Annotated in this window: 50 protein-coding genes, 1 tRNA gene and 2 rRNA genes (1 of these 53 running past the window's edge); 18 read left to right on the top strand and 35 right to left on the bottom strand. The window is 58.9% G+C overall.

From position 1 onward, the window contains the following. From GWQ29_RS10055 to rpmE, 3 genes are all read right to left on the bottom strand, one after another. Positions 1-959: the 5' portion of a malic enzyme-like NAD(P)-binding protein gene (locus GWQ29_RS10055; protein ID WP_275919336.1), read on the bottom strand. Its footprint begins 286 nt before the window's first position; only the first 959 of its 1,245 coding nucleotides appear in the window; its start codon is at positions 957-959; the stop codon falls past the left edge of the window. 179 nt (positions 960-1,138) lie between these two features. Continuing rightward, positions 1,139-2,572 (bottom strand): DUF2867 domain-containing protein, encoded by a 1,434-nt coding sequence (locus GWQ29_RS10050; protein ID WP_275919335.1) that lies wholly within the window; start codon positions 2,570-2,572, stop codon positions 1,139-1,141. A gap of 169 nt (positions 2,573-2,741) precedes the next feature. Next, a complete protein-coding gene (gene rpmE, locus GWQ29_RS10045; RefSeq protein ID WP_005318234.1) occupies positions 2,742-2,957 on the bottom strand; it encodes a 50S ribosomal protein L31 in 216 nt (71 codons plus the stop codon). A gap of 147 nt (positions 2,958-3,104) precedes the next feature. Here rpmE and priA point away from each other — a divergent pair, with 147 nt between their 5' ends. Further along, positions 3,105-5,312, top strand: a complete 2,208-nt coding sequence (gene priA / locus GWQ29_RS10040) for a primosomal protein N' (protein ID WP_275906833.1) — start codon at positions 3,105-3,107, stop codon at positions 5,310-5,312. Positions 5,313-5,399: 87 nt separating this feature from the next. Here priA and GWQ29_RS10035 read toward each other — a convergent pair whose 3' ends face one another. Next, positions 5,400-6,515: a hypothetical protein gene (locus GWQ29_RS10035; protein WP_265461699.1), complete on the bottom strand. Its 1,116-nt coding sequence runs from the start codon at positions 6,513-6,515 to the stop codon at positions 5,400-5,402. Between the two features lie 52 nt (positions 6,516-6,567). Beyond that, positions 6,568-7,122, bottom strand: coding sequence for a TetR/AcrR family transcriptional regulator (locus GWQ29_RS10030; RefSeq protein ID WP_265461698.1), 555 nt, complete (start codon positions 7,120-7,122; stop codon positions 6,568-6,570). Between the two features lie 133 nt (positions 7,123-7,255). On the opposite strand from GWQ29_RS10030, the gene GWQ29_RS10025 reads away from it, so the two are divergent. After that, positions 7,256-7,651, top strand: a complete 396-nt coding sequence (locus GWQ29_RS10025; RefSeq protein WP_275919410.1) for an HPP family protein — start codon at positions 7,256-7,258, stop codon at positions 7,649-7,651. Between the two features lie 56 nt (positions 7,652-7,707). Here the strand turns inward: GWQ29_RS10025 and ompA are convergent, their stop codons facing one another. The 6 genes from ompA to ilvG form a co-directional block, all read right to left on the bottom strand. Then, a complete protein-coding gene (ompA, locus tag GWQ29_RS10020) occupies positions 7,708-8,814 on the bottom strand; it encodes a porin OmpA (protein WP_275919334.1) in 1,107 nt (368 codons plus the stop codon). 315 nt (positions 8,815-9,129) lie between these two features. Beyond that, a complete protein-coding gene (ilvA, locus tag GWQ29_RS10015) occupies positions 9,130-10,650 on the bottom strand; it encodes a threonine ammonia-lyase, biosynthetic (RefSeq protein WP_275919333.1) in 1,521 nt (506 codons plus the stop codon). Between the two features lie 77 nt (positions 10,651-10,727). Next, complete coding sequence (ilvD, locus tag GWQ29_RS10010; RefSeq protein WP_021138492.1) at positions 10,728-12,569, bottom strand: dihydroxy-acid dehydratase; 1,842 nt, start codon at positions 12,567-12,569, stop codon at positions 10,728-10,730. Between the two features lie 149 nt (positions 12,570-12,718). Continuing rightward, positions 12,719-13,660 (bottom strand): branched-chain amino acid transaminase, encoded by a 942-nt coding sequence (locus GWQ29_RS10005; RefSeq protein WP_275919332.1) that lies wholly within the window; start codon positions 13,658-13,660, stop codon positions 12,719-12,721. A 12-nt stretch (positions 13,661-13,672) separates the two neighbouring features. Further along, entirely contained in the window at positions 13,673-13,963 is a 291-nt protein-coding gene (gene ilvM / locus GWQ29_RS10000) for an acetolactate synthase 2 small subunit (protein WP_275919331.1), read from the bottom strand. Next, on the bottom strand, positions 13,960-15,606 hold the full coding sequence (gene ilvG, locus GWQ29_RS09995; RefSeq protein WP_275919330.1) for an acetolactate synthase 2 catalytic subunit: 1,647 nt from the start codon (positions 15,604-15,606) through the stop codon (positions 13,960-13,962). The genes ilvM and ilvG overlap by 4 nt, the downstream gene beginning before the upstream one ends. Positions 15,607-15,989: 383 nt before the next feature. On the opposite strand from ilvG, the gene GWQ29_RS09990 reads away from it, so the two are divergent. Beyond that, on the top strand, positions 15,990-17,504 hold the full coding sequence (locus GWQ29_RS09990) for a YifB family Mg chelatase-like AAA ATPase (RefSeq protein ID WP_265461694.1): 1,515 nt from the start codon (positions 15,990-15,992) through the stop codon (positions 17,502-17,504). Positions 17,505-17,640: 136 nt separating this feature from the next. Continuing rightward, positions 17,641-18,540, top strand: a complete 900-nt coding sequence (locus GWQ29_RS09985) for an acyltransferase (protein ID WP_265461693.1) — start codon at positions 17,641-17,643, stop codon at positions 18,538-18,540. 158 nt (positions 18,541-18,698) lie between these two features. Here GWQ29_RS09985 and GWQ29_RS09980 read toward each other — a convergent pair whose 3' ends face one another. After that, entirely contained in the window at positions 18,699-19,196 is a 498-nt protein-coding gene (locus GWQ29_RS09980; protein WP_275919329.1) for a DUF523 domain-containing protein, read from the bottom strand. Next, complete coding sequence (locus GWQ29_RS09975) at positions 19,193-19,843, bottom strand: NUDIX hydrolase (protein ID WP_011898224.1); 651 nt, start codon at positions 19,841-19,843, stop codon at positions 19,193-19,195. Before GWQ29_RS09975 ends, GWQ29_RS09980 begins: the two co-directional genes overlap by 4 nt. A 74-nt stretch (positions 19,844-19,917) precedes the next feature. On the opposite strand from GWQ29_RS09975, the gene GWQ29_RS09970 reads away from it, so the two are divergent. From GWQ29_RS09970 to GWQ29_RS09950, 5 genes are all read left to right on the top strand, one after another. Further along, complete coding sequence (locus GWQ29_RS09970; RefSeq protein WP_275919328.1) at positions 19,918-20,553, top strand: nicotinamidase; 636 nt, start codon at positions 19,918-19,920, stop codon at positions 20,551-20,553. Between the two features lie 101 nt (positions 20,554-20,654). Next, positions 20,655-21,833 (top strand): nicotinate phosphoribosyltransferase, encoded by a 1,179-nt coding sequence (gene pncB, locus GWQ29_RS09965; RefSeq protein WP_021138499.1) that lies wholly within the window; start codon positions 20,655-20,657, stop codon positions 21,831-21,833. A 124-nt stretch (positions 21,834-21,957) separates the two neighbouring features. Then, positions 21,958-22,803 (top strand): putative selenate ABC transporter substrate-binding protein, encoded by an 846-nt coding sequence (locus GWQ29_RS09960; RefSeq protein ID WP_275919327.1) that lies wholly within the window; start codon positions 21,958-21,960, stop codon positions 22,801-22,803. Next, positions 22,800-23,561: an ATP-binding cassette domain-containing protein gene (locus GWQ29_RS09955; RefSeq protein WP_275919326.1), complete on the top strand. Its 762-nt coding sequence runs from the start codon at positions 22,800-22,802 to the stop codon at positions 23,559-23,561. The genes GWQ29_RS09960 and GWQ29_RS09955 overlap by 4 nt, the downstream gene beginning before the upstream one ends. Further along, a complete protein-coding gene (locus GWQ29_RS09950; protein ID WP_275919409.1) occupies positions 23,561-25,090 on the top strand; it encodes an ABC transporter permease subunit in 1,530 nt (509 codons plus the stop codon). Before GWQ29_RS09955 ends, GWQ29_RS09950 begins: the two co-directional genes overlap by 1 nt. A 111-nt stretch (positions 25,091-25,201) precedes the next feature. Here GWQ29_RS09950 and GWQ29_RS09945 read toward each other — a convergent pair whose 3' ends face one another. The 11 genes from GWQ29_RS09945 to rph all read right to left on the bottom strand — a co-directional run bounded on the left by GWQ29_RS09945 (position 25,202) and on the right by rph (position 36,723). After that, on the bottom strand, positions 25,202-26,185 hold the full coding sequence (locus GWQ29_RS09945; RefSeq protein WP_265461779.1) for an MDR family oxidoreductase: 984 nt from the start codon (positions 26,183-26,185) through the stop codon (positions 25,202-25,204). A gap of 49 nt (positions 26,186-26,234) precedes the next feature. After that, positions 26,235-26,867: a TetR/AcrR family transcriptional regulator gene (locus GWQ29_RS09940; RefSeq protein ID WP_265461688.1), complete on the bottom strand. Its 633-nt coding sequence runs from the start codon at positions 26,865-26,867 to the stop codon at positions 26,235-26,237. A gap of 156 nt (positions 26,868-27,023) precedes the next feature. Next, positions 27,024-27,632, bottom strand: coding sequence for a thiol:disulfide interchange protein DsbA/DsbL (locus GWQ29_RS09935; protein WP_005318191.1), 609 nt, complete (start codon positions 27,630-27,632; stop codon positions 27,024-27,026). Positions 27,633-28,009: 377 nt separating this feature from the next. Next, a complete protein-coding gene (locus GWQ29_RS09930; RefSeq protein WP_059113820.1) occupies positions 28,010-28,999 on the bottom strand; it encodes a serine/threonine protein kinase in 990 nt (329 codons plus the stop codon). Positions 29,000-29,083: 84 nt separating this feature from the next. After that, positions 29,084-30,535, bottom strand: coding sequence for a cytochrome c oxidase accessory protein CcoG (gene ccoG / locus GWQ29_RS09925; RefSeq protein ID WP_275919325.1), 1,452 nt, complete (start codon positions 30,533-30,535; stop codon positions 29,084-29,086). A gap of 196 nt (positions 30,536-30,731) precedes the next feature. Then, positions 30,732-30,995, bottom strand: a complete 264-nt coding sequence (locus tag GWQ29_RS09920) for a YihD family protein (protein WP_005318183.1) — start codon at positions 30,993-30,995, stop codon at positions 30,732-30,734. 30 nt (positions 30,996-31,025) lie between these two features. Next, positions 31,026-32,180, bottom strand: coding sequence for a diguanylate cyclase (locus GWQ29_RS09915; protein ID WP_181455381.1), 1,155 nt, complete (start codon positions 32,178-32,180; stop codon positions 31,026-31,028). An 84-nt stretch (positions 32,181-32,264) separates the two neighbouring features. Further along, entirely contained in the window at positions 32,265-32,654 is a 390-nt protein-coding gene (gene cueR / locus GWQ29_RS09910; protein WP_275919324.1) for a Cu(I)-responsive transcriptional regulator, read from the bottom strand. After that, on the bottom strand, positions 32,655-35,084 hold the full coding sequence (locus GWQ29_RS09905; RefSeq protein WP_275919323.1) for a heavy metal translocating P-type ATPase: 2,430 nt from the start codon (positions 35,082-35,084) through the stop codon (positions 32,655-32,657). It lies immediately after the preceding gene. Between the two features lie 193 nt (positions 35,085-35,277). Continuing rightward, positions 35,278-35,931 (bottom strand): orotate phosphoribosyltransferase, encoded by a 654-nt coding sequence (gene pyrE, locus GWQ29_RS09900; RefSeq protein ID WP_275909096.1) that lies wholly within the window; start codon positions 35,929-35,931, stop codon positions 35,278-35,280. 75 nt (positions 35,932-36,006) lie between these two features. Then, positions 36,007-36,723 (bottom strand): ribonuclease PH, encoded by a 717-nt coding sequence (gene rph, locus GWQ29_RS09895; protein WP_219593140.1) that lies wholly within the window; start codon positions 36,721-36,723, stop codon positions 36,007-36,009. 290 nt (positions 36,724-37,013) lie between these two features. Here rph and GWQ29_RS09890 point away from each other — a divergent pair, with 290 nt between their 5' ends. After that, positions 37,014-37,877: a YicC/YloC family endoribonuclease gene (locus tag GWQ29_RS09890; RefSeq protein ID WP_021138509.1), complete on the top strand. Its 864-nt coding sequence runs from the start codon at positions 37,014-37,016 to the stop codon at positions 37,875-37,877. Positions 37,878-38,044: 167 nt separating this feature from the next. After that, positions 38,045-39,109 (top strand): glycosyltransferase family 9 protein, encoded by a 1,065-nt coding sequence (locus tag GWQ29_RS09885; RefSeq protein WP_265421896.1) that lies wholly within the window; start codon positions 38,045-38,047, stop codon positions 39,107-39,109. Here the strand turns inward: GWQ29_RS09885 and GWQ29_RS09880 are convergent. The 6 genes from GWQ29_RS09880 to rfaD form a co-directional block, all read right to left on the bottom strand. Beyond that, complete coding sequence (locus tag GWQ29_RS09880) at positions 39,084-40,136, bottom strand: glycosyltransferase family 9 protein (RefSeq protein ID WP_265421897.1); 1,053 nt, start codon at positions 40,134-40,136, stop codon at positions 39,084-39,086. The two genes, GWQ29_RS09885 and GWQ29_RS09880, sit on opposite strands and share 26 nt — an antisense overlap. Then, positions 40,133-40,816, bottom strand: coding sequence for a glycosyltransferase family 25 protein (locus GWQ29_RS09875; RefSeq protein WP_265421898.1), 684 nt, complete (start codon positions 40,814-40,816; stop codon positions 40,133-40,135). The genes GWQ29_RS09880 and GWQ29_RS09875 overlap by 4 nt, the downstream gene beginning before the upstream one ends. After that, the gene (locus GWQ29_RS09870; RefSeq protein ID WP_275919322.1) at positions 40,813-42,024 is read right to left on the bottom strand and encodes an O-antigen ligase family protein; all 1,212 of its coding nucleotides are present in this window, start codon (positions 42,022-42,024) and stop codon (positions 40,813-40,815) included. The genes GWQ29_RS09875 and GWQ29_RS09870 overlap by 4 nt, the downstream gene beginning before the upstream one ends. Positions 42,025-42,030: 6 nt before the next feature. Continuing rightward, positions 42,031-43,791 (bottom strand): polysaccharide deacetylase family protein, encoded by a 1,761-nt coding sequence (locus GWQ29_RS09865; protein WP_275919321.1) that lies wholly within the window; start codon positions 43,789-43,791, stop codon positions 42,031-42,033. 90 nt (positions 43,792-43,881) lie between these two features. Then, positions 43,882-45,003 (bottom strand): glycosyltransferase, encoded by a 1,122-nt coding sequence (locus GWQ29_RS09860; protein ID WP_265421901.1) that lies wholly within the window; start codon positions 45,001-45,003, stop codon positions 43,882-43,884. An 85-nt stretch (positions 45,004-45,088) separates the two neighbouring features. Beyond that, positions 45,089-46,048: an ADP-glyceromanno-heptose 6-epimerase gene (rfaD, locus tag GWQ29_RS09855; RefSeq protein ID WP_265461677.1), complete on the bottom strand. Its 960-nt coding sequence runs from the start codon at positions 46,046-46,048 to the stop codon at positions 45,089-45,091. Positions 46,049-46,194: 146 nt separating this feature from the next. On the opposite strand from rfaD, the gene GWQ29_RS09850 reads away from it, so the two are divergent. The 5 genes from GWQ29_RS09850 to GWQ29_RS09830 all read left to right on the top strand — a co-directional run bounded on the left by GWQ29_RS09850 (position 46,195) and on the right by GWQ29_RS09830 (position 52,265). Continuing rightward, on the top strand, positions 46,195-46,839 hold the full coding sequence (locus GWQ29_RS09850; RefSeq protein WP_005318149.1) for a TetR/AcrR family transcriptional regulator: 645 nt from the start codon (positions 46,195-46,197) through the stop codon (positions 46,837-46,839). A gap of 115 nt (positions 46,840-46,954) precedes the next feature. Continuing rightward, a complete protein-coding gene (locus tag GWQ29_RS09845) occupies positions 46,955-48,145 on the top strand; it encodes a glycine C-acetyltransferase (RefSeq protein ID WP_265461676.1) in 1,191 nt (396 codons plus the stop codon). A 68-nt stretch (positions 48,146-48,213) separates the two neighbouring features. After that, positions 48,214-49,242: an L-threonine 3-dehydrogenase gene (tdh, locus tag GWQ29_RS09840; RefSeq protein ID WP_021140268.1), complete on the top strand. Its 1,029-nt coding sequence runs from the start codon at positions 48,214-48,216 to the stop codon at positions 49,240-49,242. 197 nt (positions 49,243-49,439) lie between these two features. After that, a complete protein-coding gene (locus GWQ29_RS09835; protein WP_005318144.1) occupies positions 49,440-49,895 on the top strand; it encodes a c-type cytochrome in 456 nt (151 codons plus the stop codon). Between the two features lie 84 nt (positions 49,896-49,979). After that, the gene (locus GWQ29_RS09830) at positions 49,980-52,265 is read left to right on the top strand and encodes an EAL domain-containing protein (RefSeq protein WP_275919320.1); all 2,286 of its coding nucleotides are present in this window, start codon (positions 49,980-49,982) and stop codon (positions 52,263-52,265) included. A 10-nt stretch (positions 52,266-52,275) separates the two neighbouring features. On the opposite strand, the gene rep is transcribed toward GWQ29_RS09830, so the two are convergent. Next, positions 52,276-54,288 carry a DNA helicase Rep gene (gene rep, locus GWQ29_RS09825; RefSeq protein WP_275919319.1) on the bottom strand — a complete coding sequence of 671 codons (2,013 nt, stop codon included), beginning with the start codon at positions 54,286-54,288 and terminating at the stop codon, positions 52,276-52,278. Positions 54,289-54,454: 166 nt separating this feature from the next. Here rep and GWQ29_RS09820 point away from each other — a divergent pair, with 166 nt between their 5' ends. Both GWQ29_RS09820 and GWQ29_RS09815 read left to right on the top strand, forming a co-directional pair. Continuing rightward, entirely contained in the window at positions 54,455-55,675 is a 1,221-nt protein-coding gene (locus GWQ29_RS09820) for a cysteine desulfurase (RefSeq protein WP_275919318.1), read from the top strand. Between the two features lie 13 nt (positions 55,676-55,688). Continuing rightward, positions 55,689-56,123 (top strand): SufE family protein, encoded by a 435-nt coding sequence (locus tag GWQ29_RS09815; protein WP_271787163.1) that lies wholly within the window; start codon positions 55,689-55,691, stop codon positions 56,121-56,123. A gap of 21 nt (positions 56,124-56,144) precedes the next feature. On the opposite strand, the gene tcdA is transcribed toward GWQ29_RS09815, so the two are convergent. The 4 genes from tcdA to GWQ29_RS09795 form a co-directional block, all read right to left on the bottom strand. Further along, a complete protein-coding gene (gene tcdA / locus GWQ29_RS09810) occupies positions 56,145-56,981 on the bottom strand; it encodes a tRNA cyclic N6-threonylcarbamoyladenosine(37) synthase TcdA (protein WP_275909084.1) in 837 nt (278 codons plus the stop codon). A 170-nt stretch (positions 56,982-57,151) separates the two neighbouring features. Next, positions 57,152-57,228 (bottom strand) — tRNA-Asp (locus GWQ29_RS09805). 98 nt (positions 57,229-57,326) lie between these two features. Continuing rightward, positions 57,327-57,441: ribosomal RNA gene (gene rrf / locus GWQ29_RS09800) — 5S ribosomal RNA — on the bottom strand. A gap of 122 nt (positions 57,442-57,563) precedes the next feature. Beyond that, a 23S ribosomal RNA gene (locus GWQ29_RS09795) occupies positions 57,564-57,671 on the bottom strand; the annotation flags it as partial.

The raw sequence follows: 57,671 nt of genomic DNA, 5'->3' as shown, positions 1-57,671 counted from the left end.
CAGAGCACATTGTTGATCTGGTTCGGATAATCGGAGCGGCCCGTACCCATGATGAGGTCATCACGCACCGAGTGGGCCAGGGACGGCTTGATCTCGGGATCCGGGTTGGAGCAGGCAAAGATGACCGGATTGGGGGCCATCAGGGCCACCGCTTCGGCGGGCAGCACATCCGGACCGGACACACCGACAAACACATCCGCCCCTTCAATCACATCCATCAGGGTGCGCAGCGGCGTATCGTTGGCAAAGCGCTGCTTGTACTGATTGAGATCGGTACGACCCGTGTGGATCACTCCCTGGCGGTCGAGCATGAAGATGTTGTGTGGCGCGGCGCCGCACTTGATCAGCAGATCCATGCAGGCAGTGGCCGCAGCCCCCGCCCCCATGCAGACGATGCGACTCTGTTCGATGCGCTTGCCCTGCACTTCCAGCGCATTGAGCAGACCGGCGGCGGTGACGATGGCGGTGCCATGCTGGTCATCATGGAACACGGGAATGTCGCAGCGCGCGATCAGCGCCTCTTCGATCTCGAAGCACTCCGGCGCCTTGATGTCTTCCAGATTGATGCCACCGAAGGTGTCGGCGATGGCCGCCACAGTGTCGATGAACTGCTGGCTGGTCTCGTGCTTCACCTCTATGTCGATGGCATCTATGCCGGCGAAGCGCTTGAACAGCAGGGCCTTGCCCTCCATCACCGGCTTGGAAGCCAGCGGGCCCAGGTTGCCCAGCCCCAGTATGGCGGTACCGTTGGAGATGACGGCCACCAGGTTGCCCTTGCCGGTGTAGCGGTAGGCATCATCGGGATTGGCGGCGATCTCGCGCACCGGCTCGGCCACACCCGGGCTGTAGGCCAGCGCCAGATCGTGGGCTGTCTCGGCGGGCTTGGTGAGGGCGATGGCAATTTTGCCCGGCACGGGCTGAGCGTGGTAATCGAGTGCTTGTTGACGCAGATCGGACATGGGGGACCCCGATACGGAAGTGAATGATGTGGTGCATTGGCTCGCGACAGGCGAGGGCTGGGGATCATAAAGAAAACCGCCAGCCTTTCACAGAGGAAAGTATTGCAGGCGGCCAATGATAATTCAGTAATTAGCATGTCATGCTAACCATGAATACCCATTTAGTTATAGATATGGTTTCACCCCATCACAGGGATGCCTGCTTTGGCTTCTGCCTGTCTGGCGATGGCCTCCGTCATCCCCTGAAAGATGAAGAGATGAAACGGCAGCATGGCAAGCCAGTAGGCCAGCCCCCAGGCCCCCTGGGGATGCCAGTGGGCGGTGACCCTGATCCGGGTCAGGCCCGACTCCTCCGGCAGGATATTGAACGCCAGTCGCCCCACCCCGGGCGCCTTCATGTTGAACAGCAGATCCAGCCTGCGCCCTTCGTCCACCCCCAGGATCTGCCAGGAGTCCAGCATGTCCCCCTTCACGAAGCGATCCGGGTTGGTGCGACCACGGGTACGGGCCGGGCCGCCGATCAGGTGATCCATCCACTCGCGCACCACCCACAGCTCGTTCATGTAGAAGTAGCGCTGCTCCCCCCCCAACTGCTGCAACACCTGCCACACCACCTCTGGCGAGGCGAGACAGATGGCCTCCCCGCTGGCGGTGCGGTCATAGAAGCCGTACTCGGGATGGCGCCAGCGCAAGCCCAGCGGCGTCTCCTCCCCCTGCTGCTCGGCCCCGAGCTTCTGCTCAAGCGCCAGACTCTCCGCCAGCGCATCGTCAAAACTGAGCAGTGTCTGGGGCAGCAAGGCCCGCAGCGGGCCATCATCGGCAGGGATATCGTGCTTGAGGCCACCCACCAGCGCCTTGGCCACCGGCTGCGGCACAGACGTGACGAATTGCAGCCACCAAGCGGAAAGCTTGGGGCTCAGGAAGGGGATGGGAATAATGGGGCAGCGCTTGCCGATATGGGCGGCAAACTTCTGCAACTGCTGCTGGTAGCTGAGCAGCTCGGGGCCAACGGCATTGAGCACCTGGCCATCGACTCCCTCAACTTCCACCAGCCCGCCCAGATAGTGCAACAGATTGGAGAGGGCGATTGGGGGCGTGCGAGAGCGCACCCACTTGGGAGTCACCATCATGGGCAGGTTGAACACCAGATCCCGCATCACCTCGAAGGCAGCCGAGCCCGGCCCTATGATGATGCCGGAGCGCAGCTCCACCGTCGGCACACCCGAGTCACGAAACAGTTCACCACAATAGCGGCGGGAGTTGAGATGGCGACTGTTGCACTGCTCGGGCTGAATGGCACCCAGATAGATGATGCGGCGCACCCCGGCGGCGCGGGCGGCAGCGGCAAAGTTCTTCACTCCCTGCTGCTCCAGCCGGTGAAAATCGGCGCCAGCCCCCATGGCGTGGACCAGATAGAAGACGGTGTCTATATTCGCCAGCGCAGGCAGCAGTGTGATGGGCTTGAGGCTGTCGGCAAAGCGAAACTCCACGCCCTGCGGCAGGCGGCAGGGGCGACGAGCGCCAGCGATCACCCGATAACCCAGCCCTTGCAGGTGAGGGACCAGATAGGAACCGATATAACCCGCGGCCCCCATCACCAGACAATTTCGCATTGGCACTCCTCCCGTATTGTTCATGCTCACCATGCAGGTGCTGTCATCGACAGACATGCATCTCCCTTGATTGAGCCAACACCATAGGGCAAACCGGTTCAATACAAAACGTCGACCAATGAAAAAGGCGCCCGATGGGCGCCTTTTTCAGAATTCTTCAGAAGTAAGATTACTTCTTGGCAGTCAAGCCACCGAAACGCTTGTTGAACTTGTCTACACGGCCGCCGCTAGAAACTTCTTTCTGCTTGCCGGTATAGAACGGGTGGCATGCGGAGCACACGTCCAGGTTCAGATCTTTACCCATGGTAGAGAAAGTGTTGATGACGTTACCGCAAGAGCACTTGGCGGTGATGGCTACGTACTCGGGATGGATACCAGCTTTCATGGACAACCTCAATTATCAGGCCGTGTCGCTATCCGATCTTCTGTCGGACACCACACGATTGTTGAACACAGTTTCAAAGGCTGCGAATAATATAGGAAATGCCTGAGATCAGGCAAGTGGCTTCGCAGAAAAAATAGGCAATCCCTGGTGAATTCTTCCCAAATGCTGGATCTGGTTCGTGTCGCTGTCCCGGTACCGTTACGCCGTCACTTCGACTATCTCTCTCCCTTGCCCCTGCCTGAGCCCGGCTGTCGGGTCGAGATCCCCTTTGGCCCCCAGACGCTGGTCGGGCTGGTGGTCGACCATCCGGCCGAGAGCCAGGTGCCTCGAGCCAAGTTGAAACCCTTGAAAAGGGTGCTCGACAGCACGCCAGTGCTGGGGCCGGACATACTGGCACTGATGAACTGGAGCGCAAACTACTACCAGCATCCGCTGGGAGAGGTGCTGCCCCACGCTCTGCCGGTGCTGGTACGCAAGGGGGAGCCAGCTGCCTATCGTGAGCTGGAGTTCTGGTTTGCCACGCAAGCCGGGATGGATATGGACCTCAATGAGCTCAAGCGGGCTGCCAAGCAACAACAGGCCCTCGCCTTGCTGCGCAAGGGGCCGCAAACCCCGTCCGCCCTCAAGCAGGAGGAGATCCAGAGCGCGGCGCTCACGGCGCTGGAGAAGAAGGGCCTGCTGGAGAAACGCAGCCTGGAGCCGAGTCATGATGGTGACTGGGCGACGCACTTTGACGCGGGAGAAGGGCTGCGCCTCAACAGCGAGCAGGCGCTGGCGGTATCCGCCGTCACCTGCCAGAGCGACCAGTTCGGCGCCTTCCTGCTCGATGGCATCACAGGGTCAGGCAAGACAGAGGTTTACCTCAGCATTCTCGAACCCCTGCTCAAGGCGGGCAAGCAGGCGCTGGTGATGGTGCCGGAGATCGGCCTGACCCCCCAGACCATCAATCGCTTCCGCCGTCGCTTCAAGGTACCCGTGGTGGCGATGAACTCCGCCATGAATGACAGGGAGCGGCTGGATGCCTGGCTCGCCTGCCGCGATGGCGGCGCCGCCATCCTGATAGGGACCCGTTCCGCCGTCTTCACCCCGTTCAAGAACCTCGGCATCATCATCATCGACGAGGAACACGACGGCTCCTTCAAGCAGCAGGACGGCTTTCGCTACCACGCTCGGGATCTCGCCGTGATGCGGGCCCATCGCGCCGGCATTCCCATACTGCTCGGTTCGGCCACCCCGTCGCTGGAAACGCTGCACAACGCCAGAACCGGCAAGTATCACCACCTCAGCCTGACGCGGCGCGCCGGCAACGCCCAGACCGCCCGTCAGGTGATCCTGGACATCAAGAGCGTTCGGCTGCAGGCCGGGCTCTCCCCCCAGCTGGAGCAGCTGATGGCGGAGCACCTGGTGGCCGGCAACCAGGTGATGCTGTTTCTCAACCGGCGCGGCTATGCCCCCTCGCTGATCTGCCACCAGTGTGGCTGGAGCGCCGCCTGCGAGCGCTGTGACGCCTGGTACACCTGGCATCAGGCAGGGCGTCGCCTGCACTGCCATCACTGCGACAGCGTGCGCCCGCTGCCCCACAGCTGCCCCGAGTGCGGCAGCAACGAACTGATCGGCTCGGGAGTCGGCACCGAGCAGCTGGAACAGCTGCTCACCACGGTTTTCCCCCAATACCCCGTAGTGCGCATCGACAGAGACAACACCCGCCGCAAGGGGGAGCTGGAGACCCATCTCGGCGACATCAAGGCGGGCAAGTACAAGATCCTGATCGGCACCCAGATGCTGGCCAAGGGCCACCACTTCCCGGATGTGACGTTAGTGGGTCTGCTGGATGTGGATGGCGCCCTGTTCAGCGCCGATTTTCGTGCCGCCGAGAAGCTGGCCCAGCTCTACACCCAGGTGGCGGGTCGCGCAGGTCGTGCCAGCAAGCCCGGTCTGGTGGTGTTGCAGAGCCACCACCCGGAACATGCCCTGTTGCAGGATCTGACCCAGAACGGTTACGGCCACTTCGCCGACACGGCGCTGAAAGAGCGCCACCTGCTGGGGTTGCCACCGTTCAGCTATCAGGGGCTGTTTCGGGCCGAGGCCAATGGCCGTGACGAGGTTCAGCTGTTTCTCGCTCGCCTCGCAGATACGCTGCGCAGCGCCCGTTACCCCCACGTGCAGGTGCTGGGGCCCATCAGCGGCTTCATGGAACGCAAGGCGGGCAAGTTCCGGATGCAGTTGCTGGTGCAGGGGCCGAACCGGGCCCCGCTGGCACAACTGATGGATTGGGCGGTCAAGGAGCTGGACGGCTGGCCCGAGACCAAGAAGGTGCGCTGGAGTCTGGATATAGACCCCACCGAGCTGAACTAAACCAGTTCGTATATTGCTCAAGCGCTGGCGGCGACTTGCCAGAAGTGGTGACTCGCGATCCCGCGATTCGTCAGCCTAGGTCCGGGTTCAGACCCGCAGATCGATCTGCTGCACCCAGCCCCCCTTGCCCTGCTCGGTGAGGTAGAGGCCGGATTGGCGCAAGACCCCCTGATTGCCGCTCTCCCCCAGATGGTTGAAGGGCGTATCGAGGGGGCGCAGCAGTATGGCACCTATTCCCAGCTCCACCAGGGCGATGGGAGCATGGTCCGGGTGCCAGAACTGCAGGGCAGAGAAGTGGCTGTCTCGTTCATCCAGTACGCCGTTGCCATCTTCATCCAGCGCCGCCAGCTCACCAAAACCGTTGCCGGAACGGGCACCGAACAGCTCGCCACCATCGTCTATGGCGCCGTTGCCGTTGCGATCCAGCGCCACGAAACCGCTGCCTTCGCTCAAACCCGGCAGGCTGTCATCCTTGCCATCCTGATCGATATCGAAGTTGACCCTTGCCTCGGTCAGATCGGCTATCTTGCCATCCAGACTGAGCACCAGCGGGTCTTTCAGGGCATTGAGGGTGGTACGGCGCTGACTCACTTCAAGCTGCCGCCAGTCGAGTACAAAACCGAGATCGAGCTGCAGGGTCTGGCCGTCACTGGTCTGCACGCTGGCCGATGCCACTACATTGAGCTGCTCCTGTTCCAGCAGAGTGTCGGTCACCTCCACCGCCTGATCCGGCTCCGCTGCCTGAGGGGCGGCCTCTCCCTGGGCCACGCCCTCTATCTCCCCTTCAGATGACTTGATGGGTTTGGGCAGCTCTATCTCGTGGCCGAGCATGGCCTCTATCATCAGCTTGATCAGCCGCAGCCGGTTATCCAGGCCGTCATTTGGATTGGTCTCCTCGGCTTCCGGCTTGACCAGAGAGGGTACCCCCTCAGTCCCCATGGCACCTGGCTGACCCGCCCCCCCTTGCGTCGAGATCGTTCTGGCTGAGCGCATCAGCTCCGCCACCACGCGTTCCACAACAGGATCCGCAGCCGGACCTGCAGCAGGGGTGGCCTCACCGGCTGTCGTATTCCCGGGCACAACCGGGGCGACAGGCCCCAGATTACGTACCTTGCGAGTCTGTAGCTGCTGATACTGGTGTTGTACCTCCCCCTGGAGGTCGTAGTGATCGATGCGCATCTGATCGCCCTCGGCGCTATACATCTGGTCAGTTATCGACCAGCTGCAACCGGGGGCTTAACACCGATTGGCTATATCAGATCACGGTTGCATCATCATCGGCACATAACAAGGCCAGGGCCAGCGATCTGGCCTGCACCAGTGCCAGCGGCTGCTGATAGCTGTGGGCCATCACAACGGCGCCCTCCAGCAAGAGACAAAGTCCGGTGGCTTGCGGGATGCTGCACCCGAGCTGCATCCTGACCCAGTTCAACAGCGTCTGTTTGTGCGCCACCACCAGCTTGCGTACCGGATGACGCGGATCGGCAAATTCGGCGCTGGCATTGATGAAGTTGCAACCGTAGAAATCACTGCGACCAAACCACTCCCCGAATCCGTCAAGCAAAGCCTGCAATCGACTCTCCCTCCCCTCCAGACCTGCCAGCTTCCCCTCGAGCAGGGCGAAGAACTCCTGCTCGCGGGAGAGCAGTACAGCCTCAATCAAGGCATCCTTGGTCGGAAAATGGCGGTAGAGGGTTCGCTTGGTACTACCCGCCTCCGCCCAGATGCGATCTATGCCGGTTGCATGAAAACCATGGCGATTGAACAGGCGATAGGCGGTTGCCATCAGCTGTTGGCGCTTTTCACTCACGATTTATCCCTTGAAGTACACCGATCTGTCTACCTAATGTGCCTAATCACGTCAGACAAACCAAGAGAGATACGTGATGAAAAAATGGTATGGCCCGTTCTGGGCAGGGCTGGGGGCCGCCTTGGCGATCGGGATACTGGGCTGGTTGAACGTCAGTTGGCACACGGCCCTGATCATGGCGCCTTTCGGGGCAAGCTGCGTGCTGCTGTTTTCACTGCCGGCGAGCCCGCTGGCTCGTCCGTCCAAGGTGCTCGGAGGCCATCTGCTGACCACCAGCGTCGGACTGCTGGTGCAGTGGCTCCCCTTGCCGCTGGAGTTGCAGCTGGCATTGGGAGTGGGTCTGGCCATAGCGCTGATGCAAGGCCTGGATCTCATCCATCCCCCCGCTGGCGCCAATCCCTTGCTGGTGTTGATGACGGGGCAGGAGTGGCCCTTCCTGTGGCAGACAGTGCTGCCGGGCGCCTTGCTGCTGATCCTGCTGGGCCAAGGTTTTCAACGGCTGAAGCTGTGGCCGCTCAGAACCACATAAAACAAGGAGGGAGGTAGCGCCTCCCTCCTTGTTATCTCGCTATCCCGTCCATGCCGTTACTGGACTGGCTGGGAGACCCCTTCCAGGTGGATCTCGACCCGGCGATCCGGGGCCAGACAGGCGATGAGTGCGGGCCTGGAGCCAGTGGTGCAGTTGTTGCCGGTCACGGGGGAAGATTTGCCACGCCCCTCCACCCGCACCTTGTCGGCAAACAGTCCCTTGGCGATCAGATAGTCGGCCACTGTGCGGGCACGTTGTTCCGACAATTCCTGATTGTAAGCATCGGAGCCGATACGGTCGGTATGCCCCACCACAGTCGCGGCACCATCCTTGGGATTGGCGGCCACTATCTGGCTGAACAGGGTATCGAGCGCCTGACTGGCAGCAGGCTTGAGGGTGGTCTTGTTGAACTCGAACAGCACATCCGAACTCAGGCTGAACGTCTTGGGGGCCACCACAACGGCAGGCGTGGGTTCCACGGCGGGGGCCGGAGCAGGGGCCACCACCTCGTTCCCGTGCTGGCCGAAGCGATAGAGCATGCCCACAGAAAGCAGACCGTTATCCATCTCTATGCCGGAACGATCGAGGGAGGCATCTCCCAGCGGGGTTGTGTACTGATATTCGAGACGGGCGGCCCAGTCACGGTCGATAGCGTATTCGGCGCCCAGAGCCCCGACAAAAACTGCGCCATGCTTGTCGCCGGTCTCCTTGATGAAATCGGTCGCCGTCCGGGCTGACAGCTCGCTGTCTGTCCAGGCGTAGCCACCACCAATCCGGCCATAGAGATCCAGCGCATCATTGACCGGAAACCCTATCTTCATGGTGGCCTGGATCATCTGGCTCTTGGCTTCCCCCTCCACCCTGACCCCGCTCAGCTCACCGGACGAGGTGTACTTGCCGAGCCAGTCATAGCCGAACTCGAAACCCAGGTTGGGGTTGAGCTGATAACCGGCAAACGCACCCAGTCCGAGAGCATCCTTGCTGGTGCCGGTATTTTGCAGCGCCCCCAGGGTATCCGAAACCACTTGCTTCTGGTCGACGTCGAAGTACTTGGACCAACCGGCCTTGCCCCCGGCATACCAGGTATTGTCCTGGGCGGCAGCCTGCACGGCCCCCGTCGCAAGCAGGCCGCTGACCAGAGCGGCAAGTATCGATTTATTCATGGTGAAAGCCTCTGCAATAAGTCGTGGTGGGCGCGCAATGCGCTCTCTTCCCTGATGGGGCCAAGCTGGCCCCGCCACTCAGGTTATCCCATCTCTTGTCAGCCTCAAATGACCAGGGACTCAAGAGTGTGAAGCTGGCGACATTCCAGACGGGAAAACGACCCTGTGAATGAGGATTGTCATAGTGCGTTGAAAGTGCTGCATAAACTCGGATCTTCCGGTAGCCAATATGTCGCTGTCGCCACCATAGACCCAAGAAACAGGCCCAAAAAGAAGAGGGAGGCATAACGCCTCCCTCCTGCTTTTCGCTCTGTATCAGCTGGCCAGAAACAGCCGGTAGGCGGGGTCGTCACTGACCTCCTTCCAGCCGTAGCCAATCTCGCGCAGGTAGTCGTGGAAGGCGGCCACGTCCTCATCCGGCAGCTCGAAGGCGCAGAGCACGCGACCGTAGTCGGCGCCGTGGTTGCGGTAGTGGAACAGGCTGATGTTCCAGCGACAGCCCAGGGTCTCCAGAAAGCGCATCAGGGCGCCCGGTTGCTCCGGAAACTTGAAGCTGTAGAGACGTTCACCGAGGGGCCGGGCCGGGCGGCCGCCAATCATGTAGCGCACGTGGTTCTTGGCCAGCTCACTCTCTGTCATGTTGACTACCGGATAGCCGTTGCCGCCTAGTTGCTCGATGATCTGGCCGAGCTCCTCGTCGCCACCAGTCAGGCGCACCGAGACAAACAACGACGCCTGAGCCGCATCCGAGTAGCGGTAGTTGAACTCGGTCACCATGCGCGGGCCAAGCTGGCGACAAAAGTCGAGAAAGGCCCCCTTGCGCTCGGGGATGGTCACCGCCAGCATGCCCTCACGCTTCTCGCCGATCTCGCAGCGCTCCGACACATAACGCAGGCTATGGAAGTTGACGTTGGCCCCCGACAGAATGGCCGCCATCCGCCCGCCCTTGACCTGTTCCCGCTCGCTGTAGGCTTTGAGCCCCGCCAGCGACAGAGCGCCGGAAGGTTCGGCAATGGCACGGCAGTCGTCGAAGATGTCTTTCAGCGCGGCGCAGATCTGGTCGTTGGAGACAGTCACCACTTCGTCCAGATACTGGTTGCAGAGGCGAAACGTCTCTGTGCCGATGCGCTTGACCGCCACACCGTCAGCAAACAGCGAGACCCGATCCAGATTGACAGGCTCGCCTGCCGCCATGGCAGCCTTGAGGCAGGCGGACCCCTCAGCTTCCACCCCGATCACCTTGACGTCCGGCAGCAGCTGCTTGATATAGACAGCCACACCGGCGGCCAGACCGCCGCCCCCCACAGGCACGAAGACGTGGGTGAGGTGGGTATCCTGCTCCAGCAACTCCTTGCCGATAGTGCCCTGGCCCGCGATCACCTCGACGTCGTCAAACGGCGGTATCAGGGTGTAGCCCTCCAGTTCTGAGAGGCGGCGGCTTTCGGCATAGGCCTCATCGAAGCTGTTGCCAAACAGCATGACATTGCCGCCCTGGCGGCGTACCGCATCGATCTTGATGTCCGGCGTGGTCTTGGGCATCACTATGATGGCCTTGATGCCGAGCTTGGCCGCCGACAGGGCGACCCCCTGGGCGTGGTTGCCGGCAGAGGCGGCGATGACGCCGTGATCCTTCTGCTCCTGGGTCAGGGTGGCGATCTTGTGGTAGGCACCGCGCAGCTTGAAGGAGTGCACGGGTTGCAAGTCTTCACGCTTGAGCGCCACATGGTTGCCAAGCCGTTCGGACAATTTTTTAAGGGTCTGCAAGGGAGTCACCCGCGCCGCCTCATAGACGGGGGAGAGCAACACCTTGCGTAGATAATCAGCCGCAGAGACCATGAGTTATTCCTCCGTCTCGCATTGATGGGCACATACTGCGCCCGGCTCATCACGGAGCAAACGATAAAGGCTCATCATCACTCCTCCAGCTTGCTGCGGTCACGCACAGCGCCCTTGTCGGCGCTGGTGGCGAGCATGGCATAGGCGCGCAGGGCAAAGGAGACCTGACGCTGACGGTCCAGCGGCTTCCAGCCACGGGCTTCCACGGCAACGCGGCGGGCGGCCAGCACGCTGTCGGCCACCTCCAGCACCATGCTGCGGGCCGGGATGTTGATGTTGATGATGTCCCCATCTTCCACCAAACCGATAGTGCCGCCAGAGGCCGCCTCGGGCGAGACGTGGCCGATGGAGAGACCCGAAGTGCCGCCGGAGAAGCGGCCATCGGTGATCAGGGCGCACTGTTTGCCCAATCCCATGGATTTCAGATAAGTGGTGGGATAGAGCATCTCCTGCATGCCGGGGCCGCCCTTGGGGCCTTCGTAGCGGATCACTACCACTTCACCGGCCTTGACCGTGCCATCCAGAATGCCGGCAACTGCCGTGTCCTGGCTCTCGAATACCCGGGCCGGGCCACGGAAGCAGAGGTTCTCGTCATCCACGCCGGCCGTTTTTACAATGGCGCCATCAAGAGCCAGGTTGCCGGAGAGCACGGCGAGGCCCCCCTCCAGGCTGTAGGCATGCTCCAGCGAGCGGATGCAGCCCTCGGCTCTGTCCACATCCAGCTCGGGCCAGCGGCAATCCTGACTGAACGCCTTGGTGGTGCGGATGCCAGCTGGCCCGGCGCGGTAGAAGTCCACCACCTCCTGGCTCGGTTGGCGGCTGACGTCGTATTCGTTGAGCAGCTCGGCCAGGGAGCCGCCCAGTACGGTACGGGTGTCCCCGTGCACTAGACCCGCCTTCTCCAGCTGGCCCAGAATGGCGACTACGCCACCGGCACGGTGCACATCTTCCATATGGTACTTCTGGGTAGAGGGGGCCACCTTGCACAGCTGGGGCACCTTGCGAGACATGCGGTCGATATCGGCCATGGTGAAGTCCACCCCGGCCTCCTGGGCCGCCGCCAGCAGGTGCAGCACTGTATTGGTGGAACCGCCCATGGCGATATCCAGCGCCATGGCATTCTCGAACGCCGCCTTGGTAGCGATGTTGCGTGGCAGGGCGCTCTCGTCATCCTGCTGGTAATAACGCTTGGCCAGGGTGACGATGCGCTGGCCTGCCAGCTTGAACAGCTGCTCGCGATCGGCATGGGTCGCCAGCATGGAGCCGTTGCCCGGTTGGGAAAGCCCCAGCGCCTCGGTCAGGCAGTTCATGGAGTTGGCAGTAAACATGCCGGAACAGGAGCCGCAGGTAGGGCAGGCGCTGCGCTCCACCTGTTCGCTCTGGGCATCGGAGACCTTGGGGTCGGCGCCCTGGATCATGGCATCCACCAGATCCAGTTTGATGATCTGATCGGACAGCTTGGTCTTGCCCGCTTCCATGGGGCCGCCGGAGACGAAGATCACGGGTATGTTGATGCGCAGGGCGGCCATCAGCATCCCCGGTGTGATCTTGTCACAGTTGGAGATGCAGACCATGGCATCGGCGCAGTGGGCGTTGACCATGTACTCCACCGAGTCGGCGATAAGCTCGCGAGACGGCAGCGAATAGAGCATGCCGCCGTGGCCCATGGCGATGCCGTCATCCACGGCTATGGTATTGAACTCTTTGGCCACGCCGCCGGCAGCTTCGATCTCGCGGGCCACCAGCTGGCCCAGATCCTTGAGGTGGACGTGACCCGGTACGAACTGGGTGAAGGAGTTGACCACGGCTATGATGGGCTTGCCGAAATCCTCGTCTGTCATGCCAGTGGCGCGCCAGAGGGCGCGGGCCCCGGCCATGTTACGTCCGTGGGTGGTGGTGGCGGATCTCAACTTCGGCATTGTCTCTACTCCCTGAATGCCCATGGGGCGCATTATTTCTTGAATGTGTGACTCGCGGATCGGGAATCGATCCTGGTCAGGGCACAACACGGATGCCCTGACCGGAAGCGACTCGGGGAGGCATGGCACCTCCCCGTTCTAGTCAACCGTTACTTGTCATCGACCGGGGTCAGCCAGTTCCATTTGTCCTTTGTCTGGCCGTTGAACAGCCCGAAGAAGGCGTTCTGCAACTGCTCGGTCACTGGGCCACGGCAAGCGGCACCTACCTTCATCCGATCCACCGAACGCACAGGCGTCACTTCGGCGGCAGTGCCTGTCATGAAGATCTCGTCCGCCACATAAAGCGCCTCGCGGGGCAGCGCCTGCTCGCGCACCTCATAACCCAAGTCTCGCGCTAGCGTCATGATGGTGTCGCGGGTAATGCCGGGCAGGATGGCGGCGGTGGCAGGCGGGGTGAAGAGCACGCCGTTTTTCACCAGGAACAGGTTCTCACCCGCGCCTTCGCTCAGGTAGCCGTTCACATCCAGCGCCAGTCCTTCGGCGTAGCCGTTGCGCTTGGCTTCCCGGCTGATGAGTTGGGATGAGAGGTAGTTGCCACCTGCTTTGGCGCCGGTCGGAATCGTGTTGGGGGCCAGCCGGTTCCAGGAGGTGACGCACACATCCACCCCGTTTTTCAGACCCTCTTCCCCCAGGTAGGCACCCCACGGCAGGGCAGCCACCATGAGATCGGCCTTGGCATCCAGCGGTGGATGCAGTCCCAGCCCCACATTGCCGATAAAGGCCAGCGGACGCAGATAACCGCTCTTGAGGCCGTTCTCGCGCACCACGGCGCGGCAGGCTTCATTCACCTCGGCCTCGCTGTAGGGCACCTCCATCCAGTAGATTTTGGCGGAGTCGAACAGGCGGCGGGTGTGCTCCTGCAAACGGAAGATGCAGGTCCCCTTGGGGGTGTCATAGGCACGCACACCCTCGAACACAGAGGAGCCATAGTGCAGGGCGTGGCTCATGACGTGCACCTGGGCATCTTGCCAGGGAACCATGTGGCCGTTGAACCAGATATATTGCGGCTGGGGTTGGGAAGGCTGTGACATTGCTGTTGCTCCTTAAGCTCTGATCCGGGGTTGCTGTTCCAGTGCATCGACCCGGGAGACGTCCACCAGCTTGACCAGCTGGCTCCATAAATGCTGGATGGGACGCACCGACTCGACAGTAACCGTGATCCGCAGCTGTTGGCAATCCTGCTCCGCCCCCATCTCCATGCTGAGGGCACAGAGAGCGAAGCCGCGGTGGCGCACCACCCTCAATACCCGCTCCATCACTTCGGGTCTGGGCTGGGCGTGAATGTGCAAGGTGTGTTGTGCAAATGCTGGCGGCGCAAAGGTGTGCGGGTTCATGGGCGTTGCTCCATCATCTTGTGGTTGGCGACTCCCGGCGGAACCAGGGGCCAGACGTTTTCTTCCTCTGAAATGGCCACATGCAGCAGATAGGCGCCTTCGCTCCCCAGCAGGCGGTCGAGAGCTGCTGCGATTTGATCCTTGCATGTGATGGTCTCACCCGGGATGCCAAAGGCGGCGGCCAGAGCGACGAAATCGGGGTTGTCGGAGAGGATGGTCTCGCTGTAACGACCATCGAAGAACAGCTCCTGCCACTGGCGCACCATGCCGAGACGCTGGTTGTCGATCAGCACCATTTTCACCTTGAGCTGAGCGCGGCGTATGGTGCCCAGCTCCTGCACGTTCATCATGAAGGAGCCATCACCGCTCACCAGCACCACCTCGTCATCGGGGCGCGACATCTTGGCGCCGATGGCGGCGGGCAAGCCAAACCCCATGGTACCGAGACCGGCACTGGAGAGATGATTGCGCGGACTGGTGAAACGCATGTGCTGGGCCACCCACATCTGGTGCTGGCCCACGTCGCAGGCCACCACACTGCTCTCCGGCAGACGGGCCGAGAGTTGCTTGAGCAGGGCCGGGGCATAGATGGGCTGGCCGGGGTGGTCGTAGCGAAACGCATACTCGCGGGCCATGTTAGCGCAGTGCTCACGCCAGGGATCGATAGCCAGTGCCATGGCCAGGGCGGGCAACACCCGCTTGAGATCCGTGGTGATGCCCACTTCGGCGGCGCGGCGCTTGCCGAACTCGGCGGCATCCACATCCAGATGGATCACCTTGGCCTCAGGGGCAAACTCCTCCAGCTTGCCGGTCACCCTGTCGTCGAACCGGGCACCCACTACCACCAGCAGATCGCACTGCTGCACCGCATAGTTGGCCGACTTGGTACCGTGCATGCCGAGCATGCCCAGATAGACAGGGCTGTCAGGATCCAGCGCGCCAATCCCCTTGAGGGTGGTGACCGCCGGCATGCCGGTGACGGTGGCAAACTCGCGCAGCTGGGTTTCGGCATTGGCCATGCCCACTCCGCCACCAACGTAGAGCACCGGGCGCTCGGCAGCCGCCAGCAGGGTGCAGGCAGCGGTCAAGTCTGAGGGGTTGAGGGCCTCAGGCTCCTCCACCGCAAACAGCAGATTATGCGCTGGCACGGCGGCAAGCTGCACATCCTTGGGAAAATCGATGAGCACAGGACCGGGACGACCTTCGGTGGCGATGGCGAAGGCCTCTTCCAACACACGCCCCAGATCCGCCACATCGGTCACCATGAAGGAGTGCTTGGTACAGGAGAGGGACATGCCGAGCACGTCGACCTCCTGAAACGCATCTGTACCTATGGCGGAACAGGGCACCTGACCGCTGATGGCCACCAGAGACACAGAGTCGAGCAGCGCCTCCGCCAGCCCGGTCACCAGATTGGTGGCGCCCGGGCCCGAGGTGGCGATACAGACCCCCACCTGGCCGGAGGCTCGTGCGTAACCCACCGCAGCCATGGCGGCACCCTGCTCGTGGCGGCAGAGCTGATGGGCAAGCCCCCCGTCATACAGGGCGTCGTAGACCGGCATGATGGCTCCGCCCGGGTAACCAAACACCTGGGTCACACCCTGTTTCTTGAGAGCCTGTACCAAAAACTGCGCGCCGTTCATGTGGAAAATCCTGTCCTGTAGTCGAAAAAAAACCCCCGAGCTGTGAGGCTCGGGGGTCGCTTGTTTCGTTCTGTCCGGTGGTGGGTCTATCCCTTGTTCCGTGCAGCTAAACGAGCCCCGAGCGGTGAGATAATAATCACCACTAGGACCACAATAATGCTGACGAAACGGGAGGCCATGTTCATAGTTACAACCGGAAATCCTGTGAAATTGGGGCGGTTTGCACCGCGAATGGCTATTAGAACTAGCACGGTGATTTTTATTGGGCAAGCCTTTTTTACCTGACAAGACTCTGATTTTGACTAAGCAGCAGCCTTATGGCTGGAACAAAAAACTAATAAAAACGGTTAACCAGCACATACATCAAACCAAGGACGGGATTTATGTCATTAGCTGTGGTTTATAGCCGTGCCAGCCTGGGGATAGCGGCGCCGCAAGTCACGGTGGAAGTTCACCTCTCCAACGGTCTGCCCGCCTTCAACATGGTGGGATTGCCGGAAACCTCGGTGAAGGAATCCCGGGATCGGGTGCGCAGTGCCCTGCTAAACGGCAATTTCGAGTTCCCGAGCAAACATATCACGGTCAACCTGGCACCCGCCGACCTGCCCAAGGAGGGGGGCCGTTTCGATCTGGCCATCGCCATCGGCATTCTCGCCGCTTCCAAGCAGATACCAGCAAAATACCTGCTCGATCACGAATTTTTAGGGGAGTTGGCCCTGACCGGCGAGATCCGTCCCGTGCTCGGGGTGCTGCCCGCCGTGCTCGCCTGCCGCGATGCGGGGCGCACCTTGCTGGTACCGAGAGAAAATGGCCCCGAAGCCTCCCTCATTCAGGATGCCGAGGTACGTACCGCCCACCAGCTGCTGGCCGTCACCGCCTGGCTGGCAGGCCAATATGAGCTGCCTCTGCCGGAGCTCCAGACCACGGACTCCCTGCCCGATGTGCCGGATCTGCAGGATGTGATCGGCCAGTCACAGGCCAAGCGGGCATTGGAGATCGCTGCCGCCGGCAGCCACAATCTGCTGTTCATAGGCCCGCCCGGTACCGGCAAGAGCATGCTGGCCAGCCGTTTGCCCGGCATCTTGCCACCCCTGAGCGAGCAGGAGGCGCAGCAGACCGCCGCCATCCACTCCATCGGCGGCCTGACCCCGCGCGCCGGTCACTGGCACCACAGACCCTATCGCACACCCCATCACAGTGCCTCCGCCGTGGCCCTGGTGGGCGGTGGCAGCCACCCAAGACCGGGGGAGATCTCGTTAGCCCACAACGGCGTGCTGTTTCTCGACGAGCTGCCGGAGTTCGAGCGCAAGGTACTCGACTCTCTGCGCGAACCGCTGGAGACGGGCCACATCACCATCAGCCGCGCCGCCCGTCAGGTGGATTTTCCCGCCCGCTTCCAGCTGGTGGGCGCAATGAACCCCAGCCCCTGCGGCCACTATGGTGACGGCCAGACCCGCTCCAGCCCGGATCAGATACTTCGCTATCTTGGCAAGCTCTCCGGCCCCTTCCTCGATCGCTTTGACCTGACGGTGGAGGTGCCGCTGCTGCCCAAGGGGAGTCTCACCGGCAAGGCGGAGCGGGGGGAATCGAGTCAGCAGATCCGCGATCGAGTACTGGCGGCGCGGGAGCGAATGCTGAGCCGCAATGGCAAGCTCAACAACCTGCTTGATAGTCGTGAAATCGAAGATATTTGCCGATTATCGCCGCAAGATGCCGAGTTTTTGGAGAATGCCATCCAGAAGCTGGGACTCAGCATCCGGGCCTGGCACCGCATACTGCGGGTGTCACGCACCATAGCAGATCTGGCGGGGCGACCTGCGATCGAGAAGGATCATCTGATCGAGGCTCTCGGCTACAGGGCCATGGACAGGCTGCTGTCGCGGCTGCGCAGCGGCTGAATGGCTGGGATAAAGAGATAGTGAGTCCCACATGCGTGAGGGTCCCGTGCATGGTCTAGCGGCTCATCGGCTGATATTATGGTCACAGATCTGACCACTTGGTTGCCACCCACAGACAACGAGACGGACCCGACTCATGCACAACAAGCTGATAGAGCGGCTGCGCGGCAGCCTCTCGACCCTGCTCTATTTTTTCAACACCCTCTTCTGGTTTATCCCCATCTTCTTGCTGGGCATTTTCAAGCTGCTGTTGCCACTCAAAGGCTGGCGTACCCTCTGCAACGCTCTGCTGGATGGCTGCGCAAGCTGCTGGATCGGTGTCAACAACCTGATCCAGAAAACCATCATAGGGACCTCTTTCGAGGTGGTCGGCGCGGACAAAGGAAGCCGTGATGAGTGGTACATGGTGATTGCCAACCATCAATCCTGGGTCGACATACTGGTATTGCAGCGGGTTTTTAATCAAAAAATCCCCTTCCTGAAGTTTTTCCTCAAGAAAGAGCTGATTTGGGTACCTTTTCTCGGTCTGGCCTGGTGGGCACTGGACTTCCCCTTCATGCGGCGCTATTCCCGTAAATTTCTGGAAAAAAGGCCACATCTGAAGGGAAAAGACATAGAAACAACCCGAAAGGCCTGTGCCAGGTTTCGCCACATTCCGGTGAGTGTGATGAACTTCGTGGAGGGCACCCGCTTCACCGCCCACAAGCACGACAAACAGGCAGCGCCTTATCGCCATCTGTTGCACCCGAGGGCTGGTGGCATCGCCTTCACCCTGGCGGCCATGGGCGACCAGCTGCATCAACTGGTGGATGTGACCATCGCCTATCCGGGTGGTATCCCCAGTTACTGGGACTTCATGTGCGGTCGGGTGAAGGAGATCAAGGTTCAGGTTCGCTTTCTGCCGATTGAACGCAAACTGGTAGGGGATTACTTCAATGACACCGAGTTCCAACAGGCGTTTCAACAGTGGTTGAACGGGATCTGGCACGAAAAGGACCAGACCCTTAGCCAACTGCTGGCAGACAAGGCGCGGTAAAAGACCCCTCACCAATCCAGCTCTACCCGGCAGCAGGGCTGGCCTTCAGGTTGGTGACCATGGCAACAGTTTGAGAGTGGTTTTCAGGAATGGCTGAATGCGCGTTGGCAGGAAACTGACGTCGTGCGGGCACAAGTGATACAGGCCGATGCTATGGGTCAGTTTGGCGTTGAGTCCGACTCCTTGGCGATTGCCGAAGCAAGCGCCAAGGCCAGTTCTGGCAACTGCTCCTCGCTGAACACTGCGATGCCGTTGCGACGCAGCAGGGCCGTGGTCTTGCCCTCACCCGCCACTGACACACCTTCGAAGCGGCCATTGTAGATGCGGCGACTGCCGCAAGAAGGACTCCCCTCCTTGAGCAGGGCAAAGCGAATGCCTTGTGCCTGACAGAGCGCAAGAGCCAGCTCGGCACCGCGATCGAACTCGGCCGTCACATCCAGTCCGCTCGCGGTCAGCACCAGATCGTCCTGCCGCTCGGCAGGGGGGCGTGGAGTCGGCAGTCCGCCTGCCACTTCGGGGCAGAAAGACTGCGTTCGCCCCTCGGCGCCAAGCTCATTCAGCCAGTCGCTGACAATCCCCTTGCTCTGGCCATCGTAACGTACTGGCTGACCCAGCAGGCAAGCACTCACCAGCACCCGGGGCGGCGCTTTGCTCATGCTTCCGCTCCATGCATCACCTGATCGAACATGACGCAGCAAGGGCTCTCCAACCGGTAGAGGATGGCGGGGCGCTGCTTGCCGGTACGCTTGCGGCCGGTATCCACCAGAATATCGGCGCGATGGATGCGCTTGCGAAACGCCGCCGTGTTCATCGGAGTTTGCAGGATGATTTCAAAGGCACGCTGCACCTCGGAGAGAGTGAACTCGGGCCCCAGCAGTTGCAGCGGCAAGGTGCTGTAGCGACTCTTGATCCGCAGTCTCTCCAGCCCTCTGGCTATAAGCTGGGTATGATCGAAGGCGAGGCTGAGGCCGGGCAGGGCCGAGAGTGGATGCCAGCAACCGTGCACGGCTTCGACTTCCGGATCGACCAGACAGAGGTAGACCAGCGCGGTGGACCAGCCACGGGGATCCCGCTCCAGATTGCCGAGAGTGCAAACCTGTTCGCTGTAGCAGTGACCGAGCCCCCACTCCGCCAGCAGGCGATGGCGAGCCGTGTCCAGGTCCCGATCCCGAGTCTCGTCGATGCGCAGTGCCGGCAGTTGCCAGCAGTTGGCAAAGGGGGGGTGATCGCGGGTTTCGAGCAACAGCTCGAGCCGCTCCTCGTACAACCGCAGCACCACCATATCCAGACTCATTCTCAGCATGTCGATCGCCCTGCTCGCCTTCCATTAATGTTTGGTAGATAATATCACACGAATAGTATGTGAAGGAGCCAATCATGGGAACCGTCGCCAGCCTGGATATTGATGCGCAGAAGGGATTTACTCCCCTCTGCCCGAACGAACTGCCCGTCGTGGGCGGGGATGATATTGTGGCTGCGCTCAACGCTCAGGCCACCCTCGCCACCCTGCGTATTGGCAGCAAAGACTCCCATCCCGCCAACGCAGCCTGGGCCGTCAGTGACCCCGCTGGCATGCTGTTGCCGCTGGACTTGCCCAATGCCGACCTCACCTGGCCGGTACACTGCGTGCCCGGCACCCAAGGCTTCGAGCTGCTGGATGGCCTGCCCGCCCCCATCGATTACGACTTCTTCGTCTGGAAGGGGGTCGAGCCGGATCTGCATCCCTACGGCACCTGCTTTCACGACCTGGCCGAACGGCGCAGCACAGGGCTCATCGAATTCCTGCATGCCCGTGGCGTCACTACCGTGCTGGTCGGCGGCCTCGCCACCGACTACTGCGTCAAGACCAGCGTGTTGCAACTGCGCCACGCCGGTTTTCGGGTGATCGTCCATCTCGAGGCCTGCCGTGGCATAGCCCCGGATACGGTTGCCAGCGCTCACTCCCAGATGGTCGAAGCCGGGGCCGAGCTGGCCCAGACCTTGATCGATGTACAACGCCTGCTGGATGCCTGATATGCCGCCGATCCTCACCCGCCAAGCCGATACCGGCGCCTGCACATTACCTATGCAGCAGGAGCGCGTCATCGCGCTCACCAACCTGCGGGGAGCCTGATATGCCACCGATTCTCACCAGCCTGCTCGACACCGACGCCTACAAGCTGCATATGCAGCAGGCGGTATTCCATCGCTATCCGGATGCCGAGGTGGTGGCCGAATTCCACAGCCGCAACGAAGAAGATCTGCTGCCCATGATGGGCCAGATCGAGGAGCAACTGCGTCTCGCCGGCTCCCTGCGGCTCACCAGGCCGGAACTGAATTTTCTGGCCGAGCGCCCCTTCTTCACCGCCGACTACCTGGATCACCTGCGCCGCAAGCCCCTTGATGCCTCCCTGCTGCAGGTATTCGAGCAGGATGGCCGCATCAATGTGCGGGTAGAAGGACCCTGGCAGGATGTGATCCTGTGGGAAATCCCGGTGCTCGCCATCATCAGCGAGATGCGCAACCGCTTCCGCTACCCCCAGTTTGGCGTCAGCCAGGCGCTGGATCGGCTCGATCAGAAGATCGACAAGCTGGAACAGGACCTCAGCCCGGAAGAGATGAGCGAGTTCAACCTCATCGACTTCGGTACCCGTCGCCGCTTCTCCCATGCGGTGCAGGATGCGGTCGTGGGCCGTCTCAAGGAGCGGCTGCCGGCATTTCGCGGCACCAGCAACTACCTGCTGGCCCAAAAGTACCAACTACCTGCCGTGGGCACCCAGGCCCACGAGTGGTTTCAGGCTCACCAGCAGCTCGGCTTCCCGCTCGAGCACAGCCAGCGCGCCGCCCTCACCAGCTGGCTGGACGAATTCACCAACCACCTCGGCATTGCCCTGACCGACTGCATCACCATGGACGCCTTCCTGCGTGATTTTGACTTTGAGCTGGCCAGCCGTTATCAGGGTCTGCGCCACGACTCCGGCGACCCTGTTGTGTGGGGCGAGAAGGCCATCAGCCACTACCAGCGCCTCGGCATAGACCCCACCGACAAGACGCTGGTCTTCTCCGATGGGCTCAACCTCGACAAGGCGGTGCAGCTGTTCCGCCACTTCCGTGGCCGCATCAACACCAGCTTCGGCATCGGCACCAAGCTCACCTGCGATCTGCCCGGTGTCAGCCCCATGAACATCGTCTTCAAGCTGATGGAGTGCAACGGCGGCCCGGTCGCCAAGATCTCCGACAGCCCGGGCAAGACCCTGTGCCGGGATGCGGACTTCATCCGCAACCTCAAGCAGGCCTTCCACGTTGGGGTGTAACGTGCCTTTTTGAGGAGCCCATCTTGCGCAGAGCGCCGGTGGCCCCCTACCATGACCCTCTTGAAAGGTCCGACTGGTGTCGGGCCTTTCTCTTGCCCGAACGACAGACCACAAGGAACTGCCCATGACCTCTAAATGGATATTTGCCCTCACCACACTGCTGGCCAGCCTGGGCGCCACTGCCACCGAACCGCTGCGGGTATCCGCCATCCCGGACGAAGCCCCCACCGAGTTGCAGCGCAAGTTCGCCCCGCTGGGAGAATATCTGGCCGAGAAGACGGGGCGCGAGGTGGTGTTCGTACCGGTCAACGATTACGCCGCCGTGGTCGAGGCGCTGGCTGCCGGCAAACTCGACATGGCCTGGCTCGGGGGTTTCACTTATGTGCAGGCCCATCGTAGGGCCGACAAGGTAGTGCCGCTGGTCCAACGCCAGGAGGATGCCCAGTTCACCTCCAAATTCATCGCCAATGCCGACAGCGGCATCAAGACCTTGGCCGACACCAGGGGCAAGGACTTCGCCTTCGGCTCCCCCTCCTCCACCTCGGGTCACCTGATGCCGCGCCACTTTCTGGCCGAGCAGGGCATCAATCCGGAACGTGACTTCGCACATGTCGCCTTCTCCGGCGCTCACGACGCCACCGTTGCCTGGGTCGCCTCCGGCAAGGTGCCGGCCGGTGCGCTCAACGCCTCCGTGTGGGACAAGCTGGTGGAAGAGGGCAAGGTCGATACCGCCAAGGTGAAGGTGATCTGGACCACGCCGACCTACTTTGATTACAACTGGACGGTGCGCGGCGACCTGGATCCGGCACTGCAGGAGAAAATCAAGCAGGCCTTCCTCAGCCTGGATCCTGCCGTCCCGGCCCAGGCCGAGATCCTCAAGCTGCAACGGGCCAGCCGTTTCATCGAAACCAAGCCCGAGAACTACCAGGGCATAGAAGCGGCCGCGACCCAGGCCGGTCTGCTGAAGTGATCGCCGTTGCGCTGAATGGAGCAGGGCTGCGGCTCGGCGAGAGTCGCATCCTGCATCCGCTTCGCTTGCAGATCGAGGCGGGGGAGTGTGTCGCCATCATAGGGCCGAGCGGCGCGGGCAAGACCAGCCTGCTGCGGCTGATCGGCACAGAGCTGCGCGGTGAGCTGGCACTCTCCCTGTGGGGGGAAGATCCCTGGGCCCTCTCCACCCGGGCCCGCCAGCGGCTGCGCAGCCGGATCGGCATGGTCTGGCAGCAGCCTCCGCTGCCCGCCTCCCAGCCGGTGGTGACTGCCGTGCTGGCTGGCAGACTCGGCCATTGGTCCCTCGTTCGCGCCCTGCTCTCGCTGCTGCGCCCCTGCGATCCGGACGGTGCACGGGCCGAACTGGCCCGCCTCGGCCTCGCCGACAAGTGGCAGCAGCGCTGCTGCGAGCTCTCCGGTGGCCAGTTGCAGCGGGTCGGCATAGCCCGGGTGCTCTATCAGCAGCCGGATCTGATGCTGGCCGATGAACCTGTCTCCGCCCTCGATCCCGTACTCGCCCAAAGCAGCCTGGATGCCCTGCTGGCGCAAGCCCGCACGCGCGGCAGCACCCTGATCGCCAGCCTGCACGCGGTCGAACTGGCCCTCGAGCGCTTCCCCCGCATCATAGGCCTGCGCGAGGGGCGGGTGCAGTTCGACTGCCCCGCCGCCGCCGTCACCCCGGCCATGCTGGCCGCCCTCTACGCCGGTGATCAGGAGGCATTGCCGTGTATCGGCTGATGAGCCGCTGGCGCCATCCCCTGCCCTGGCTGCTGGCCCTGGTCGGCTACAGCCTGTGGCAGCAGGCCGACGGCTGGCTGGGCTTGCTCGATGGCCAGAGCTGGCGGCAGATGGGCAACTTTCTCGCCACCAGCTGGCCACCCCGCCTGGATCAGGACTTTCTGGCCCTGACCCTGACCGCTACCCTGGAGAGTCTGGCCGTGGCGACTCTGGGGCTGGCCGGTGCCCTGCTGCTCGGCATTCCGTTCGCCTTGCTCGGCTCCCGCGCCCTGTCGCTGGCCGAGCTGGGGCCTATTCCCAGCCCGCTGCGCGGCGCCTTGCGCGCCTTCAGCCGGCTCATCGCCATTCTGCTGCGCAGCCTGCCCGAGCTCATCTGGGCGCTGCTGTTCGTGCGTCTGTCGGGGCTCGGGCCCCTGGCCGCCATCCTGGCCATCGCCGTCAGCTACGGCGGCATGCTGGCCAAGGTCTACAACGAGATCATGGAGAGCGGCGCCCTGCAACCGGCCCGCGCCCTGCTACTCGGCGGCAGCGGCCGCCTGCAGGCGCTCTGGTACGGCGTGCTGCCCGCGGTGCGCCAGGAGCTGCTCTCCTACACCGTCTATCGCTGGGAGTGTGCTCTGCGCGCCTCCGTTATCATGGGTTTCGTCGGTGCTGGCGGGCTCGGCCAGCAGCTCGAACTCTCGTTGCGCATGTTTGCCGGTGGTGAGGTAGTGACCCTGCTGCTGGCCTTCATCCTGCTGGTGACCCTGGCCGACGGCCTCAGCGCCTGGCTGCGCTACACCCGCTCCCCCGGCTTGCAACTGCTTGCCTGCCTGGGGCTGGCCAGCGCCATGGCACTCCACCAGCTCGACTGGCGCATGCTGAGTTTTTCCTTCGGCGGGCTGGGCCGGTTCATCGGCGAGTTTCTGCAACCGGACTGGTCGGGGCCTTTTCTGCGAACAGTCGGCCTTGGCCTGCTCGATACGGTGCAGATGGCATTGCTGAGTACCCTGTTGAGCGCCCTGCTGGCCCTGCCGCTGGCCTGTCTCGCCCGCCACTGCTGGCCACTGAGGCTGCTGTTCAACCTGCTGCGATCCGTGCCGGAGCTCATCTTCGCCAGCCTGCTGGTGATCGCGGTCGGGCTGGGGCCGGTGGCGGGCATACTGGCGCTCACCCTGCACACCACTGGCGTGCTGGCCCGGCTGTTCGTGGAGACGCTGGAGAACGCGGATCAGGCCCCTCGCCTCGCCCTGCAATTGAGCGGCACCGGCCCCACGGCCAGCTTCTGGTACGGGCTGTTTCCACTGGTGTCACGCCAGTGGCTAGCCTACAGCCTCTATCGCGGCGAGATGAACCTGAGGGCCGCCACCATACTCGGGGTGGTGGGCGCAGGGGGGCTGGGGCAGCAGCTCTATGTGTCGCTCAGCCTGTTCCGTTACGATCAGGCAGCCACCCTGATCCTGGCCATCTTGCTGCTGGTCTGGCTGGCGGAAAGCGCCGGTCGTCATTATCGAGGAGCACAACGAATGGCATGCCGAAGCGAAGAATAAGCATGAGTGGGGCACGAAGCCCTTGGTGAAAGGTGACGAAGCGGTGGTGTCATCATGGCCTGTGCTAATGTGACAAGCCATGATGACCGTGTCGTTGTTTCGTGGCAGCTATCAGCGATTGACGTCCACGATAACCCGCCCTCTCACTGATCCCTCTATTAACTGGGCTGCGGTAGGAATGACGTCATTCAACCCTATTTCCCGCACAATCAGATCCAGCTTGGTCATATCCAGATCTTGCCCCAGACGCGACCAGGCTTCCAACCGTTCGGCACGTGGGCACATGACACTATCGATCCCTACCAAGGTGACGCCGCGCAAGATAAAGGGAGCAACGCTTGCCGGAAAGTCCATGCCACCCGCCAGTCCACACGCGGCAACGATGCCACGATAACGGGTTGTCGCGCAGATATTGGCAAGCGTGTGACTGCCCACGACATCAATGGCACCCGCCCAACGCTCTTTGCCAAGCGGCCGACCCGGATTGGCAAACTCGGCGCGATCCAGCACTTCGCTGGCGCCTAGCTGCATGAAGTAGTCCTGCTCGGCGGTACGACCACTCACAGCGACAACACGATAACCCAGCTTGGCAAGCACCGCGATGGCAACGCTACCGACGCCACCTGCCGCCCCCGTAACCAGAATGTCTCCATCCGCAGGCTTGAGGCCATGTCGCTCAAGCGCCATGATACACAACATAGCGGTATAACCTGCGGTGCCGATAGCCATGGCCTGCTGCGGGCTAATCTGTGCGGGCATGGGGACCAGCCACTCTCCTTTCACACTCACCTGCTGAGCCAGGCCCCCCCAATGCACTTCACCCACCCCCCAACCATTGAGCAAAACCCGATCACCCGCCTGATAATCAGTATGTGATGAGGTGACCACAGTCCCGACCAGATCGATGCCGGGCACCATGGGAAACTTGCGGACGACCGGCCCTTTACCGGTAATGGCGAGCCCGTCTTTATAGTTGAGGGTGGAATAATCAACCTTCACCCGCACATCACCGTCCGGTAACTGTGTTTCCTCGATGCTTTCAACTGCTGCGCGATAGCCAGCCTCATCTTTTCTGATCACAATGCCTTTAAACATGCTTTTCTCCCAACAATTAGACCGATCGCCTATTAAATTATAAAAAAAATCACCTGATACTGCGGAAGAAGCAGGCGGCAAATAGTTGCAACGGCTCATTGCTGCGCTCCAACTTGGCTCTCAGCACCGCACCTTCCCAACCAATCCAAAAAAATGCGGCCATTTGAGAGCAGTCAACCTGAGGGCATATTTCACCGGCAGCTTGTGCCGCCTCAAGGACACGGGTAAAACGTTGCTGCCAGTCGCGGAACACCCCGCCAAGTTGTTCACGAAAACTTTCTGGCAAGCTTCCCATTTCCTGGCCGAGGTTACCGATAAGACAACCTCGTTTGAATTCATATCGCTGCATGCCTTCCTGCGCATCGGCAATAAAGGCAGCGATGCGATCAAGGTGAGACAACGCCGGGTTTTGCAGATGACGCTCCAGCTTGCGCACAAAATAACTGGCATAGCAGTCAATAAGTGCTTTGCCAAACGCTTCCTTACTGTCGAAATAGTGATAAAAAGATCCCTTGGGTACGCAGGCCTGCTTGAGGATCTCATCGAGACCACTGCTTGAAAAACCCTTTTCAGTCAGCACAATCAGTCCCGCCCGCAACAGTAAATCGCGAGTATCAAGTTGATGGTCCCGCTGGCGTGGAGGTCGACCACGGCGACGAGGTGAAGGGCGAATTGTATCCATGGCAACAACATTAGACCGATCGTTTTTAAAATACAAGTTTCTGAATCATCATTACCGTTGCCAACACAGCTGGTTGTCACCGCATGATCCCGGGTTCAAACAGACAAAAAGCCCGCCGGTTTGCACCGGCGGGCTTTTTCATGGAGTACAGCGGGATCAGTCTTTCTTGGCCAGCAGGAAATTCACCAACTGGCTGAACTGTTCCTGAGAAGTAATGGATTCGATCTTAACCATGTACTTGCCGTTGACCAGGAAGGCCGGCACACCGCGAATGTTGTAGCTCTCGGTGTTGCGATCAAACTGGGACACCATGCCGGATACGGCGAAGCTGTCGACGGCACCGTCGAACTCTTCAGCCGGCACGCCGTTATCCAGGAAGATCTGCTTCACATCCGCGCGGCTCTGCGGATACTGGCGTTGGGTATGGATCTTGTTGAAGATAGCCGGGGTCAGCTTGGCTTCAACATTCAGCAGGCTGGCCAGGGCATAGGCGCGCTGCATTTCCGGACCCATTTCGCGGCCCAGGAAGGCCACCGGGTTCTTCTTGAGGGGAACGCCTTCTGGCATCCCCGCTTTCAACTGTTCAACGATCGGCTCGAAGGTCGCGCAGTGCGGGCAGTAGTAGGAGAAAAACTCCACCACTTCCGGCTGGGCACTGCCTGTCTGTTTGACCACGTCATAGTTAACGCCTTCCTTGAATTCGGGGGCGGCGTGAACCATGGGGATCATCAGCATGGCAGCGAGGAAAAATAGTACTTTTTTCATGACGTTTCCTGTTAAGGGATCACTGTGAGGCACGCCCGGCGAACCGAAGCAGTGCCAAGCCTATTGCGTCACCACTCAGACGTCAATGGCAAAGGGCCACACCAGCAGGCGCCACGGCAGAGAGCGTCATCGACAGACAATCGCTGTGGGCTTATGCCGACGCGCCCTCGTTCACCACCCCGGCATCAGGGTCAAAGGTGGTGCCTTGAGCACGGCCAGTTGATCGTGCGGCAGGTATCGCGATCTGCGGGAACCCATCAGCACTCCTGATATGTCACCACCCCGGCGTCAGGGTCAACGGTGGCGCCTTGAGCGCAGCCAGTTGATCGTGCGGCAGGTATCGCGGTCTGCGGGCACCCATCAGCACTCCTGATATGTCACCACCCTGGCGTCAGGGTCAACGGCGGAGCCTTGAGCGCGGCCAGTTGATCATGCAGGGTCGCAATCTGCTGACGCCAGTAATGGTCGGTATTGAACCAGGGGAAGTGACGGGGAAACGCAGGGTCGTCCCAGCGCCGTGCCAGCCAGGCCATATAGTGAACGATGCGCATGGCCCGCAGCGGCTCAATCAAGGCCAGCTCGCGCGGGTCGAACTCCATGAACTCCTCATAGCCGGCCAGCAGGGTGTCGAGCTGGATTAACTGCTCGTGGCGCTCGCCGCTCAGCATCATCCAGAGATCCTGGATGGCGGGGCCGGTGCGGCAGTCGTCGAGATCGACAAACATGGGGCCATCACGCCACAGAATATTGCCCGGATGACAGTCACCATGCAGGGAGATCTGTGCCACATCCAGAGTCATGGCATCACAGACGTGCTTGATCAGCTCGTCGAGCACACCGAAGAACTGCTTGGCCAGCCCGCTCGGCAGCCACTCGCCGGACGCCAGCAGCTCGCGCGGTTCGTGCAGCATGCTCTCCACATCCAGCCGAACCCTGTGATGGAAGGATCGGCTGGCACCGATCTGGTGAATCCGGCCAAGGTAACGTCCCACCCACTCCAGCTGATCCAGGTTGTCCACCTCGAACTGGCGGCCTCCCACGCTCTGCCAGATGGCAAAGGGGTAGCCCTGATGCTCCAGCAAGGTTTCGCCCGCGAAGGAGAGCGGCGCAGCGACCGGGATCTCCGCCTCATTGAGTCGGGCGGCAAAGTCGTGCTCTTCCAGGATCTGGGCCCGGCTCCAGCGACCGGGACGGTAGAACTTCACCACATAGCGGCGGCGCTCCTCGTCCTGAAACTGATAGACCCGGTTTTCGTAACTGTTGAGCTCGATGAGGCCGGAGTCGAGTCGCAGACCACTGAGATCCAGCGCATCCATGATGAGGTCGGGAGTAAGGTCGGAATAGTTGAAACGCATGTCATCCACCATTAAAAAGGGGCGCCGTTGCGCCCCATTCTATCACCACTAAGCTCAATGGCGTTCCAAACCAATCAGTTGCACCAACTATTCCCATTACAGTCGGCTGATAAACTTGCTGGCCTGACGCAGTGTGCCCTTGCTGTCATCGGCTGCCGCCCCATCCCGTTTCAGCACGAACTGTATATCCAGGGTCGGCTTCTTCAGGTTGAAGGGATCGACCGCCACGCTCACCGGCAGAGTGTAGATCTCGCCCGCCTTCAGGGTCACTTCACGGGGGCCGAACCACTCATGCTCCGGCAGCCCCTCCACATCCAGCTGATAGGTCTGGGCATGCAATGTCTTGTTGAGGATCTTGAGGGTATAGGTGTTCTCGATGAGCCCCTCGCTGTTCTCGCGGAACAGCTGGTTGCGATCCCGCAGTATGTCGAGCCCCATGGGCATGATGGACATGGCGTTGTAGACGAACACTCCCAGCATGATGACCATCACCAGGCCATAACCGAGCAGCTTGGGCCGTGCCACATGGGTGCTGTTATGGGCCAGCTTGTGCTCTGTGGTGTAGCTGATCAGCCCTTTCGGATAGCCCATCCGATCCATGGTCTGGTCGCAGGCGTCGACGCAGGCACCGCAGTTGATGCACTCGTACTGCAGGCCATCGCGGATGTCGATACCGGTCGGGCAGACCTGAACGCAGAGGTCGCAATCGATGCAATCCCCCAGCCCCAGCGCCTTGGGATCCGCTTTGCGGCTACGGGCACCCCGGGTCTCACCACGCTTGGTGTCGTAGCCGACGATGAAGGTATCCTTGTCGAACATGGCTGACTGGAAGCGTGCATAGGGGCACATGTGGATACACATGATGGCACGCATCCAGCCGGCATTGCCGTAGGTACAAGCCGTGAAAAACAGTACCCAGAAGATGACCCAGCCACTCGCCTGCAGGGTAAAGAAGTCGGGCACCAGCTCGGTCACATCCTGGAAATAGGCGACGAAAGTGAGACCGGTACCGAGGGATAACAGGATCCAGGCCAGATGCTTGGCCCCCTTGCGGGCCAGCTTCTCGCCACTCCAGGGGGCGGCATCCAGCTTGCGCCGCTTGTTGGCAGCCCCTTCCAGCTTCTCTTCAAACCAGATGAACATGAAGGTCCAGACCGTCTGCGGGCAGAGATAGCCGCACCAGACCCGGCCGAGGAAGGTGGTCACGAAGAAGAGGGCAAAGGCGGCGATCATGAAGATCCAGGCCAGCAGGGTCAGATCTTGCGGCCAGATGGTGGCACCAAAGATGTGGAACTGCTGATGGCCAACATCGAACAGCACGGCCTGACGACCGTCATAGCGCAACCAGGGCAAGGCGACGAAGAGCACCACGAAGAACCAGCCCATGACCTTGCGCATCCGCTGCCAATAGCCGGCCTGTGCCCTCACGTAAATGCGGTTGCCGGGATTGAACCTGTCATCGCTGGCTTTGAACGTGTTCGGGTTGAAAGTCCCGGTGACGCTCTTGTCAGTCACATCCTTGATATCGATTTTTTCATGATCGGCCATTGCAAGACACAGCTCCCTTATTTGTTATGGAGCGGATTATATCTTAAACAGCCTGCTAATTGTGTGGGTAAGATGTATCTAATGTTCGAGTCGTGTCGCAATTTTCAGCAACAAAAAAGGCATATCGCCGGTTGACGATACACCTCTCGTTGAGATTCTCTTGAAACCACTCAGCCCGGTTTGTACCGAGCCGGGATCACTTGATACCGCGAGCCTTGAGCAGGGCTTCCTTGAAATCGGGAACATGATCCTTGGCCAGACCCGGGATCATCGCCTGCTTGTCGGATTCCCGCATCTTGAGGTGGTAGATCAGCATGTCGTCGGTCAGGTCGGACAAGGCGCCGTCATAGCCAGCTTCCGCCGCCAGTTTGGCAACAAACTGCACCAGGCTGAGATCCTGTTCCTTGATCCAGGCAGGCTGCAACAACTCCAGCAGCTCTTCGATACGATGACATTGCATAGACAACCTCTTTAATCTGTCATGTGAAACTCAGGCAACCTTACCCATCAAGGCTACTTCGATACGATCCCGCCCATTATGCTTGGCCTGATAGAGGGCCGCATCCGCTTTTTGGATAAGCTCCGCGATGGAGCCGCTCTGATCCGGCACCAGAGTGGCGACCCCGAAGCTGCAACTGACCCGGCCAGAGACCAGGGATTTCTGGTGGGGGATACCCAGATCCTTGAGGGCCATCCGCACGTTTTCGGCAATCTGCAAGGCCCCCTGCATGCTGGTACAGGGCAGCAACAGAGCGAACTCCTCCCCGCCGTAACGAGCGGCGAGATCATCCTCGCGACGCTGCACCTCGGCCAGCAGCGCCGCCACCCGTTGCAGACACTCGTCACCCTGCTGATGACCGTACAGATCATTGAATTGCTTGAAATAATCCACATCTACCAGCACCAGCGACAGAGGTGCCCGGGCACGATGGCAGCGACGCCAGGCCCGTTCCAGAGAGTCGTCAAGGTGGGCGCGGTTGGCGATGCCGGTCAGGCCGTCGAGGCGGGAGGTGAGACGCAAATGCTCGGAGACCGCCTTCAGCTCGGCCACCAGATCGGCGTTGGAGAAGCGGTGGTAGAGAGAGGCGACCTGATCCCGCCGCAGACGGCGCAGCAGGGTCGGCAAGAAGACAAACAGATAGCCTGCCAGCATGCAGGAGACGATCCGTTCCTGCTCGTTGCCGGCCCCCAGCTCGAACAGCATGGCAAGCCCGAGTGGCAAAACGGCGCCATAGAGAGAGCGGCGGCTGCCAAACAGCATGATGGCACTGCCAGTGAGGATCAGGCTGGAGAGCATCATCATGGCGGCACGATAGGTGTCGGGCAACTTGTCCATGTAGAGCAGCACACCGAGCGCCCAGATGATGGAGGTAATGGTGACCCCGATGAACAGCTCGCGTTCCAGCACTGGCAAGGGGGTCTGCGTCAGACTGGACTGACGCCAGCGCAGGTGCCAGCCTCGACACAGCAGCAGCAGGCAGACCAGAGCCAACCAGCCGAGTGCCTCGCCAGCGGGCAGGTAATCGTGGAACAGCAGGCTCCAGCCGAGTGCCAGCAGGCCCAGGCAAGGCAGGCTGAATGAGGAGTGAGTATAAAGCTGGGCCATGATGGCCTGCTTCACCTGACGTGTCACACTCTGAGTCAACTGCATGCTCCCTGTACAAGAGCCGCACAGTCTACCACTCCCCCTTCCGGGCCAACAATAAAACGTCTGTTATTAAGCGGTTAGTCAACCGCGTTCCAGCTCGTCCAGGATAGGACACTCAGGATTTTCGTCCCCGTGGCAGCAACAGACAAGCCCTTCGAGGGAGGTCAGCATGGCTTGCAAGCCTGCGATGCGGCTGCGCAGATCGACCATTTTCTCCTGCGCCAGCTTCTTCACCTGAGCGCTGGTTCTGTGCTCGTTCCGATAGAGCGCCAACAGCTCCTGGCACTCCTCCAGATTGAAGCCTGTCTCCCGCGCACGCTTGACGAAGCGCAGCTCCCGCAACGCGCCCTCCGTGTAGCTGCGATAACCGTTGTCGCTGCGTACAGGGGCTGAAATGAGGCCGATACTCTCGTAGTAGCGAATCGTCTTGGCGGTCAGCCCCGTGGCCTTGGCAACCTTGCTGATATTCATTTATGTCTCCTTACCAATCTGGATGAGGGCTGGTGTGTGCGCCGCCTTGGGCTGCCAGCGTTTCAGTAACAGGGAATTGCTCAAAACGGTAATGCTGCTCAGGGCCATGGCCGCCCCCGCCAGCTCGGGGCTGAGATAGCCCAGTGCCGCCAGCGGAATGCCGATGATATTGAACACGAAGGCCCAGAACAGGTTCTGCTGTATGGTGCGCCAGGTGGCTGCAGAGATGTCGATGGCATCGGCCACCAAGCGAGGGTCAGATCGCATGAGCGTGATGGAGGCAGTCTCCATTGCCACATCGGAGCCGGATCCCATGGCGATGCCCACGTCCGCCGCCGCCAGCGCAGGGGCGTCGTTCACTCCGTCCCCCACCATGGCCACCAGCCCCTGGGTGCGGGCGCGCAGCGCCTCCACTTTTTCCACCTTGCCCGCAGGCAGCACGGAGTCAAAGGCTCCGTCCAGCCCCAGCTTGGCGGCGATATGGGCCACGGGTGCCGGCGCATCGCCGCTCACCAGCCAGCTGGCGATGCCACGCTGGCGCAGGGTGGAAATGGCTTCCGGGCTCTCTGGCCTCAAGGTATCGGCCAGGGCGGCGATGCCGACGGCCACGCCGTCGATGGCAACCCAGACCCGGGTAGCACCGTCAGCAGGCTCTTCATCCTGCTGCGGCTGCTCAATCCCGAGCTGGGCCAGCAGGGAGGCATTGCCGATGGCCACTTCATGGCCCGCCACCTGGCCTTTGATCCCGGCACCGACCCGCACCTCGACCTCCTCCGGCTGGGGCAGCACCACGTCTGTGCCGACCGCCTCACGCATGGCCAGTGCCAGCGGATGCTCGCTCGCCTGCTGCAGGGCGGCTGCCAGGCGCAACTGCTCGGCATTGCCGCTCCAGCTTGCCAACACGGGCCGCCCCTGAGTGAGGGTACCTGTCTTGTCGAAGATGAGAGCCTTGATGGCGTGGGCCTTCTGCAGGGTATCTACATCTTTGATCAGAATGCCGTGACGGGCCGCCACCCCGGTGCCTGTCACTATGGCTGCCGGCGTCGCCAGCCCCAGCGCACAGGGACAGGCGATCACCAGCACGGCTACGGCAGCCAGCAGTGCCTGACCAAAGTCGTTGCCGATGGCGTACCACACCAGCAGGGTGAACAGGGCTATGGCCATCACCACAGGCACGAACACGGCGGACACCTTGTCCACCAGCTGTTGCAGCGGTGCCTTGCCCATCTGGGCGCTCTCCACCAAGGCGATGATCTTGCTGAGGCTGGAATCCTCCCCCACAGTAGTGGCTTCGATCTCCAGCACGCCGGAACGGTTGATGGCGCCGCCCAGCACGCTCTCCCCGACACTGCGCGGTACCGGCAGGCTCTCACCGGTGAGGATAGACTCATCGAGATCGCTTGCGCCGCTCACTATCTTGCCATCCACAGGCACCCGCTCGCCCACCAGCACCCGCAACCGATCGCCGCGCAGCACTTCATCTATGGCCAGGCTCTGCCAGCGTTCGCCACGCCAGACGGTGGCGGTTTCCGGCCGCAGCGCCATCAGCTCGCGAATGGCGGACTGGGTGCTGCGGCGGGCGCGCGCCTCCAGCAGTTTCCCCAACGAAATGAGCGTGATGATGATGGCGCTCGCTTCGAAATAGAGCTTGCCGCTGGCGGCCATCCCCAACGTCAGCAGCAGGTAGAGGCTGTAGAAGTAGGCAGCACTGGTGCCGGTCGCCACCAGCACATCCATGTTGGCGGAGCGGTTCTTGATGGCGAGCCAGGCGCCGCGATAGAAGCGGGCCCCAATCCAGAACTGCACCGGGGTAGCGAGCACCAGCTCCAGCCAGGCGGGCAGATGCCAGGGCAGCAGCCCCGCCATGGCGATCATGCCCACCAGCAGCGGCAGAGTCAGCAGAGCTGAAATAACAACCTGGATCAGCGCCTTGTGTGCGGCGGCAGCCTCCTGCACCTCCCGCGCCTGCAACTGCTGGCGGCGACCGCTGGCAGAGCCCTGCGCCAACTGGGCTCCAAAGCCGAGCGCCTCTATACGTTCGCGCAACAAGGCCGGCGTCTGCATACCCGGCACCAGGGTAATGCGGGCCTGCTCGATGGAGAAATTGACCTCAGCCGAAATAACCCCAGGCAATGCCGCCAGCATCTTGTTGAGACGTGCGGAGCAACCGGCACAGGTCATGCCGCTGATCTGGAAGGAGAGGGTCTCGTGGCCGTAGCCATAACCCTGCCCGGTAATGCTGTCGAGTACTTCGGGCAAGCGGGCCGGGTCACCTAACTCGATGGCCGCCTGCTCCAGCGCGAAGTTGACGGTGGCCGTTACTCCCTCAAGCTGGTTAAGGGCAGTGCTGATGCGGCTGGCGCAATTGGCGCAGCTCATGCCGCTGAGCGGCAGTTGCAGATGAATGGGGTCTTGAATCTGGGTGGTCATGATGTTCCTCCTCGGAACCAATCGGCCAAACTGGCTGCCGACCGACAAACCCTAACCTTTACTGTAAGGGTAAGCTCAAGCCACGACACACACTTTTTAAACATAAAAAAAAACGGCGCCCGCCCCCTGCCGGATTACCCGGGCAAGAGGCGAGCGCCGATGCATGGCTTGTTAGCGCTAGAACAGCGGGCGATTAAATTCCGTACTGGGCGCGGTACGCCTTCATGGCGGCCAGTTGCTCCGCCAGCGCCGGCTGCTCGGCCTGCTTCTCTTCCAGATACTGGATCAGGTCGCTCATCTGGATGATGGCGATGATGTGGGCGCCGTAGTCACGCTCCACCTCCTGGATGGCGGAGAGCTCGCCCTTGCCCTTCTCCTGACGGTCCAGCGCGATCAGTACGCCAGCCAGGGAGGCACCGTTGGCCTGGATCAGATCCATGGATTCGCGGATGGCGGTACCGGCGGTGATGACGTCATCCACCAGCATGATGCGCCCCTTGAGCGGGCTGCCCACCAGATTGCCGCCCTCGCCGTGATCCTTGGCCTCCTTGCGGTTGAAGCACCAGGGCACATCCATATCGTGCTGCTCCACCAGCTGTACGGCGGTGGCGGAGGCGATGGGGATCCCCTTGTAGGCCGGGCCAAACAGCACATCGAACTCGATGCCGGCATCCATCAGGGCGGCGGCATAGAAGCGGCCGAGGCGGGCCAGATCGCGGCCGCTGTTGAACAGACCTGCGTTGAAGAAGTAGGGGCTTTTACGACCGGATTTCAGGGTGAATTCACCGAATTTGAGGACCTGCTTCTCCAGGGCGAACTCGATAAATTGACGCTGGTAGGCTTTCATTCTGGCTCCTTGCTTGGCTTGTCGTTTACTTGTGTGGGGGTATAAAAAAACGCGGTCAATGCCGCGTTTTTAAAATCAGGAGAGTGACTGCTTCTGCAGCGCAATGATCTCTTCAATGCCGCCCTTGGCGAGCCCCAGCATCGCCAGCAGCTCCTCATGGGTGAAGGGCTCGGCCTCCGCGGTGCCCTGCACCTCTATGATGCGACCATCTTCGGTCATCACCACGTTCATGTCGGTCTCGGCGGCGGAGTCTTCGATGTACTCCAGATCGCAGATGGCTTCACCCTGATACATGCCGACGGAGACGGCTGCGATCATCTGCTTGAGCGGGCTCTGCTTGATCATGCCCTTCTCGACCATCCAGTTCAACGCATCCACCAGCGCCACGCAGGCACCGGTAATAGCTGCAGTGCGAGTGCCACCATCTGCCTGCAGCACGTCGCAGTCAACGGTGATGGAGTGCTCGCCCAGCGCAGTCAGGTCTACCGCCGCACGCAGGGAGCGGGCGATCAGACGGGAGATCTCCAGAGTACGGCCACTCTGCTTGCCGGCGGCCGCTTCGCGGTTCATCCGGGAGTGAGTGGAGCGCGGCAGCATGCCGTATTCGGCAGTGACCCAACCCTGACCCTTCCCTTTCAGGAAGCGCGGTACGCTGGTGTCGACGCTGGCGGTGCAGAGCACGCGAGTGTTACCGAACTCCACCAGCACTGAGCCTTCTGCATGTTTGGTGAAATTGCGGGTAATGGTAACCGGGCGAAGTTGCGCGGCACTGCGATCGCTGGGACGTGACATGGAACGGACCTCTGGGCTGGCTCAAATTGGCGAAGGAGTATAAGTGATCCAGCCCCAAATATCAGCCGCTAAGAAGCCGTTCATGATCGGTCAAGAACAGTCATCTCAAAGGTGAGGAACCACGCAGAAACCGGCGCCTATCACCCTCGTTCATGAGCCAAGGCAGCACCGGGCCCGGCTCAATACTGGCCCACAAAAGCCGGAACGGGTTCTAAAGCCACGGCTATGGCTGACGGGACAAGTCTGGCTGAGTATACTGGCCGCACACTTCATCAAGCCCGGAACAATCAATGATTCACAGCATGACCGCCTACGCCCGCAAGGAATTCAAGGGCGACTGGGGCACAGCCGTTTGGGAAATTCGTTCGGTCAACCAGCGCTATCTGGAAACCTACATTCGCCTGCCGGAGCAACTGCGCAGCCTGGAGCCGGTGCTGCGTGAACGTTTCCGCGCCAAGCTGCAGCGCGGCAAGGTGGAGTGCAACCTGCGTTTCGAAGCCGCTCAGGCCGCCGCCAGCCAGCTGCACATCAATGAAGAGCTGGCCAAGCTGATCATCGACAGCGCCAACTGGGTAATGAAAGAAGCGGGCCAGGGCCAGCTCAACCCGGTTGACGTGCTGCGCTGGCCTGGTGTCATGGCCGCCGCCGAGCAGGATATGGATGCGGTCGCCACCGAGCTGCTCGGCGGGTTTGACCAAACCATGGAGGATTTCATCGCCTCCCGTGCCAGCGAGGGTGCCAACCTCAAGAACTTGATCCAGCAGCGTCTGGATGGCATTCAGGTGGAAGTGAAGAAAGTACGCGTGCACCTGCCGCAGATCATCGAGTGGCAGCGCCAGAAGCTCACCGACCGTCTGGCCGAAGCCAAGGTAGAGCTGGATCCGGCTCGCATCGAGCAGGAAATCGTGATGCTGGCCCAGAAGATCGATGTAGCCGAAGAGCTGGATCGTCTGGAGATGCACATCAGTGAGACCATCAAAATCATGAAGAAGGGTGGCGCCTGTGGCCGTCGTCTCGACTTCATGATGCAGGAGTTCAACCGCGAGTCGAACACGCTCGGTTCGAAATCCATCAACGCCGACGTGACCCAGTCCGCCGTCGAGCTGAAAGTGCTCATCGAACAGATGAGAGAGCAGATCCAGAACATAGAGTGATGGATGCAAGAAGCCCGTCATCGACGGGCTTCTACTTTGTGTTCGCACTACGCCACCATTGGCTTGAGCCAGATCAGATTTTCACTCAGAGCCGACAGCATCTGACTCGCTTGTGCGGTATGCTGGCACGCTGATGATCAACAACGACCTCTATTGAGGCCTGCCTTATGAAATACCTTGTAGTACAAACCAAGCAGATAGGGGATGTGCTGATCTCCACCGCGCTGTGCAACAACCTCAAGCAGAACGAGCCAACCGGGGAAGTTCACTATCTGGTCATGGACTATTGCGCGGGTATGGCGCAGGGCAATCCCAATATCGATCGACTCATCGTCATCGAGAAAGCCAAGCGCAACGACTGGCGTTACATGAAGGACCTGCTGCTGGATATCCGCCGCGAAAACTATGACGTGGTGGTCAACAGCCAGGGCCAGATGATCGGTCTGCTGACTTGCCTCTTCTCCGGCGCCAGGTTGCGGATAGGATTTGACTCCTTCCCCTGGCGGCTCGGACACAACCGCATAGTGCGCTTTCGCAAAGACACAGAATTCCAGGGCAACAGCACCCTGGTTGACGACAGGTTCTCGCTGCTAAAACCGCTCAAACTGGCCAGGGAAGATCGCAATTACCATCTCTGGCTGAGTGAGGAAGAAAAACAGCAGGGACGTGAAACCTTGCAGGCGGCCGGCGTCGATCCCGCGCGACCCTTGATCGCCATGGGGGTCAACTCGCTGGGGCACTACAAGCGTTGGCCCATCGACTGCTTCGCCCAGGTTGCCCAATGGCTCATCGAACAGCACAACGCCCAGATCCTGATCTACTGCGGGCCGGGAGAAGAAGAGTACAACCGCAGCCTCAAACCGCTGCTGTCAACCGAGCTGCAGGCCAGCGTGTTTGACCACATCAAGACCCGCTCGGTGCGGGAGCTGGTGGGACTGTTCGCCCATTGCCAGCTGTTTGTCGGCAACGATACCGGCCCCCGCCACATGGCCCAGGCCATCGACCTGCCCCTGCTGACCATAGTCGCCCCGGGCGGCGACAAAATCATCGCCAACCCGGTCAACCACCCCCGTTATCAAGCCATTGATGTGTTCGATGCCAAGGGGGCAGAAACTGACCAGCTATCAGCACTGAATAAAAATGGCACGAATGAACAACTCTATCGCCTCATTACTCCCGAGATGGTGACGGAAAGACTGAGTACACTTATTGCTCAACTGAAAGCAACATAGAAAGCGCGTCAGATATTGCATGACTTTCTACATTGTTCATATCCGCATTGATGCCGGGAGAGTGGCTAAATATCACCTTGGTTAAGGGTGAGGGACTTGGTAGCCATTGATTGAACTCATTCCCATGTAGTGGGTAAATAGCGATCAGTGGTTTTTTTAGTCCGGCTGCGATATGAACGATGGCAGTATCGACCGAAATAACCACGTTGGCTGCCCGAATGCAATAAATTGCATCCTCAATTGTATTAACCCCTTCCAGTAGCGCTACATTGTTTGCACCACAACCATTTATCATTTTCTGTGCATCCTCACGAGTGGCCGGTGAGGAAAGTAGAGCAAAATGACGAGTGGGGAAACACCGACCCAAAACAGTCAGCATTTCCGTTACCTTTTCTTGTGACATGGACTTGTAACGCGTGCTACCAAAAGGATTGATGACAATACTATTGTCGCAGCCAGATATAACCTTCTCTCTAGCAACATCTGGGATGATATATGTAGTATCTACATCCATTAACCCTAACATGTTCAATAGGTATGTATATTTCTCTTGAAATAGCATGCCCTTGGTAGTATCAGAGAGCTTTATATTTACCCGTGCGATATTATCATCCAGCGATGCGATATTGGTTGGCGATAACTTATACAAAAAGTATAAGTCTTTCATCTTCATCCCTTCAGTGAGATGTATTGCCAGATCCACATGCGGAATTGACAAGGCTATATCGCAAAGAGTTTTGTAACTTGGCCTTTTAGTTACTTCTATCACATTGTCAACGCCGAACGCCTCTCGATACAAAGGTGCCAAGGCAGGGGAGGTAATAACAGTAATGAATTTATCAGGCAGCTTTTTCAGCTCTCGGAAGAAAAATGATGAGGCAAATGAATCGCCGATCTTGGCATCCCAACGAATAACTAAAATATGACTTATGTCTCCTTGTAAGCCAAGAGGAGTCTTCTTGTCAAAAAAAAGAATTCCCAAAGCCCGACGAATCCGGTCGCGTAATAGCTGCAGATATCCAATCACGATTCGACCTCTCGGTTAGCCAGGTGAGGACCATAGTTGCGATCATCGATCGTTGTCTCAAACAATCCTACATCCATGCAGCTCGGCTCAACTCCGGATGCAATCAGTCCATTCAATTGCAACCGCCCGGTCAGATAATCAGATGGCATTCTGATTGGATATGCCTTGCTTAATAATTTTTTAGCACCAGACAATGTCAATATATAACCAGCAGTAGAGATTATTCCACGTTTAGAGCTACGACTTGGGGTGCGATATCTTGCAAGACGATATCCCTCGGGCAAAGGCTTCATCCATGGCCAACATTTGGCTTTGCCATGATACAAGAAAATAATCTCAGAATGACAACTAGCAATGGTGCTCTCCACAATCGCGTTGAAGTGCATATGGAGATATATATCATCCTCCAGCACCACACAACGCTCTATGTTTTTTTCCACCATCATCTCATACAACCTGATATGACTCATGGCACAGCCTACTTCGCCCATGCTGAGATCGTGACCGCACGTCTCACGGGCAAGGGGAAAGTCAACATGCTGCAACTCAGCATCACTCAATGATTTACCATCGACTGCATCGAAAAATGTAAATTCAAGGCCAAGATGCTTCATCTGTTTAATAAGCATTGCTCGCCGATCTTGACTTCGAGAAAGACTAATGACAAATATCGGAATCATAATGCGCTCTCATTTACTTTTACTTCAAATGAATACCAAACAAATATCATACTCAAGACATATAGATATAGTATGTCTTGATGTTCAAATGGCACGTCGCTGAATGCACTGATGGCAAAGGAAAGTGGAATCAGAACACATGCTGCATCTCCACCCATTTTTTTCATGGATAACCATAGAGGAAGGAAAAGGAATATTACTAGCATGACAAAGCCTATCCCACCTCGAATAACCAGGTTCTGCATATATTGACTGTGAGCATGTGCCAAGGCAGCATTCAGAGCCAATGGAGGAACCAATCCTCGCGCGACCTGCTCTTGTTTCAATGCATCAAAACCATTAGTACCCACTCCGGTAACTGGTGCATCCAGAAACCCAAGCCAAGCACTATGCCATGCAACGACCCTCAAACCCCACGAAGAGTTATACGATCCTTTTTCAGCCAAATTAAGATCAGAAACCGCATATGCGACCCTGAGTTGTACCAATTGACTGGTATGGTAAGTAATGCCCATGGATGCGATGCACAGTATTGCTATGGCAATATATTTCCATGGTTTGAATAACGCCTTGTAGCAAATGACATAACCAACGATACCAGCGAGGGCCAACCAGACCCCCCGACTCTGGGACAGGTAGAGAGCAAACAGGGCCGCCACCAAAGCGACCAAGGCGCCATACCTCATCCAGCGCAACAGTTGCCTCTGCTGGAACACAAACCAGTTCAATATCGCCAGTGTCAATGCAGCCTGCGAAAAGAGAATGGCATTGGTAAATCCTTCAACTCTGACAATACCACTCTGATATTGCCAGAGGCTCATAATACCCAAGCCAATACCCCCAGTGACAATCGCAGCATAGCCCAATGTCAACAGAGCTGGCTTGCGTGGTATCATCAACGCAAACACGACAACATAGAATAAACCACGCATCACACCATATTGATCACCATGGATCAGCCGGTTTACAAAAATCATGGCTGCATAGGCTGCCAATACCCAGAGAATACGCTGGTCCTCAAGTCCGACGTTTCGCTTTTTACCAACAAAGTAATTTAGCAGACCAAATACGGATGCCACGACGAGTAGATTGGAAAGAATTGTCTGGCCTGCTGGCACCAAAAAAAGGCCGCAAAAGGAAAACATAATTACCAGCGCAAACAAGGCTGTCGTAGCTTTGTCGAGCAGTTCGAAGCTTCTAATGGACATCAATTATTATTTCCTGAATACGTAGTTACCCCGAATCTTCCGCCACAGGCCAAAAACATCGGTACGAGGGAAAATGGCGATGCGACGGATCCGATAGGGATCCTGATGCATGGCTCGGGGACCACTGTTGGTGGCTACGGCAAAGCGGTAACCAGCGGCCTGTGCCTGCTCCCTGGCGCTATCATCCATGTCCCCATAAGGGTAAGCAAACGACAGCAGCGAATAGCCAAGCAATGCTTCCAACTGTCGTTTATTTTCTCTTATTTCATGGGCTTGTTGCTCTGGGGGGAGCTTGCTCAGCCGTGGATGGGTCAGGGTATGGCCCCCAATCTCCACATGGCCGGAGGCCACCAGTGCTTTTATCTGCTCCCCATTCATCAGGGAAATCTGGGTATCCGGGTTGGTGGGGTGTTCCACGTCCCAGCGATTATGCTCCTCTCCCGTCACCACATATACCACGGCTTTGTACCCGTATTTTTCAAGCAATGGCAGCATGCGGGTCAAGTTGTCCTGGTATCCGTCATCGGCGGTGATCATCAGGTACTTCTTGCCGTATTGCAGGCGGTGAATGAAGCCCTTGTCCGCCAGATCACGGAAGGTCAGGGTCTCATAACCTAGCCACTTCATCAGGCGCAGGTGCTTCTCGAACATGGCAATCGGCATCCAGGTACCGTGCACCCCCTTCTCGCTGTCATGCTCGATAAAGCGGTGATACATGACGACAGGCATCTCGCGGCGCAGAGTTTCAACCACTGCATCCTGATAGACAGACTCCAGCCCGGATACTACCCCTTGCAAGCCATACTCAGCCTGAATACGCTGGCAAATAACGTCCGGCACACTCCGGCTGGCCAACGCGAGCGCTATCTCTGCCCTCAAGGTGGTGAAGTCGATCGCCAGATCCTTGGGGCCTATATCACCAAAGTTGCTGGCCAGCGCCTCTGCCAGATTCTGTTCAGTCACCAGACCAATCGCCTTGGCCTCGCCGATGGCAAAAGCAGGACGGCAGCACAGCAGTGCCTCCATTGCGACCCTACCGGCCCCGATCACCAGATCGCAGCCCGCTAGCAAGGCAGGGACATCATCCACATAACCGACAAAATCGACCTGGTTCTGAAAGCGACAGAAACGCTCGGGCACCTGACTGCCGCTCACCACACGAACCTGACAAGTGTCCAGATCAAGCACCTCATCCAGCAGGCGATAACAGAGCTCGCCCTTGGGACCGCTCAAGCGACCTATGATGGCGATCACCGGCTTGGGGTTATCCGGCGCCGACACGGGCTGAAACTTGTCGGTCTCGATACCGTTGCGCAGTACCTGCACTATGGCCGGATCCACCCCCAGATTGTCGACAATCTGATGGGCAATATCCTCACAAACGGCAACGGCCCGATAGCCGAGAGCATGGAAGGCCTTGCGAGAGGCATGCACTGGCTGGCGTCCATGTACCGTGGTGATCATCGGCGTGCCAGTCAGCTTGCAGGCCACATAGCTGCTCCAGCCGGAGGCTCGGGAGTGGGCATGTACCAACTGGATATGGTGCTTCTTGATGAGGTAGATGAGGTAAAACACATGCCAGAAACGGCGCAGTATGCTGCGCTTATTGAACCTGAGTTTGAACACTGGGCCAAGGGTCGGTTTGGTCAGTGTATCTGAAACGTAAAAAACGTTGTGGCCACGCCGAGTCAGTTCGTTACCGACCGTGGTGGCATAGACCTCAGCTCCCGTCACTTCGAGCTGGGAGAGTGCCATCAATATGTTCATATTTTTCCCACCCACAACGTATTCTATACATCTCTCTACCCTCTCATGAGAGAGCGGTAGACGAATTTCATCATGCCGATGAGGCGATGACTAGGTATTTAATAGTGTTTCAATATCTCGCATGCTGCGTTCGAAGCTGAAAAATTCAGATCGCTGCTTCGATAACTCAGCATAGCGTTCACGAATGGCATCATTCTCCAATAGCATTTTCAAACCATCAGCTAACGCCGGTGCATTCGCAATGGGTACCAAATGACCAAACTCCCCATTACTTAATGCCTCTTTGGGCCCGGTACACTCGGTCGACACAATGGGTTTGCCGAGCGTCATCGCCTCAACCAGTACAACTGGATACCCTTCATAATGAGAAGAAATGACAAATATGTCACAACCTGCGATGTAGGGATAAGGGTTATCTTTGAAACCAAGCAGGCTAGTATTATTACCCAGTTGATGCTCTGTGATATAGGCTTCCAGAGTCGATCTGTCAGTTCCCTCACCAAGAATCGTCAAGTGATAATTCAATCCCGCAGATATGTTTATTCTATGAGCATCCAATAGAACATCAAAAGCCTTTTGATCATTGAGCAAGCGACCAACAGCCAATACATTGAGACCCGAACCTACTCTGATTTTTTGTTTGCCACCGTCAATGATTTTTTTTATATCTATCGGGTTGTAAATGACTGAGGTAATATCACTCAGAGCAGGGTAAAGGCTCAAAACTGAATGCTTGGAACCCTCCGAAACACAGATTATTTTATCCATGCTTTGATACACATCTTTTTCTACCTCTCTTGGTAGAGTCTGATGCCTCTCCAGGTCTATGTGTACCCATGCTATTTTTTTCTTGGGTCCATCCAGGTGAGATAATAGCAAACTGCTGTCACCCTCCAAGAACGAAACCCCGACATCATACTCCTCTGGAAAAAGCATGTTAGCCAACCATGACTTTGACAGAACAGCATTGAGCCATCTTTTTTTCAGCGAATATACCATACCTCGACGAACTAGCCCGGTAGGCTCAGCATCTAGCAGGTATTTTATTTTTACATGAGGTGGGATTTTTGATAAATACATACCCTCACGTTTCAATAACAACAACGTGATGTCATACTTGATATCATCAAGACTATTGACAATATTAACCAATACCTTCTCAGCCCCTCCACCGCCCAATGTCTCCATCAGGAATAGCACTTTCTTTTTCATACTTAAAGTCACTTCAATTGGAGGTTTTAATACTAAAAATACGGGCCATCTCTTTAGGAGACAGCCCGGACTCCATAAAGCTGATTTATGCCCGGTTCAACCAAGCCATATAGTCTGCAACCCCTTCGGCCACAGTCTTGAACTCGGCGTCATAACCGACACCGCGCAGCCTGGTCAGATCAGCCTGGGTGAAGCTCTGATAGCGACCCTTGAGATGATCCGGGAAAGGGATGTACTCAATGGCGCCCTGCTGGTGATGCTTGATCACGGCCTCGGCCACGTTCTGGAAAGGCTCGGCACGGCCGGTGCCGCAGTTGAAGATGCCGGAGTGCTGCGGGTTCTGCCAGAACCAGAGGTTAACCTTGCAGACATCGTCCACATAGATGAAATCACGCATCTGGCCACCATCCGGGAAACCGTCACAGCCCTCGAACAGCTTGGGATTGTCACCCTGCTTCACCTGGGTATTGAGGTGGAAAGCCACAGAGGCCATAGAACCCTTGTGCTGCTCGCGCGGACCGTAGACGTTGAAGTACTTCAGACCCACGACCTGGGAGTTGATCTCCGGCATCCAGCGGCGCACGTACTGGTCGAACAGCTGCTTGGAGTAGCCATAGACGTTGAGCGGCTGCTCGAACTTGGGATCTTCGATGAAGTTGTCGTTGCGGCCACCGTAGGTCGCGGCGGAGGAGGCATAAATGAACGGAATTTCCCGCTCGATGCAGTAGTGGAACAGATCCTTGGAGTACTCGTAGTTGACCTCCATGATGAACTTGCCGTTCCACTCAGTGGTCGCGGAGCAGGCACCTTCGTGGAAGATCACCTCGATGCCGTCATCCCACTCTTCAAACTCGTCACCGGAGACGACCCGCGCCTGGAACTCGTCCTTATCCATGTAATCGGCAATGGTCAGGTCGACCAGATTGACGAACTTGGTGCCGTCGGTCAGGTCATCGATGACCACGATATCGGTCCGTCCTTGAGCGTTCAGCTGCTTGACCAGATTGCTGCCGATAAAGCCAGCACCGCCAGTTACTACGATCATGGAGTTTGCCTCGCGTACGTTGATGGTCACATGTGACTGCTTGTTAAAGCTGTGTATAGTGAGCCAATTTGAAATTGCCGAAAAGTTTATCACGGGCCGCAAGGGGATTCGACCTTGATGCAAGGGGCCCGCCAGAGGGAACAGTGATGAAAACCAGAGACAGGATCATTCACAGCGCCACCGAGCTGTTCAACGATCAGGGTGAACGCAACATCACCACCAACCACATTGCCGCCCATCTGGGCATCAGCCCAGGCAACCTTTATTACCATTTCAGGAATAAAGAAGACATCATCCACTCGATTTTTGATCAATATGCCCGTCACCTGAGCGAGAGCTTTACCCCGGCGCGCAGCAACGAGATCAAGCTGGAAAACCTGATGGGCTACCTGGATGCCATCTTTTATCTGATGTGGCAGTTCCGTTTTTTCTACGCAAATTTACCAGACATCCTCAGTCGCGATGAGCCATTGCAGCAGAAGTATCTCAAGGCTCAGGAGCAGTTGCGCTCCTCCGTGGTCGCCCTGCTCAGGAGCCTGCGCGAAGGAGGCATCATAGATGTCAACGACGAGGACCTGCCCGACCTGGGCCAGACCATCAAGATGGTGGTGACCTGCTGGATCCCGTTCCAGATTGCCCAAGCCCCCCATACCCGCATCACCAAGCCACTGCTCTACCAGGGGGTATTGCGGGTGCTGTTCCTGCTGCGTCCCTATATCCAGCCCCAGGTGGCTGGGCAGATCCGTCAGCTGGAGCAGCATTACAGTCAACTGGCCCAACCAGCAGGGTGAGATCTGTTTCACAATTGTTGAATGTCAGCACAATCATTTGAATTCACCGCAACAGATTGCAGTAAAATACTGCCCATTGTTGATAAACAGCTGCAATAGCCAATAAGGATCGAGGATGTCTAACGGATTCTATCGTCACCTGACCGAGCAACTTGGCCAAGTACAGGCTGAAGGATTGTACAAGCAGGAGCGCATCATCACCTCGGCCCAACAGGCCCAGATTGCGGTGGGCGGTGAGCAGGTACTGAACTTCTGTGCCAACAACTACCTGGGACTGGCCAACCACAAGGACCTTATCGAAGCAGCCCATCAGGGGCTCGATAGCCACGGCTTCGGCATGGCCTCGGTTCGCTTCATCTGCGGTACCCAGGACAACCACAAGGTGCTGGAACAGAAGCTCTCTGCCTTCCTCGGCACCGAGGATACCATCCTCTACTCCTCCTGCTTCGATGCCAACGGCGGCCTGTTCGAAACCCTGTTCGGTGCCGAAGACGCCATCATTTCCGATGCCCTCAACCACGCCTCCATCATAGACGGCGTGCGGTTGTGCAAGGCCAAACGCTATCGCTACGCCAACAACGACATGGCCGAGCTGGAAGCCCAGCTCAAACAGGCCAACGCCGATGGTGCCCGTTTCAAGTTGATCGCCACCGACGGCGTCTTCTCCATGGATGGGGTCATCGCCGATCTGAAATCCATCTGCGATCTGGCTGACAAGTACGATGCCCTGGTGATGGTGGATGATTCCCACGCAGTCGGATTCATTGGCGACAACGGTCGCGGCACCCACGAATACTGCGGTGTGCTGGACAGAGTCGACATCATTACCGGCACCCTGGGCAAGGCTCTGGGAGGCGCCTCCGGTGGCTACACCTCAGGCAAGAAAGAGGTTATCGACTGGCTGCGTCAACGCTCCCGCCCCTATCTCTTCTCCAACTCGCTGGCGCCCTCCATCGTCTCGGCCACCATCAAGGTGATCGACATGCTGGCAGAGGGTCACGACCTGCGCGCCCGTCTGAAAGAGAACAGCCGTTACTTCCGCGAGCGGATGAGCGCCGCCGGTTTCACCCTGGCAGGTGCCGATCACGCCATCATCCCTGTGATGCTGGGGGATGCCAAGCTGGCCTCCGAGATGGCGAGCCGCATGCTGGCCGCCGGCATCTACGTGGTGGGCTTCTCCTTCCCGGTTGTGCCCAAGGGCCAGGCCCGCATTCGCACCCAGATGTCCGCCGCTCATACCCGTGAACAGCTGGACAAGGCGATCGATGCCTTCATCGGCATCGGCCGCGAACTCGGTGTCATCTGATTTGAACCAAGGGGCTGCAGCCCCTTTTTTCTGCATTCATCGTGATTGACTGGCATGAAGGAACAACCATGAAAGCACTCTCCAAACTCAAAGCCGAAGTCGGCATCTGGATGACAGACGTCCCGGCACCCGAGCTCGGCCACAACGATCTGCTAATCAAGATCCGCAAGACCGCCATCTGTGGCACCGACATGCACATCTACAACTGGGACGAGTGGGCCCAAAAGACCATCCCCGTGCCCATGGTGGTCGGTCATGAATACGTGGGCGAAGTGGTCGCCGTCGGCCAGGAAGTGCGTGGCTTCGCCGTGGGGGATCGGGTCTCCGGCGAGGGCCACATTACCTGCGGTCACTGCCGCAACTGCCGGGCCGGCCGCACCCACCTGTGCCGCAACACCATAGGGGTCGGCGTCAACCGCCCGGGTTCCTTCGCCGAATATCTGGTGATCCCGGCCTTCAACGCTTTCAAGCTGCCCGACAACATCCCCGATGAACTGGCCGCCATTTTCGACCCGTTCGGCAACGCAGTGCACACTGCGCTCTCCTTCGACCTGGTGGGCGAAGACGTGCTCATCACAGGTGCAGGCCCCATCGGCATCATGGCTGCAGCCGTCTGTCGCCACGTGGGAGCCCGTCATGTGGTGATCACGGACGTCAACGAATATCGGCTGGAGCTGGCTCGCAAGATGGGTGCCACCCGCGCCGTCAACGTCAGCAAAGAGAAACTTGCTGACGTGATGAGCGAACTCGGCATGACTGAAGGCTTCGACGTGGGGCTGGAGATGTCCGGTGTGCCCTCGGCCTTCCAGGACATGATCGACAAGATGAACCACGGCGGCAAAATTGCCATGCTCGGCATCCCCCCCTCCACCATGGCCATAGATTGGAACAAGGTGATCTTCAAGGGACTGTTTATCAAAGGGATCTACGGCCGCGAGATGTTCGAGACCTGGTACAAGATGGCCAGCCTGATCCAGTCAGGCCTGGATCTCACTCCCATCATCACCCATCATTTCCATATCGATGACTTCCAGCAAGGCTTCGAAGCCATGGGGTCAGGCAAGTCCGGCAAGGTGATCCTCAGCTGGGACAAATAAGCCCTTGGGTCGCCCTCTTTCATGAAACCCGGTGAATACCGGGTTTTTTTATCATGCATCCTCACCAGTTTGTGATCTGACGAAGAAACTTTGCACGCAGAGTGCTTAACACTTCACACACAAGCGTTTAAATGGCTGTAACTATTCGGTTATAATCCAGCCGTTTTCTAGGGATAATAAAAGCCTGCTGGGAGTACATGAGCGTGTTGAAAAAACTGAGCTATTTGCTGGCTGTCGGAATGACGGCTGCCAGTTTGTCCGGCGTTGTACTTGCTGCCGATGAGATGTCACCGGACGCGATTGCCGAACGGATCAAGCCCGTCGGTCAGGTCTATACCGCCAAGGAGCTGGAAGGGATTGCGACTGCAGGCGCAGCTCCTGTGGCGGCAGCACCATCCGGCCCACGTGATGGCGAGGCCGTGTACAAAGGGGCGTGCTTTGCCTGTCATGACATGGGTATTGCCGGTGCCCCCAAACGCGGCGACAAGGCTGTGTGGGAGCCACGCATAGCGCAAGGCATTGATATATTAAAGAAACATGCAATTGAAGGCTTCACCGGCAAGAGCGGTGTGATGCCAGCACGAGGGACTTGCGTCACCTGTAGCGATGAAGAGATCGAAAACGCCATTCACTACATGACCGACAACCTCTAAGTAATTGAAAGGGCCGCAATTGCGGCCCTTTCAATCTGTTTACTTCCGACTACTCTTTGTAAGGTAGGCAAACCGGGAGTTTCTATGTCAGCCCAACCCACAGCACCGCATTACTCGACTCCCTTGTTGGCGTTGGTCTCCTCTATTATGGACTTCCCAGCCCCCTCCGAGGCCACCCCTAAAGAGTATGACACCCTGATCCAGCAGCTGAACCAGCTCTGTCCGCTGCAACATTTTGGCATACTGGGCTTATCGGAATCGGGGCTGCACTGGGTCTGCGAGCATCAGATTTCTGACCGTTTCAAACTGCAGCTGGGGCTGGAGGAGTCGCGGATCTCCGATCAGCTTGACCAGCTCGATGAGGCGAAAGGCTGGTGTATACTGCCGGTCGAGCACGGTCAGATACAGTGGTTACTGGCCTGCTGTCAGCCCAAGGATCTGCCCACACTGCGCCTGTTGCTGGAATGTCTCGCCAAGCGGCTGAATGAAACCCAGGCAGGCTCCCAGCTATCGGAACTGGCCTCCCCCCTTATCCGCAAGGATCCGGACTGGCAAAAAAAGATTGAGAGCATCAATCGCATTATCCGCCTGGCCAATACCCTGCCCAGCCAGGCACTGTTCTCCCAGCTGGAAGCTGTGCTACGCCAGATACTGGCCATTCAGGACATGTTGCTGGTCCGAATCGACAGCCATCGGCTGGAAAAAATATATCCCGAACAGCCACCGCACAGCGATGAGTTCATCACCAGCCTGTGCCACAGCACCAACAACATGGAACAACACAAAGAGCAGTTGCACTGGTACAGCCAGCCCTTGCGCCTGCAGCAGCAATACTTCGCCCACTTCCTTATCAGTACTCAGCAGCCGCTGGAGACAGATAACCGGTTGTTCCTCGACTTCCTGCGCAGCCAGCTGACCCTGCTGCTGGAGCTAAGGCGGATCCGGCAGCAGCTGCACGACATCAACTCGGAAGACTCCATCAACCAGCGCCTGCAACAGCTGCGGCAGACCAATCTCAGATTGCAGAAGCAACTCAAGCAACACCAGGAGCTCGAACGCAGGCTGCAATTCGATGCCCTGCACGATCCGCTGACCCAGTTGCCGAATCGGGCGCTGCTGATGAATCACCTCAATCATGCCATGACCCACTTCCACCGCTACAAGACGCCGGGGTTTGCACTCATCTTCGTCGATGTGGATCACTTCAAGCAGGTCAATGACACCCTGGGCCATAGCGCTGGCGATCAGTTGCTCAAAGAGATGAGTCGCCGTCTGCAAACCTGCATCAGACAAAACGACATGGTGGCCAGACTGGGAGGGGACGAATTTGTCATCTACTTGGACAACAGCAAGGACGAGGAGGATATCAGCCCTGTTCTCAACCGCGTCATCAGCCGCCTCTCCTATCCGTTCCGGCTGCAGGGCAATGAGCTGAGCATCACGGTCAGCCTGGGGGTGGCCAGTGTGTCGGAGCAGACTTCAGATATCAGTCAACTGCTACATCAGGCCGACCTGGCCATGTATCAGGCCAAACGCAACGGTCGCAGCCGCATCGTCAGCTATTCGGAAGAGTGCTCGGCCCAGACCTGGACCTCACCGGAGGAGATGCTGGCCAGAGCACTGCGAGAGGGGCGCATAGTGCCTTATTTCCAGCCGGTGATCCGGCTCAAGGACAGTCGTCTGACAGGGCTGGAGGTGATGGCTCGCTGGATCACGGAGGAGGGTGTACTCAAGGATGCCTTCGACTTCATCCCGCTGGCGGAGCAGTGCGGCCTTATTCAGGAACTGGATTACCAGATACTGCGCCACACCTGCCAACAACTGAAGAACTGGCTGCCCATGTCGGGCCAGAGCAAGTTCAAGGTTGCGATCAACCTCTCCGGCAAGCATCTGGTCAACCACGATCAGATCATGCGACTGGTCGACATTATTGAGAGCGAGGGGATAGCACCGGGTTACCTGATTTTCGAATTCAACGAGCGGGAGCTGTCGCGACAGGATTCCGACGCCCTCACCTCTTTGCACGAGCTGAGGGCCAAAGGCATTCAGATCAGTCTGGATGATTTTGGCACCGGCTTCTCCTCCCTCAATGCCCTGTTCCACTTCCCGGTGGACTACATCAAGGTGGATGACAGTTTCACCCATCGCATGCTGCAATCCCCCAAGGATCTGGCGCTGATCCGCGCCATGCGGGACATCTGCCAGGATCTGGATTTCACTCTGGTAGTCGAAGGGATCGAGAACCAGCAGCAATTGCAGAAGCTGATCGACATGGGCTGCCTGATGGGACAAGGACGCTACATTTCACCACCCATGCCGGGGGCAGATATCACTCCCCTGCTCAGCCAGACCAAGGGTGAACGCGGCTAGCCGTGTCGGCTCAATCCTTCTTGAACAGCGCTCGCAGGTTGGCGACACCAACCTGCCCTTTCTGCTGGCGCTCCTCTGCCGTCACCTTCTTCTGATTTTCCCACTCAAGATCGTCCTGGGGCAGCTCCAGCAGGAAGCGGCTCGGCTCGGGCCTTACCGACTCGCCATACTGGCGCCGCTCCTTGCAGAGGGTGAAGGTCAGCTCGGTCTGGGCACGGGTGATACCCACGTAGGCGAGGCGCCGCTCCTCTTCCACATTGTCTTCATCGATGCTGGTCTGATGGGGCAACAGGCCCTCTTCCATCCCCACCATGAAGACATAGGGGAACTCCAGCCCCTTGGAGGCGTGCAGTGTCATCAGCTGCACCTGATCGGCGTCATCTTCTCCTTCGTTGCGCTCCATCATGTCGCGCAAGGTAAGGCGGGTGACCACCTGAGCGAGCGTCATCGACTCTTCCAGCTCATCCCCTTCCAGCATTTCGGTGATCCAGCGATAGAGGGTGGAGACGTTCTGCATTCGCATCTCAGCCGCCTTCGGGCTGGGGGAAGTCTCGTAGAGCCACTCCTCGTAGTGGATCTCCTTGATCATGTCCCGCACCGCCTCCACCGGGTTGCCCCGCTGCGCCTGTTCGCCTAATCGCACCAGCCAGTTGGTAAAGGCTTGTAGGGCCACCAGACCACGACCGGACAGAGATTGTTCCAGCCCCAGCTCAAAGCTGGCCGCAAACAGGCTTTTGCCACGCTGGTTGGCGTACTGGCCAAGTTTTTCGAGCGTTGTGGGGCCGATTTCACGGCGCGGCAGATTGACCACCCGCAGGAAGGCGGTGTCCTCGTCCGGATTCACCAGCAGCTTGAGATAAGCCATGATGTCCTTGATCTCGGTACGGGAGAAGAAAGAGGTACCGCCCGAGATGCGATAGGGGATGCGGTTGGTCATCAGCGCCTTCTCGAAGATGCGCGACTGATGGTTGCCACGGTAGAGGATGGCGTAATCCTTGAACCGGGTGCGGTTCATGAACTTGTGCCCCATCAGCTCGGCAGCGATCCGCTCCGCCTCGTGCTCCTCATTTTTGGCAAACAGTACTTTGACCGGCACCCCGTAATCGAGCTCGGAGAAGAGCGCTTTGTCGAACACGTGAGGGTTGTTGGCGATCAATATGTTGGCGCATTTCAGAATGCGCCCCTTGGAGCGGTAGTTCTGCTCCAGCTTGATCAGCTTGAGGCTCGGAAAGTCTTCGTTGAGCAGCACCAGATTCTGCGGCTTGGCACCGCGCCAGGAGTAGATGGACTGGTCATCGTCCCCTACCACGGTAAAGCGGGCCCGCTCGCCGACGATCTGCTTCACCAGCTCGTACTGGCTGGTGTTGGTGTCTTGGTACTCATCGACCAGCAGGTAGCGGATCTTGTTTTGCCAGCGGGTGCGGACCTCTTCATTGTTCTTGAGCAGCAGGGTCGGCATCACAATAAGATCATCGAAGTCGAGCGCGTTATAGGCCACCATCTGGCGGTGATAGCGCTCGTAGAGCTGGGCCATCAGCACCTCTTCCGGCCCCAGGGCGATACGCATGGCACGCGCCGGCAGTATGAGGTCGTTCTTCCAGTTGGAGATCTGGCTGATGAGGGCCGACAACTTGTCCTTGTCGTTGTCGAGCTCGTCTTCGGTCAGCTCCTTGAGCAGCGCCAGCTGGTCGGTGTCATCGAACAGGGAGAAGTTAGCCTTGAGATTCAGGCTCTTGTGCTCACGGCGTATGATGTCGAGGCCCAGGGTATGGAAGGTGGAAACCATGAGTCCCCGCGCCTCCTTGCGACCCAGGGTCTGACCGACCCGCTCCTTCATCTCCCGCGCCGCCTTGTTGGTAAAGGTGACGGCCGCTATGTTGCGGGCGTTATAGCCACACTGCTGCACCAGATAAGCGATCTTGTTGGTGATGACGCGCGTCTTGCCCGATCCGGCTCCCGCCAGCACCAGGCAAGGGCCGGAGACAAACTTGACCGCTTCGTTCTGATTGGGGTTGAGCTTCATGGGCCGGATCTCTTGGCTTATGATGAGGGGCGACATTGTAACAGAAATCAGCGGGCGAGCCGCATCGCTGCGCCACACACCATCAGTCGGCAAGCATCGTGCGCCTTGTGTTCGAGCGCCATTTTCAGGATCATGACCGACTTTTCCAGACGATGACGAGGGGAGCATGAATCAGCAACAGCACACCCAATTGCGCAGCCAGTTTCCGGCCTTGGCGCAGCAGGTCAACGACCATCCTCTGGTCTATCTGGACAACGCCGCCACCCCCCAGAAACCCCAGGCGGTGCTGGATGCGATCAATCACTACTATCGGGCCGACAACGCCAACGTGCACCGTGCCGCCCATACCCTGAGCAGCCGCGCCACAGGGGCCTTCGAGGCCGCCCGCGAGACAGTCGCTCGCTTTATCAATGCGCCTCACAGTCGCGAGGTGATCTGGACCCGCGGTACCACTGAGGCGATCAACCTGGTGGCCCAGAGCTGGGGCCTGAGCGAGCTCCAGGCGGGGGACGAAATCGTGCTCAGTACCCTGGAGCACCATGCCAACATAGTGCCCTGGCAGCTGATTGCCCAGCGCACCGGTGCCCTTATCCGGGTCATCCCCCTCGATGAGCGGGGCGATCTCGATATAGCTGCCTATCTAGCCATGCTGGGGCCCCGCACCCGGCTGGTAAGCGTGGCTCACGTCTCCAATGCCCTTGGTACCGTCAATCCGGTCACCCAGATGGTGGCAGCCGCCAAAACGGTTGGCGCCGTGACACTTATCGACGGTGCCCAGGCGGTGGCTCACTTGGAGGTAGATGTGCAGGCCATAGGGTGCGACTTCTATGCCTTCTCCGGCCACAAGCTCTATGGCCCGACCGGCATCGGCGTGTTGTGGGGCCGCACCGAGCTATTGGAACGGATGCCGCCATGGCAAGCTGGCGGCGAGATGATCGACAGGGTCAGTTTCAGCGGCACCACCTTCAACGCCCTGCCCTTCAAGTTCGAGGCAGGCACCCCGCACATCGCCGGTGCCATAGGCCTGGCGGCCGCCATCGACTTTGTCATGCAGCAAGACAGAGGCGCACTGGCACAGCATGAACAGAGACTCATCGACTATCTGGTGGCAGGGCTGCGGCAAGTGCCGGGCCTGCGCCTCATCGGTGAACCCGGCCAGCGCGCCGGCGCCGTCTCCTTTCTGCTGCAGGATATCCACTCGCAAGATGCCGCCACCCTGCTCGACATGCAGGGCATAGCGCTGCGGGTCGGCCACCACTGCGCCATGCCGCTGATGGAAAGCCTTGGCATCGGCGGTACTATGAGGGCCTCGCTGGCCTGTTACAACAATCAAGACGACGTGGATGCCCTGCTGGCGGCTCTGCGCAAACTCAGTGACTTCTTCTAAGGCAGACAACCTAATGAACAGCCTCGCAACCTATACCCAGATCGGCCTGGAACCCAATGCCGAGGGCATCCGCCAACAATTTGCGGCCGCCCACGGCTGGGAAAACCAGTACCGGCTCATCATCCAGCTCGGCAAGCTGCTACCCGTCCTGCCTGCCGAGTGGCAGCAGGAGGAGTTTCGTCTCAAGGGGTGTGAAAGCCAGGCCTGGCTGAAAGGGGAGCAGGGAGAGGATGACCGTTGGCATTTTGCCTGCGACTCGGACGCCCGCATAGTGCGCGGCCTCATCGTCATCGTGCTCGCGGCGCTCAACCACCAATCCGCAGAGGCCATTCAAGGCTTTGATATGGAAGCCTATTTCACCGAACTGGGGCTTGAGAAATACTTGAGCCCGTCACGGGGTAACGGGCTCAGAGCGATCGTGCTGGCGATCCGGGAGCAGGCAGTCTAATCCGCCTTGTTCAGTGGTCGATTACGCTTCGCTAATCGACCCTACTTCTTCATTCCCGGCCTCTTTTTCGGCGCGAGCACCCCGCTCGGCAATCTTCTTCAATACCCTGGACGCGGCAACCAACCCAAAGGTTGCCGTCACCGGCGTCACAGCACCAAAGCCGGAGGCACAATCCATCTTCATGTTGCCATCGCTGGCGGCCTTGGCCTGACAGGTGCCACCATTGCCATCCGGGTAGCTCAACTGCTCGGTTGAAAAGACACACTCCACTCCGAACTTGCGAGCAGGATTCTTGCTGAAATTGTGCAGCCGGCGCAGGTCGGAGCGCACCTTGGCGGCCAGCGGATCCTGAATGGTCTTGGCCAGATCGGCCACAGTAATCTGGGTGGGATCCATCTGTCCGCCAGCACCACCCGCCACAATCACAGGGATCTTGTTGCGCTTGCAGAAGGCAATCAGCGCCACCTTGGCCTTGACCGAGTCGATGGCGTCCACCACATAGTCAAACTCCCGCTTGATATGCTCGGCCAGGTTGTCAGGAGTGACGAAATCATCCACCTCGATCACCTCGCAATCCGGATTGATGGCACGAATACGCTCTGCCATCACCTCGGTTTTGAGGCGACCAACCGTACCCTGCATGGCGTGGATCTGGCGATTGGTGTTGGTGATGCAGATATCATCCATGTCGATCAGGGTGATCTGGTTGATGCCGGCACGGGCCAGCGCCTCCGCCGCCCAGGAGCCTACCCCGCCGATCCCCACCACGCAGACCCTGGCCTGACTGAAGGAGCCAAGTGCGCTCTGACCATAAAGACGGGCAATGCCCCCGAATCGCTGTAGATATTCTGCTGTCATACCATCACCTTGCTTGAGGCCGGCCATTATAGCGGCAACCGCAGCCAGCGGCGATCATCAAGAGGGCTCCGCATGGAGAAAGGAAGAGGGGGTGGATAATAGTGATAGCGAGTGCGGGGTAGTCGGAAACGAAAAAAAGCCCAGTCTTTCGACTGGGCTTCTCAATTTACTGGCGGAGCGGACGGGACTCGAACCCGCGACCCCCGGCGTGACAGGCCGGTATTCTAACCAACTGAACTACCGCTCCGCTGTCTGGTTAGCTTTTTGCTAAATTGTCTGCCGTTTCAACGAGGTGTCATCCTCTCGGCCAATGACGTGATTTTGCACATCATCGTTTAATTGGGTGCCTGGCAGTGTCCTACTCTCGCATGGCGAATGCCACACTACCATCGGCGCTACCGCGTTTCACTTCTGAGTTCGGCATGGGATCAGGTGGTTCCACGGCGCTATGGCCGCCAGGCAAATTCTTAATCTAGAAAGCTGACGTGAGTAATGACTCAGGCTGTTGCCTTGTCACTATCACTGAATTTGTAAGGAGTTCATTCACTTGCTACAAGGCCAGAAACACTTCTTGGGTGTTGTATGGTTAAGCCTCACGGGTAATTAGTACGGGTTAGCTCAATGCATCGCTGCACTTACACACCCCGCCTATCAACGTTGTGGTCTCCAACGGCCCTTTAGGACCCTCAA

It is taken from the genome of Aeromonas sp. 2HA2, from assembly GCF_029237345.1.
GTDB lineage: Bacteria > Pseudomonadota > Gammaproteobacteria > Enterobacterales > Aeromonadaceae > Aeromonas > Aeromonas salmonicida.
This window is presented reverse-complemented; position numbering and strand designations above follow the sequence as displayed.

What these genes read in the sequence shown, in the direction of transcription:
- GWQ29_RS10050 (WP_275919335.1), bottom strand. Translation starts at nt 2,572, where the DNA reads ATGCGAAATTGTCTGGTGATGGGGGCCGCGGGTTATATCGGTTCCTAT.
- rpmE (WP_005318234.1), bottom strand. Translation starts at nt 2,957, where the DNA reads ATGAAAGCTGGTATCCATCCCGAGTACGTAGCCATCACCGCCAAGTGC.
- GWQ29_RS10035 (WP_265461699.1), bottom strand. Translation starts at nt 6,515, where the DNA reads ATGTATAGCGCCGAGGGCGATCAGATGCGCATCGATCACTACGACCTC.
- ompA (WP_275919334.1), bottom strand. Translation starts at nt 8,814, where the DNA reads ATGAATAAATCGATACTTGCCGCTCTGGTCAGCGGCCTGCTTGCGACG.
- ilvA (WP_275919333.1), bottom strand. Translation starts at nt 10,650, where the DNA reads ATGGTCTCTGCGGCTGATTATCTACGCAAGGTGTTGCTCTCCCCCGTC.
- ilvD (WP_021138492.1), bottom strand. Translation starts at nt 12,569, where the DNA reads ATGCCGAAGTTGAGATCCGCCACCACCACCCACGGACGTAACATGGCC.
- GWQ29_RS10005 (WP_275919332.1), bottom strand. Translation starts at nt 13,660, where the DNA reads ATGTCACAGCCTTCCCAACCCCAGCCGCAATATATCTGGTTCAACGGC.
- ilvM (WP_275919331.1), bottom strand. Translation starts at nt 13,963, where the DNA reads ATGAACCCGCACACCTTTGCGCCGCCAGCATTTGCACAACACACCTTG.
- ilvG (WP_275919330.1), bottom strand. Translation starts at nt 15,606, where the DNA reads ATGAACGGCGCGCAGTTTTTGGTACAGGCTCTCAAGAAACAGGGTGTG.
- GWQ29_RS09990 (WP_265461694.1), top strand. Translation starts at nt 15,990, where the DNA reads ATGTCATTAGCTGTGGTTTATAGCCGTGCCAGCCTGGGGATAGCGGCG.
- GWQ29_RS09985 (WP_265461693.1), top strand. Translation starts at nt 17,641, where the DNA reads ATGCACAACAAGCTGATAGAGCGGCTGCGCGGCAGCCTCTCGACCCTG.
- GWQ29_RS09980 (WP_275919329.1), bottom strand. Translation starts at nt 19,196, where the DNA reads ATGAGCAAAGCGCCGCCCCGGGTGCTGGTGAGTGCTTGCCTGCTGGGT.
- GWQ29_RS09975 (WP_011898224.1), bottom strand. Translation starts at nt 19,843, where the DNA reads ATGCTGAGAATGAGTCTGGATATGGTGGTGCTGCGGTTGTACGAGGAG.
- GWQ29_RS09970 (WP_275919328.1), top strand. Translation starts at nt 19,918, where the DNA reads ATGGGAACCGTCGCCAGCCTGGATATTGATGCGCAGAAGGGATTTACT.
- pncB (WP_021138499.1), top strand. Translation starts at nt 20,655, where the DNA reads ATGCCACCGATTCTCACCAGCCTGCTCGACACCGACGCCTACAAGCTG.
- GWQ29_RS09960 (WP_275919327.1), top strand. Translation starts at nt 21,958, where the DNA reads ATGACCTCTAAATGGATATTTGCCCTCACCACACTGCTGGCCAGCCTG.
- GWQ29_RS09950 (WP_275919409.1), top strand. Translation starts at nt 23,561, where the DNA reads ATGAGCCGCTGGCGCCATCCCCTGCCCTGGCTGCTGGCCCTGGTCGGC.
- GWQ29_RS09945 (WP_265461779.1), bottom strand. Translation starts at nt 26,185, where the DNA reads ATGTTTAAAGGCATTGTGATCAGAAAAGATGAGGCTGGCTATCGCGCA.
- GWQ29_RS09940 (WP_265461688.1), bottom strand. Translation starts at nt 26,867, where the DNA reads ATGGATACAATTCGCCCTTCACCTCGTCGCCGTGGTCGACCTCCACGC.
- GWQ29_RS09935 (WP_005318191.1), bottom strand. Translation starts at nt 27,632, where the DNA reads ATGAAAAAAGTACTATTTTTCCTCGCTGCCATGCTGATGATCCCCATG.
- GWQ29_RS09930 (WP_059113820.1), bottom strand. Translation starts at nt 28,999, where the DNA reads ATGGTGGATGACATGCGTTTCAACTATTCCGACCTTACTCCCGACCTC.
- ccoG (WP_275919325.1), bottom strand. Translation starts at nt 30,535, where the DNA reads ATGGCCGATCATGAAAAAATCGATATCAAGGATGTGACTGACAAGAGC.
- GWQ29_RS09920 (WP_005318183.1), bottom strand. Translation starts at nt 30,995, where the DNA reads ATGCAATGTCATCGTATCGAAGAGCTGCTGGAGTTGTTGCAGCCTGCC.
- cueR (WP_275919324.1), bottom strand. Translation starts at nt 32,654, where the DNA reads ATGAATATCAGCAAGGTTGCCAAGGCCACGGGGCTGACCGCCAAGACG.
- GWQ29_RS09905 (WP_275919323.1), bottom strand. Translation starts at nt 35,084, where the DNA reads ATGACCACCCAGATTCAAGACCCCATTCATCTGCAACTGCCGCTCAGC.
- pyrE (WP_275909096.1), bottom strand. Translation starts at nt 35,931, where the DNA reads ATGAAAGCCTACCAGCGTCAATTTATCGAGTTCGCCCTGGAGAAGCAG.
- rph (WP_219593140.1), bottom strand. Translation starts at nt 36,723, where the DNA reads ATGTCACGTCCCAGCGATCGCAGTGCCGCGCAACTTCGCCCGGTTACC.
- GWQ29_RS09890 (WP_021138509.1), top strand. Translation starts at nt 37,014, where the DNA reads ATGATTCACAGCATGACCGCCTACGCCCGCAAGGAATTCAAGGGCGAC.
- GWQ29_RS09885 (WP_265421896.1), top strand. Translation starts at nt 38,045, where the DNA reads ATGAAATACCTTGTAGTACAAACCAAGCAGATAGGGGATGTGCTGATC.
- GWQ29_RS09875 (WP_265421898.1), bottom strand. Translation starts at nt 40,816, where the DNA reads ATGATTCCGATATTTGTCATTAGTCTTTCTCGAAGTCAAGATCGGCGA.
- GWQ29_RS09870 (WP_275919322.1), bottom strand. Translation starts at nt 42,024, where the DNA reads ATGTCCATTAGAAGCTTCGAACTGCTCGACAAAGCTACGACAGCCTTG.
- GWQ29_RS09865 (WP_275919321.1), bottom strand. Translation starts at nt 43,791, where the DNA reads ATGAACATATTGATGGCACTCTCCCAGCTCGAAGTGACGGGAGCTGAG.
- GWQ29_RS09860 (WP_265421901.1), bottom strand. Translation starts at nt 45,003, where the DNA reads ATGAAAAAGAAAGTGCTATTCCTGATGGAGACATTGGGCGGTGGAGGG.
- rfaD (WP_265461677.1), bottom strand. Translation starts at nt 46,048, where the DNA reads ATGATCGTAGTAACTGGCGGTGCTGGCTTTATCGGCAGCAATCTGGTC.
- GWQ29_RS09850 (WP_005318149.1), top strand. Translation starts at nt 46,195, where the DNA reads ATGAAAACCAGAGACAGGATCATTCACAGCGCCACCGAGCTGTTCAAC.
- GWQ29_RS09845 (WP_265461676.1), top strand. Translation starts at nt 46,955, where the DNA reads ATGTCTAACGGATTCTATCGTCACCTGACCGAGCAACTTGGCCAAGTA.
- tdh (WP_021140268.1), top strand. Translation starts at nt 48,214, where the DNA reads ATGAAAGCACTCTCCAAACTCAAAGCCGAAGTCGGCATCTGGATGACA.
- GWQ29_RS09835 (WP_005318144.1), top strand. Translation starts at nt 49,440, where the DNA reads ATGAGCGTGTTGAAAAAACTGAGCTATTTGCTGGCTGTCGGAATGACG.
- GWQ29_RS09830 (WP_275919320.1), top strand. Translation starts at nt 49,980, where the DNA reads ATGTCAGCCCAACCCACAGCACCGCATTACTCGACTCCCTTGTTGGCG.
- rep (WP_275919319.1), bottom strand. Translation starts at nt 54,288, where the DNA reads ATGAAGCTCAACCCCAATCAGAACGAAGCGGTCAAGTTTGTCTCCGGC.
- GWQ29_RS09820 (WP_275919318.1), top strand. Translation starts at nt 54,455, where the DNA reads ATGAATCAGCAACAGCACACCCAATTGCGCAGCCAGTTTCCGGCCTTG.
- GWQ29_RS09815 (WP_271787163.1), top strand. Translation starts at nt 55,689, where the DNA reads ATGAACAGCCTCGCAACCTATACCCAGATCGGCCTGGAACCCAATGCC.
- tcdA (WP_275909084.1), bottom strand. Translation starts at nt 56,981, where the DNA reads ATGACAGCAGAATATCTACAGCGATTCGGGGGCATTGCCCGTCTTTAT.